General features: G+C 35.6%; 46 protein-coding genes (1 of these 46 only partly in view). 23 read left to right on the top strand and 23 right to left on the bottom strand.

Annotated features, from left to right (window positions below; translation table 11 throughout):
- The first annotated feature begins 127 nt into the window (after positions 1-127).
- The gene (locus tag LX80_RS10095; RefSeq protein ID WP_111295941.1) at positions 128-574 is read left to right on the top strand and encodes a methyltransferase family protein; all 447 of its coding nucleotides are present in this window, start codon (positions 128-130) and stop codon (positions 572-574) included.
- A gap of 4 nt (positions 575-578) precedes the next feature.
- Here the strand turns inward: LX80_RS10095 and LX80_RS10090 are convergent, their stop codons facing one another.
- Together LX80_RS10090 and LX80_RS10085 are read right to left on the bottom strand one after the other, a co-directional pair.
- Complete coding sequence (locus LX80_RS10090) at positions 579-1,493, bottom strand: DMT family transporter (RefSeq protein ID WP_111295938.1); 915 nt, start codon at positions 1,491-1,493, stop codon at positions 579-581.
- Positions 1,494-1,522: 29 nt separating this feature from the next.
- Positions 1,523-2,335 carry a 2,3,4,5-tetrahydropyridine-2,6-dicarboxylate N-succinyltransferase gene (locus LX80_RS10085; RefSeq protein ID WP_111295935.1) on the bottom strand — a complete coding sequence of 271 codons (813 nt, stop codon included), beginning with the start codon at positions 2,333-2,335 and terminating at the stop codon, positions 1,523-1,525.
- Positions 2,336-2,442: 107 nt separating this feature from the next.
- On the opposite strand from LX80_RS10085, the gene LX80_RS10080 reads away from it, so the two are divergent.
- The 8 genes from LX80_RS10080 to LX80_RS10045 all read left to right on the top strand — a co-directional run bounded on the left by LX80_RS10080 (position 2,443) and on the right by LX80_RS10045 (position 11,134).
- The gene (locus LX80_RS10080; RefSeq protein ID WP_111295932.1) at positions 2,443-3,027 is read left to right on the top strand and encodes a Sua5/YciO/YrdC/YwlC family protein; all 585 of its coding nucleotides are present in this window, start codon (positions 2,443-2,445) and stop codon (positions 3,025-3,027) included.
- Between the two features lie 146 nt (positions 3,028-3,173).
- On the top strand, positions 3,174-3,389 hold the full coding sequence (locus tag LX80_RS10075; RefSeq protein WP_111295929.1) for a hypothetical protein: 216 nt from the start codon (positions 3,174-3,176) through the stop codon (positions 3,387-3,389).
- A gap of 30 nt (positions 3,390-3,419) precedes the next feature.
- Positions 3,420-4,424 carry a glycosyltransferase family 9 protein gene (locus LX80_RS10070; RefSeq protein ID WP_111295864.1) on the top strand — a complete coding sequence of 335 codons (1,005 nt, stop codon included), beginning with the start codon at positions 3,420-3,422 and terminating at the stop codon, positions 4,422-4,424.
- An 86-nt stretch (positions 4,425-4,510) separates the two neighbouring features.
- Positions 4,511-5,941: a CCA tRNA nucleotidyltransferase gene (locus LX80_RS10065; RefSeq protein ID WP_111295862.1), complete on the top strand. Its 1,431-nt coding sequence runs from the start codon at positions 4,511-4,513 to the stop codon at positions 5,939-5,941.
- Positions 5,942-6,040: 99 nt separating this feature from the next.
- Entirely contained in the window at positions 6,041-6,607 is a 567-nt protein-coding gene (locus LX80_RS10060; RefSeq protein WP_111295860.1) for an IS1096 element passenger TnpR family protein, read from the top strand.
- Positions 6,608-6,642: 35 nt separating this feature from the next.
- Positions 6,643-7,551, top strand: a complete 909-nt coding sequence (gene miaA, locus LX80_RS10055; RefSeq protein WP_111295858.1) for a tRNA (adenosine(37)-N6)-dimethylallyltransferase MiaA — start codon at positions 6,643-6,645, stop codon at positions 7,549-7,551.
- Between the two features lie 128 nt (positions 7,552-7,679).
- The gene (locus tag LX80_RS10050; RefSeq protein WP_111295856.1) at positions 7,680-9,017 is read left to right on the top strand and encodes a M16 family metallopeptidase; all 1,338 of its coding nucleotides are present in this window, start codon (positions 7,680-7,682) and stop codon (positions 9,015-9,017) included.
- A gap of 47 nt (positions 9,018-9,064) precedes the next feature.
- A complete protein-coding gene (locus LX80_RS10045) occupies positions 9,065-11,134 on the top strand; it encodes an insulinase family protein (protein ID WP_170120437.1) in 2,070 nt (689 codons plus the stop codon).
- A gap of 84 nt (positions 11,135-11,218) precedes the next feature.
- Here the strand turns inward: LX80_RS10045 and LX80_RS10040 are convergent, their stop codons facing one another.
- Positions 11,219-11,815: a hypothetical protein gene (locus LX80_RS10040; RefSeq protein WP_111295852.1), complete on the bottom strand. Its 597-nt coding sequence runs from the start codon at positions 11,813-11,815 to the stop codon at positions 11,219-11,221.
- A 187-nt stretch (positions 11,816-12,002) separates the two neighbouring features.
- Here LX80_RS10040 and LX80_RS10035 point away from each other — a divergent pair, with 187 nt between their 5' ends.
- Complete coding sequence (locus LX80_RS10035) at positions 12,003-14,585, top strand: WD40/YVTN/BNR-like repeat-containing protein (RefSeq protein WP_170120436.1); 2,583 nt, start codon at positions 12,003-12,005, stop codon at positions 14,583-14,585.
- Between the two features lie 4 nt (positions 14,586-14,589).
- On the opposite strand, the gene LX80_RS10030 is transcribed toward LX80_RS10035, so the two are convergent.
- Positions 14,590-15,678, bottom strand: coding sequence for a tryptophan 2,3-dioxygenase family protein (locus LX80_RS10030; RefSeq protein WP_111295848.1), 1,089 nt, complete (start codon positions 15,676-15,678; stop codon positions 14,590-14,592).
- A gap of 174 nt (positions 15,679-15,852) precedes the next feature.
- Between LX80_RS10030 and LX80_RS10025 the strand changes: the two genes are divergently transcribed.
- Complete coding sequence (locus LX80_RS10025; RefSeq protein WP_111295846.1) at positions 15,853-17,217, top strand: alpha-amylase family glycosyl hydrolase; 1,365 nt, start codon at positions 15,853-15,855, stop codon at positions 17,215-17,217.
- A 28-nt stretch (positions 17,218-17,245) separates the two neighbouring features.
- On the top strand, positions 17,246-18,088 hold the full coding sequence (gene pyrF / locus LX80_RS10020) for an orotidine-5'-phosphate decarboxylase (RefSeq protein ID WP_111295844.1): 843 nt from the start codon (positions 17,246-17,248) through the stop codon (positions 18,086-18,088).
- Here pyrF and LX80_RS10015 read toward each other — a convergent pair.
- Positions 18,077-18,688, bottom strand: coding sequence for an SGNH/GDSL hydrolase family protein (locus tag LX80_RS10015; RefSeq protein WP_111295842.1), 612 nt, complete (start codon positions 18,686-18,688; stop codon positions 18,077-18,079). The two genes, pyrF and LX80_RS10015, sit on opposite strands and share 12 nt — an antisense overlap.
- A 3-nt stretch (positions 18,689-18,691) precedes the next feature.
- Positions 18,692-19,954, bottom strand: a complete 1,263-nt coding sequence (kynU, locus tag LX80_RS10010) for a kynureninase (protein ID WP_111295840.1) — start codon at positions 19,952-19,954, stop codon at positions 18,692-18,694.
- Between the two features lie 119 nt (positions 19,955-20,073).
- On the opposite strand from kynU, the gene LX80_RS10005 reads away from it, so the two are divergent.
- A complete protein-coding gene (locus LX80_RS10005) occupies positions 20,074-22,563 on the top strand; it encodes a S9 family peptidase (RefSeq protein WP_111295838.1) in 2,490 nt (829 codons plus the stop codon).
- Between the two features lie 139 nt (positions 22,564-22,702).
- Here LX80_RS10005 and LX80_RS10000 read toward each other — a convergent pair whose 3' ends face one another.
- Entirely contained in the window at positions 22,703-23,425 is a 723-nt protein-coding gene (locus LX80_RS10000; protein ID WP_111295836.1) for a response regulator, read from the bottom strand.
- 218 nt (positions 23,426-23,643) lie between these two features.
- Here LX80_RS10000 and LX80_RS09995 point away from each other — a divergent pair, with 218 nt between their 5' ends.
- Complete coding sequence (locus tag LX80_RS09995; RefSeq protein WP_111295834.1) at positions 23,644-24,426, top strand: S1/P1 nuclease; 783 nt, start codon at positions 23,644-23,646, stop codon at positions 24,424-24,426.
- 1 nt (position 24,427) lies between these two features.
- Here the strand turns inward: LX80_RS09995 and LX80_RS09990 are convergent, their stop codons facing one another.
- The gene (locus LX80_RS09990) at positions 24,428-25,606 is read right to left on the bottom strand and encodes a cation:dicarboxylate symporter family transporter (protein ID WP_211307745.1); all 1,179 of its coding nucleotides are present in this window, start codon (positions 25,604-25,606) and stop codon (positions 24,428-24,430) included.
- 236 nt (positions 25,607-25,842) lie between these two features.
- On the opposite strand from LX80_RS09990, the gene LX80_RS09985 reads away from it, so the two are divergent.
- The 6 genes from LX80_RS09985 (at position 25,843) to LX80_RS09960 (ending at position 32,855) form a co-directional block, all read left to right on the top strand.
- The gene (locus LX80_RS09985; RefSeq protein WP_111295830.1) at positions 25,843-27,027 is read left to right on the top strand and encodes an acyl-CoA dehydrogenase family protein; all 1,185 of its coding nucleotides are present in this window, start codon (positions 25,843-25,845) and stop codon (positions 27,025-27,027) included.
- A gap of 19 nt (positions 27,028-27,046) precedes the next feature.
- Entirely contained in the window at positions 27,047-27,628 is a 582-nt protein-coding gene (locus LX80_RS09980; RefSeq protein WP_111295828.1) for a shikimate kinase, read from the top strand.
- Between the two features lie 3 nt (positions 27,629-27,631).
- The gene (locus LX80_RS09975) at positions 27,632-28,024 is read left to right on the top strand and encodes a DUF423 domain-containing protein (protein ID WP_111295826.1); all 393 of its coding nucleotides are present in this window, start codon (positions 27,632-27,634) and stop codon (positions 28,022-28,024) included.
- 111 nt (positions 28,025-28,135) lie between these two features.
- A complete protein-coding gene (locus LX80_RS09970) occupies positions 28,136-30,832 on the top strand; it encodes an FtsK/SpoIIIE family DNA translocase (protein WP_111295824.1) in 2,697 nt (898 codons plus the stop codon).
- A 165-nt stretch (positions 30,833-30,997) separates the two neighbouring features.
- Positions 30,998-31,627, top strand: a complete 630-nt coding sequence (locus tag LX80_RS09965) for a LolA family protein (protein ID WP_111295822.1) — start codon at positions 30,998-31,000, stop codon at positions 31,625-31,627.
- Between the two features lie 76 nt (positions 31,628-31,703).
- A complete protein-coding gene (locus LX80_RS09960; RefSeq protein WP_111295820.1) occupies positions 31,704-32,855 on the top strand; it encodes an alpha/beta hydrolase in 1,152 nt (383 codons plus the stop codon).
- Here LX80_RS09960 and LX80_RS09955 read toward each other — a convergent pair.
- A complete protein-coding gene (locus LX80_RS09955; protein WP_111295818.1) occupies positions 32,852-33,757 on the bottom strand; it encodes a ribonuclease Z in 906 nt (301 codons plus the stop codon). The two genes, LX80_RS09960 and LX80_RS09955, sit on opposite strands and share 4 nt — an antisense overlap.
- A gap of 81 nt (positions 33,758-33,838) precedes the next feature.
- On the bottom strand, positions 33,839-34,243 hold the full coding sequence (locus LX80_RS09950; protein WP_111295816.1) for an STAS domain-containing protein: 405 nt from the start codon (positions 34,241-34,243) through the stop codon (positions 33,839-33,841).
- A gap of 86 nt (positions 34,244-34,329) precedes the next feature.
- Between LX80_RS09950 and LX80_RS09945 the strand changes: the two genes are divergently transcribed.
- Positions 34,330-36,867, top strand: coding sequence for an ATP-dependent Clp protease ATP-binding subunit (locus LX80_RS09945; protein ID WP_111295814.1), 2,538 nt, complete (start codon positions 34,330-34,332; stop codon positions 36,865-36,867).
- A 51-nt stretch (positions 36,868-36,918) separates the two neighbouring features.
- Here the strand turns inward: LX80_RS09945 and LX80_RS09940 are convergent, their stop codons facing one another.
- The 13 genes from LX80_RS09940 to LX80_RS09880 all read right to left on the bottom strand — a co-directional run bounded on the left by LX80_RS09940 (position 36,919) and on the right by LX80_RS09880 (position 52,717).
- Positions 36,919-37,947 (bottom strand): glycoside hydrolase family 53 protein, encoded by a 1,029-nt coding sequence (locus tag LX80_RS09940; protein ID WP_111296219.1) that lies wholly within the window; start codon positions 37,945-37,947, stop codon positions 36,919-36,921.
- A gap of 14 nt (positions 37,948-37,961) precedes the next feature.
- The gene (locus LX80_RS09935) at positions 37,962-38,522 is read right to left on the bottom strand and encodes a UbiX family flavin prenyltransferase (protein ID WP_111295812.1); all 561 of its coding nucleotides are present in this window, start codon (positions 38,520-38,522) and stop codon (positions 37,962-37,964) included.
- A 74-nt stretch (positions 38,523-38,596) separates the two neighbouring features.
- On the bottom strand, positions 38,597-39,082 hold the full coding sequence (gene rnhA, locus LX80_RS09930) for a ribonuclease HI (RefSeq protein WP_111295810.1): 486 nt from the start codon (positions 39,080-39,082) through the stop codon (positions 38,597-38,599).
- Between the two features lie 65 nt (positions 39,083-39,147).
- Complete coding sequence (locus LX80_RS09925) at positions 39,148-39,939, bottom strand: PhzF family phenazine biosynthesis protein (RefSeq protein WP_111296217.1); 792 nt, start codon at positions 39,937-39,939, stop codon at positions 39,148-39,150.
- A gap of 19 nt (positions 39,940-39,958) precedes the next feature.
- A complete protein-coding gene (locus LX80_RS09920) occupies positions 39,959-41,608 on the bottom strand; it encodes an acyl-CoA carboxylase subunit beta (RefSeq protein WP_111295808.1) in 1,650 nt (549 codons plus the stop codon).
- 56 nt (positions 41,609-41,664) lie between these two features.
- Positions 41,665-43,371 carry a glycoside hydrolase family 43 protein gene (locus LX80_RS09915; RefSeq protein ID WP_111295806.1) on the bottom strand — a complete coding sequence of 569 codons (1,707 nt, stop codon included), beginning with the start codon at positions 43,369-43,371 and terminating at the stop codon, positions 41,665-41,667.
- A 4-nt stretch (positions 43,372-43,375) separates the two neighbouring features.
- Positions 43,376-44,452 carry an endo-1,4-beta-xylanase gene (locus tag LX80_RS09910; protein ID WP_111295804.1) on the bottom strand — a complete coding sequence of 359 codons (1,077 nt, stop codon included), beginning with the start codon at positions 44,450-44,452 and terminating at the stop codon, positions 43,376-43,378.
- Between the two features lie 26 nt (positions 44,453-44,478).
- Complete coding sequence (locus LX80_RS09905; RefSeq protein ID WP_111295802.1) at positions 44,479-45,273, bottom strand: polysaccharide deacetylase family protein; 795 nt, start codon at positions 45,271-45,273, stop codon at positions 44,479-44,481.
- Positions 45,274-45,280: 7 nt separating this feature from the next.
- Complete coding sequence (locus LX80_RS09900; protein ID WP_111295800.1) at positions 45,281-47,218, bottom strand: sialate O-acetylesterase; 1,938 nt, start codon at positions 47,216-47,218, stop codon at positions 45,281-45,283.
- 1 nt (position 47,219) lies between these two features.
- Positions 47,220-49,808, bottom strand: coding sequence for a glycosyl hydrolase 115 family protein (locus LX80_RS09895; protein ID WP_111295798.1), 2,589 nt, complete (start codon positions 49,806-49,808; stop codon positions 47,220-47,222).
- Between the two features lie 13 nt (positions 49,809-49,821).
- Positions 49,822-50,571, bottom strand: a complete 750-nt coding sequence (locus LX80_RS09890; RefSeq protein ID WP_245898036.1) for an SDR family NAD(P)-dependent oxidoreductase — start codon at positions 50,569-50,571, stop codon at positions 49,822-49,824.
- A gap of 2 nt (positions 50,572-50,573) precedes the next feature.
- Positions 50,574-51,644: a LacI family DNA-binding transcriptional regulator gene (locus LX80_RS09885; RefSeq protein ID WP_111295796.1), complete on the bottom strand. Its 1,071-nt coding sequence runs from the start codon at positions 51,642-51,644 to the stop codon at positions 50,574-50,576.
- Positions 51,645-51,694: 50 nt separating this feature from the next.
- Positions 51,695-52,717 (bottom strand): LacI family DNA-binding transcriptional regulator, encoded by a 1,023-nt coding sequence (locus LX80_RS09880; RefSeq protein ID WP_111295794.1) that lies wholly within the window; start codon positions 52,715-52,717, stop codon positions 51,695-51,697.
- A gap of 169 nt (positions 52,718-52,886) precedes the next feature.
- Here LX80_RS09880 and LX80_RS09875 point away from each other — a divergent pair, with 169 nt between their 5' ends.
- Entirely contained in the window at positions 52,887-55,073 is a 2,187-nt protein-coding gene (locus LX80_RS09875) for a glycoside hydrolase family 3 C-terminal domain-containing protein (RefSeq protein WP_111295792.1), read from the top strand.
- A 115-nt stretch (positions 55,074-55,188) separates the two neighbouring features.
- A protein-coding gene (locus LX80_RS09870) for a SusC/RagA family TonB-linked outer membrane protein (protein ID WP_111295790.1) crosses the window boundary here: on the top strand, positions 55,189-57,671 show its 5' portion. 718 nt of this gene lie beyond the right edge of the window; the window shows 2,483 of its 3,201 coding nt (coding positions 1-2,483); its start codon is at positions 55,189-55,191; the stop codon falls past the right edge of the window.

Below are 57,671 nucleotides of genomic sequence, written 5' to 3'. Positions count from 1 at the left end.
TTTAAAAACTTTTTGGCAGCTTTGATGTATAAATTAAGAAAAAATGACATTTAGAATGTGTAACAGAGTGCTCATATGGCAGTAATACTTTACTAAACTGATTGTTTAATTAAAACCTAATTGGTGTATGGTTAAAAAAAATATTGTTGATTCTTATTTTTTAGTGGGGATTCAATTTTCGGCTATCATTTTTTTGTTGGTCATTATACCGTCATTTAAATGGAATATATGGGGAATTGTTTTTCTGCTTCTTTCAGGTTTGCTGTTGTTATGGGCAGTATTCAGCATGCGGCAATCGAAGTTGCGTGTAATGCCCGAACCGGATAGTGAAGCCCATTTAATTGTATCAGGCCCATATCAGTACATTCGTCATCCTATGTACACCTCTGTATTATTGTATGCCATTGGCATGTTGTGTTTTAGCTTTACGTGGTGGCGACTAATGGTATTAATCATTTTATTCTTTGTATTACAATTGAAAATACGTAAAGAAGAAAAATATTGGAAAGCCAAAGACGCGAATTATAAAAACTATATACTCAATACGAAAAGAATGCTTCCTTTTCTTTGGTAGTTTTTTATATTGAATTTTTCAGGCCGGTTAATAAAACACCAATAATTACCAATAAAGTGCCTAAAATCTGTAACATTAAAATGGGTTCATTCAAAAAAAAGTGCGCTTGTAAAATGGTTGACACCGGACCAATGCTGGTAATTATTGCAATATTGTTACTGCCAACCTTTTTCATGCCAATGTTTAACAAAAAGGAGGGTAAAACGGTAGCTACAATTGCTAATGCAATGCCATATAGCACTAAATTGGGATCAAAAAATGCCAGTGTAGTTGTATGGGCTGTAAGCAAAAAATGCAAAAAAACACCACCTGTTGCAAAAAGCATAACATAAGCTGTGTATGGTGTTGGACCAATTATAGGTACTAACTTACCTGAACCCGACAAATAAATTGAGTAGGTTATGGCACACAAAAAAACCATGAAGGCACCGTAATAAAAATAAGCGTTAGAGGTGTCTATTTGTACCTCACCCAAAAATGCTATACCAATGCCTAAATAGGTTAGAATAAGAGCAATTATTTGAATACGTTTTAGGCGTGTTTTTAAGATAAAAGTGTTTATTAATACGGTAAAGGTAGGGTACAAAAAAAGAATTAATCGTTCAAGGCCTGCAGAAACATATTGTAAGCCAATAAAATCGAAAAGGCTGCTAAGATAATATCCCAACAAACCCATTATGGCAATTAATAACCATTGTTTCTGTGTAATTTTTTGAGTTGCTTTTTGATGGGAATAAAGGCCGGCAAAAACATAAAATGGCATTGAAAATAGCATTCTTAATACCAATAAATGCAGAGCGGAAACATGGGTATGCTGAAAGGCTAATTTTACAAAAATGGCTTTTGTAGAAAATAGTAAAGCACCTGTAATTGCAATAAACCATCCCCCCGATGCTTTTAAATTGATATTTTTTAGCATGTTGTTTTTTTCTGCCGGCCTACAAATAACTAAACTGCTATATTAAAATCGCGTAAGGCGTCATTTAAGCTGGTTTTTAAATCGGTGCTGGCTTTTCTTTTTCCAATAATTAATGCGCAACTAACCTGGTAAGTACCTGCAGGGAATTGTTTGGGGTAAGTGCCGGGAATTACTACGCTGCGCGCCGGAACATAACCCTTGTATTCAATAGGTTCATTGCCGCTAACATCAATAATTTTGGTAGATTGAGTTAAGACTACATTGGCACCAAGTACTGCTTCTTTTTCCACTCTAACACCTTCTACTACAATACTTCTACTGCCCAAGAAACAACCGTCTTCAATAATTACCGGGCTGGCTTGTAAGGGTTCTAAAACACCACCAATACCAACGCCACCACTTATGTGCACATTTTTACCAATTTGGGCACAACTACCAACAGTAGCCCAAGTATCAACCATAGTTCCTTCATCTACATATGCCCCAATATTTACATAGCTGGGCATTAAAACCACATTTTTGGCCAAATAAGCACCATAACGGGCAACTGCATGGGGTACAGCCCTAACACCTAATGCTGCATAATTTTTTTTCAACAGCATTTTATCATAAAATTCAAATGGTGGTAAACTATGTGTTTCCATGGGCTGTATTGCGAAATACATTAAAATAGCTTGTTTAACCCATTCGTTTACCTGCCAACCTTCCGGTGTGGGCGAAGCTGTTCTCAAGGTTCCTTTGTCCACAGCATCAATTACGGCTTTCACTGCATCGGTGTAAGTAGTATTTTGTAATAAAGACCTATTATTCCAGGCCTCCTCAATTAATTTTTGTAATTCCATTTAAAAAAATTTTCGCAAACATAACTAAAGTATCGTTCACTGTTATTTATTAAACTTTTATTTATTGTGAGTGGCTTAGCTCAATTATTTTCAATTATTTTTGAACAATGGCAGATATGTATGAAACTGAAATGAGCGCCGCATTAGCAGCCTTGCAACAAGGAATATATGTTGTTTTGCCCACTGAAATTGGCTGGCAAATTGCCTGTGATGCGACCAATGAAAAGTCGGTTTGCGGTTTAATCAATACACTTCGGAAGCATACGCTTTCATTTAATTATGAAGTATTAATGGAGAGCGAACAACAAGTATTACAACATGTTGCTTCTATTGATTTGGCGTTATTTGATTATTTAGAAGAACAACACAATCCCACTACCGTTATTTTGAATGATGTGATTGGTTTGGCAGATGAATGCTTAAGCTCGGAAGAAGTTGAAGGTGTGCCCATTCGAATTTGCAAAGACGTTTTGTGCAAGCAATTAATAAAACGATTTAGAAAACCTATTCTTGCATGTTCAATGCAGGTTTCGCAAAATAATGACGCATCTGAATCATTTAAAATACCTCAATTTATAAAAGATGAAATTGCCTATGTCTTGTTGAGTCCTTATTCCCAAATTCCATCATTTAAAAAAGCAAAACGAATAGCATGGTTAGTTGATGGATCTTATAGAGTACTGGAAGCTTAAATCACTATTAAGTACCATTTTGTTTCATATAATTTATGATAGTCAATTAAATACGAATAACAAGCATTAAATTTTAATGTTTTTCATTGAAAAAGGGTAGGTAAATTCAATTTTTTGGCTTATTTTGGAAGAAATATGTTTGGGTTATGGCGCGAGTAATAGTTGACGTTCCTTCTGAAAAAATTCAACCCTTCATTGAATTAATTTTACAATTAGGGTTAGAAAAGCACACTGTTTCGTCAGACTTAACAGAGATGCAAAATGATGGCCAACTTCATACCCCCAAACCTTTATGTTTATTCCAAGAGAAATATGTTTTATTTGACTGGGAATTTTTCAGTAATGAATTGGAATTTGAGTAATACTTCCCGAATGCTGCTATTTTTGCAGCTATGAAAAAAATGTTGCTTATTCAAACCGCATTTATTGGTGATGTTGTACTGGCAACTGCTTTATTAGAAAAAATTAAACTTACTCATCCCGAAATAAAGTTGCACATACTTGTTCGTAAAGGCAATGAAAGCTTATTCGATAATCATCCCTATATTGAAAAAGTTTGGATATGGAACAAAAAGCAATCAAAGTATCGTAATTTATTCAAATTATTATTTCAAATTCGGAATCAAAAATTTGATGCGGTAATTAATGTGCAACGTTACGCAGCCACGGCATTTCTTACAGTTCTATCAGGTGCTAAAGAAACAGTTGGTTTTAATACCCATATTTTAAGCAAGTTTTACACAATTGCCATACAGCATCAATTTAATAATACTGATAGGCCTTTGCATGAAATAGAAAGAAATCAACAGCTTATTGCACATTTTACGGGCAACGAGCCTGCCATGCCTAAATTGTATTACAATCAAACTGTTTTAGCCTCAATTCAACATTTAATACAACCACCCTATATATGTGTTGCCCCGGCATCAGTTTGGTTTACGAAACAATTTCCTGCGGAGAAGTGGGTTGAGTTTTTACAAAAAATACCTGATGATTTGTTAGTATATTTTTTGGGTGGTCCATCCGATTTTGATTTGTGTTCACAAATAGCCCTGCAGTTAGCAAGCAAGCATGTTGTTAATTTAACCGGGCAAATAAGTTTTTTACAATCTGCCGCATTAATGCAACATGCGGTAATGAATTATGTAAACGACTCTGCACCCATGCATTTTGCTTCTGCAGTTAATGCACCGGTGGCTGCCATATTTTGTTCCACCATTCCCAATTTTGGATATGGGCCATTAAGCACAGAAAAATATATTATTGAAGTAAATGAAAAATTAAACTGCAGGCCTTGTGGCCTTCACGGAAAAAAGGCTTGCCCGCAAAAGCATTTTCATTGTGCGCTTCATATTCAACCCGAACAATTATTACAACCACTTCTTCAAAAATTATAATTCACTAATCAGTTGTAGCATAGTATTGTAATAACTTTGCTACGGAATAACATTAAAATCATTTTTTATTTAATATATTTGCCCGAATGCAAATTAATTTATCAAATACCGAAGCAAATATTATTAACAATATAGCCTTGGCTGCGCAAGAATTGAACCTGCCTGTTTACTTAATTGGTGGATTTGTGCGTGATAAAATTTTAGGAAGACCAACCAAGGATGCCGATATTGTATGTTTAGGTGATGGTATTGCATTAGCGCATGCAGTGGCTGAAAAATTTAATCCAACACCTTATGTTGCTTTTTTTAAAAATTTTGGAACAGCACAAATAAAAATTCCTTTACAGAACGATTCCTATTTCGAAGTAGAATTTGTGGGAGCCAGAAAAGAAAGTTATACGCAAAATAGCCGTAAGCCACAAGTTACTTCAGGTAGTTTAGCCGATGATCAATTAAGGCGCGATTTTACCATTAATGCCATGGGCATTAGCTTGAATAAAGCAGATTTCGGCACTTTAATTGATCCATTTAATGGTATCAACGATTTAAAAAATAAAATCATTCAAACCCCACTCGATCCAATACAGACTTTTAGTGATGACCCTTTGCGCATGATGCGGGCAATACGATTTGCTACACAATTAAATTTTTCTATTGCACCGGCAACCTTTGCTGCTATTCAGCAAGATGCACATCGCATTTCCATTGTTTCACAAGAACGTATTACCGATGAGCTTAATAAAATTTTATTAGCATCCAAACCAAGTATAGGTTTCGATTTGTTAAGTAAGTCAGGATTATTGTCCATAATATTTCCGCAAATGATGGCCTTGCATGGTGCGGAAAATATTGATGGGAAAGGGCATAAAGATAATTTTTACCACACTTTACAAGTAATAGATAATATTGCCCAAACCACCAATGATTTATGGTTGCGTTGGGCTGCAGTTTTACACGATATTGGAAAGCCTGCCACTAAACGATTTGAACCCGGGCAAGGTTTTACTTTTCATGGTCACGAAGTAGTGGGTGCAAAAATGGTTCCCAAAATTTTTGCTCAACTAAAATTGCCCATGAATGAAAAAATGAAGTTTGTAAAAAAAATGGTAGAACTGCATTTGCGTCCCATATCATTAACTAAAGAAAATATTAGTGATAGTGCCATAAGAAGGCTGTTGTTTGATGCAGGTGATGATATTGATGCTTTAATGTTATTGTGCAATGCCGATATAACCAGTAAAAACAAGCAAAAAGTTAAGCGTTACATGCAAAACTTTGAGTTGGTGAAAGAACGCATGAAGGCTGTTGAAGAAAAAGACCATATTCGAAATTGGCAACCCCCATTGTCGGGTGAAGATATTATGCGCATTTTTGGTATATCGCCGGGTAGGCAAGTAGGTATTATTAAAGATGCCATTAAAGAAGCGATTTTAGACGGTATAATTCCAAATACTTATGAAGCGGCTTATCAATTTATGTTACAAAAAGCGGCCTCTTTAAACTTACAACCTGTTTAAAATTTTTTTTCGTTTCTTTGAAACCTTAATTCCATGTTTCCAATATTCATGAAGCTAGCAATTCATTGATTTATATAATTAACTTCAAATACAATTGATATGGCCGTTTTAAAATTTAGGGTTTACTTAGAAGAGGATGATGCTGTTTATCGCGATATAGCCATAAAGCATACACAACATTTTTTGGATTTACATTTGGCCATATTAAAAGCATATGAGTTTGATAACAAGCATCAGGCAACTTTTTATCGTAGCAATGATGCCTGGCAGCGCGGAAGAGAAATATCGCTCGAGGTATATGATAAAACTTATGTGGTGCCGCCATTATTAATGGCCGATACTACCATTGGCAGTGAAATCAAAGATCCCAATCAAAAATTCATATATGTATATGATTTTAATAAAAATTGGGTGTTTCTCATAGCCTTAATTCAAATTATAAAAGAAGAAAACCCAAAGCTGGTATATCCTTTAGTTACAAGGGTTGAAGGTATAGGTCCTCAGCAATACGGCACCAAATCACTGTTGGGAGAGAAATTTGCAGACATTGAAGAAAAGTATGATTTGTCTGAAGCAGCAGATGGTTTTGGCGAAGATGCCGATGATGAAAACGATGCAGAAGAAGATGCTGAAGATGCTGAAGGACAAATGGACGATGATTTTTAGTATATTTTTTGCCAATAGTTTTAAAATAATCGGCATTGTTAAAACCATTAATCATTGTAATTGTTGGCCCTACTGCGGTGGGTAAAACCGCACTTGCTTTGCGTGTTGCCCAATTGTTACATACAGAAATTATTTCCGCAGATTCTAGGCAATGTTTTCGTGAAATGAATATTGGTGTAGCAAAACCAACGGAACAAGAACTGGCATTAGTACCCCATTATTTTATTAATTCACACAGTATTTCCGATGAAGTAAATGCCGCCCTTTTTGAGCAATACGCATTATCAGCTGCCAATCAAATTTTCAATCAGCATAATGTTGCAGTAATGGTAGGTGGCAGTGGCTTGTATGTAAATGCTTTTTGCAATGGGTTAGATGCAATGCCCAATATTGATCCGAGTATCCGCAAAGAAATCATACAAAATTTTGAATCAAAGGGATTAAGCTGGTTGCAGCAACAAATTCAGCAGTATGATGCTGAATATTGGCAAAAAGGTGAACAACAAAATCCGCATAGATTAATGCGTGCATTAGAGGTAGTAAAAGCAACAGGTAAATCCATTCTTTATTATCGTTCAAATACACCGGTAGAACGACCTTTTCGTATATTGAAAATTGGCTTAGAAATGCCACGTGCAGCATTGTATGAAAGAATTAATACTCGTGTTTTGGCAATGATGGAGGAAGGTTTGTTGGAAGAAGTAAAACAACTACAACCCTTGCAACATTTAAATGCGTTACAAACCGTTGGCTACAAAGAACTGTTTGATTACTTAAATGGTTTTGTTTCACTGGATAAAGCTATTTCGTTAATACAGTTAAACACTCGCCATTATGCAAAGCGACAATTAACCTGGTTTAAGAAAGATGATGCCATTCAGTGGTACGCTCCTCAACAAATTTCAGATAAGTTGATTTTGGAATGGTTAAATTATAAAAAATAATTTTTTTGGATATATTTTTTCTTATAAATTGCTAAAAAAATGTATTTATTCTGCCCTGCTTTATGAATAGAAAATTAAATACGTTTTTTTGCCGATGATTAATTTTATTTACAACAAATTCCTTGCAAATGAAAAAAACTTTTGTAACTGCAGTAATTCTTCTGCTTTTTTCACAATTACGCGCTCAGGAACGCAAAATTGAGTTTGATGAATACAAACTGCCCAATGGGTTAACTGTTATTTTACATCGTGATAAAACAGCGCCGGTAGTAGCTGTTGGCGTATTATACCACGTTGGTTCTAAAAATGAATTGCCCGGCCGTACCGGTTTTGCTCATTTTTTTGAGCATTTAATGTTTGAAGGAAGTGATAACATTAAGCGTGGCGAGTTTATGAAATACATCAGCAATGCCGGCGGAACCAATAATGCCAACACAACACAAGATCGTACTTATTATTATGAAGTGTTGCCTGCCAATCAATTGCAATTGGCATTGTGGTTAGAAAGCGAAAGAATGATGCATGCTAAAATTGAGCAGGTTGGAGTAAATACACAACGTGAAGTTGTTAAAGAAGAAAAAAGAACCCGTATTGATAACCAACCTTATGGAAGTATAATTGGTGAAATTTTTAAACGTGCATTCAAAGTGCATCCATATAAATATCAACCCATTGGTAGTATGGATGATTTAAATGCTGCTAAATTAGATGAGTTCATACAGTTTTATAAAACATTTTATGTGCCCAATAATGCGGTGTTATCCATTGCAGGTGATATAGATATTCCCGAAACAAAAAAACTGATAGAAGCTTATTTCGGACCTATTCCAAAAGGTACCGCACCTATTCCAAGGCCTAATATAACGGAACCCCCTTTGGGTGGTGAAGTTAGAGACGTAATTGAAGATAATATTCAATTGCCTGCAGTAATAGAGGCTTATAGAGCACCCAAACAAGGTACTAAAGATTATTATGCATTTAACGTATTAAGTACCATACTTTCAGGCGGTAATTCTGCACAACTGAATAAAGTAATAGTTGATCAAAAACAATTGGCTGTGGCTACAGGTGCATTTAATTATGCATTAGAAGATGCCGGCTTATTCATTATTTACAGTATTGCCAATGCAGGTATTCAACCACAGGTATTGGAAAAAAATATGGATTCTGTTGTCAATGCCTTAAAAACCGGTTTAGTAAGTGAGCATGAATTTCAAAAAGTAAAAAATCAAATTAATACACAATTTGTTACTCGAAATAGCACCATGCAAGGTATTGCAGAATCGCTTGCAAATTATCAAGTATATTTTGGTGATGCTAATTTGATTAATACAGAAATTAAAAAATTAGATGATGTAACCAGGGAAGATGTTTTAGCTGTTGCCAAAAAATATTTGGTAAAAGACAACAGAGTGGTTTTATACTACGTACCTAAAGGTACCAAAAGTCAATACCTTAAAAAGTAATGATACTACATTTCTGTTTTAAACATTTAATTAAAAAAACCGGATATATGAAAAAAATATTAGTTGCTATATTATTTCTTGCCCCTATGGCATTATTGGGGCAGATAACTATTAATCGATCTGTTCCACCACCACCCGGCCCTGCCAAAACAATTGAAATAGGCAAAACTGAAAACTTTACTTTAAATAATGGTTTGCAGGTAATTGTGGTTAGAAATACAAAATTACCTCGCGTTTCTGTTTCATTAACCGTTAATCGCGACCCCTTGCTTGAGGGTAATAAAGCAGGATTAACCAGTATGGCAGGACAGTTATTGCGCAGCGGTACCACCACAATGAACAAAGCAGCTTTGGATGATGCCATTGATTTTTTAGGTGGAAATATTTATGCAACTTCCACCAGTATAGGCGGTTCTTCGTTAAGCAGTAATTTTAAAAAGTTGTTTGCTTTAATGGCCGATATTGTTTTTCATCCATCTTTCCCAAATGATCAATTAGAAAAAATAAAAAAACAAGAGCTTTCCGGATTAGCACAAAGCAAGGAAGATCCTAATTCCATTGCCGGTAATGTAGTGAGCAAGTTGTTATATGGTTCAAATCACCCTTATGGCGAAATTGAAACAGATAGTACAGTTAAAAATGTTACTGCAGATGATATTAAAAAATATTTTGCCACTTATTGGAAACCCAACATCAGTTACTTGGTTTTTGTGGGTGATATTACAAAAGATGAAGCAAAAGACTTAGCGGAAACCTATTTTGGAAAATGGGAAAGGGGCGATGTTCCTAAAATGACATATCCAATGCCCAAAAATCCTGAAAAACCCATTATAGCAATTGTTGATCGACCTGTTTCTGTTCAAAGTGTTATCAACTTTGTTCAAACCGAACCGTTAAAACCCGGTGAACCGGATGTAATTCCCGTTCGTATTATGAACGATATTTTGGGTGGGGGTTCCTCTGCAAGGTTATTTATGAATTTACGTGAAAAGCATGGATTTACATATGGTGCATATAGTTCAGTTAATCCCGATAAGTTAATTGGCAGCTTCAATGCCGAGGCCTCAGTGCGTAATGAAAAGACCGATAGTGCAGTGGGCGAATTTTTAAAAGAGTTTGAACGCATTAGAACCAATGAAGTAAGTAATGAAGAATTGGAATTAAGTAAAAATACCTTAAGCGGTGCTTTTGCAAGAAGCCTTGAAAACCCAGCTACTGTTGCCAATTTTGCATTAAATGAAGCCATTTATCATTTACCTTCTGATTATTATCAGAATTATTTGAAGAATATAGCTGCTGTAAATGCCGCTACCGTTATGCAAATGGCGCAAAAGTATATTCAGCCGCAACATATGTATACGGTAATTGTGGGTAATGCCAAACAAATTGTAAACGGGTTAGAGAAATATGGAACAATACAATATTATAATGCAGAAGGAAACCCTGTTGCAGCACCGGTTGTTAAAAAGGCCGATGCGAATGTAAGCGGCAAAAGCATTATAGAAAAAGCAGCCGCTGCTATGGGTAATGCCGCTTTAGCCAATATGAAAGATTTAGAAATAAAAGGAAATGCAGCTGCAATGGGGCAATCATTACAATTTGTTCAAAAGTTCTTATTCCCCGGTTATTTTGAGCAAACTTTATCTATTCAAGGAATGATGTTGCAAAAACAATTAATTAAAGATGGCAACTATTCCGTTACTGCGCAAGGTCAAAATCAGCCATTGAAAGATGACGATAAAGAAGAAATGGATGAGCAAGGCTCCATGCTTCCTGAAGCATATTATTTAAGTAAACCGGGTTATGTATTTACTGTAAAGGATATTGAACCGGTTGATGGTAAAGATGCTTACGCAGTTGAAATTAAATCTCCTAGAGGCAGAATTGTTACCAACTATTACGATGTAAATTCCGGATTGAAATTAAAGTCGGTTAGTGAAAAAGATGCCGGACCTGCCGGTAAAATGGTTATACAAACTTATTATCACGATTACAAAGCCTACAATGGATTAATGATTCCAATGAAAACGGTAGTAGATCAAGGGCGTTTAAAAATTGAGTTGAATGTTGATGAGGTAAAAGTGAACCAAGGACTCAAAGCCGCAGATTTTAATTAAATACCGATTTAATTTCTCTTATCTCCAACATCAAAATGGGTAACTTAATTTAGTTACCCATTTTTTATTTTTAGCATTTCAGTTTTAATTACCCGTTGAACCATCTCGTACTTTAATTTTTGAATTGTTTTTATGTTTTTTTTCAAATTGTAAAATCTCCTTCGGTTTTTTGGTGTTGGGGTTTGAAGTAGGTAAGCTATCTTTTAATAAAGGGTTAGTAGTGGTATCGGTTATTGGGTTGTTATTATTTAGTTTTACCGTTTGTGGTTTTACCAATACATCATAATTATAAGTTTCTGTTCTTATGAGTGTATTGGCGCCGGGTCTGTAATATTTCCAAATGCCATCCTTTACTGCATAAGCATTTACCTTAATTATTTTCTTATCTACTTTGTACTCATCATTTAAATCTTGTACAAATATGGTGTCAAATTTTTTTTGCGGATCAATGGCTTTCCAACTTTCTGTATGTTCCAACGACCCGTTATAAAAATACTCTTGTTCGCCATCTTTATTACCCCATCTGTAATTTTCAATGGCAATTAAATCGCCCATTAAACTGTATCTGCGCCATTTGCCTTCTTTTAAATTGTCTTTGTATTCACCTTCTTCTTCAAAACCCGGTTCACCTCTCAATTCATCAACATGAATTTTCCATTTGCCCTGCTTTTTATTATTCATATCTATACAATTCAAGGTATCGCCTCTATCAGATAGTCTATAGATTTTGCATTGCGCATTTGTATTGTTGTAAAAAAGAAGGATGAGTGGTATCAGTAACAAGCGCATAAATTGTATATTAGTCGTACGAATGTACTTTTTTTTGAGAAAAGTAGTCATAAACCAAAACATACTTTAACCAATGCAAATGAGAAAGAATATGCAAAAATTAATGCTTGTTGCTATTTGTTTATTACTGGCAGTTAGCAGCTTTGCTCAAATTGCCCCAACTCCTGCTAATGAACGGATAAAAGGGCTTGAAAAAAAATCGGATTTAATTCGTCAGTCAACCATAAATGATGTAGCTTTTCGAAATATAGGGCCCAGTATTATGAGTGGTAGGGTGGTTGATTTGGCGGTTAATCCTGCTAATCCAAATGAGTTTTATGTAGCATATGCAACGGGTGGATTATGGTATACACATAATAATGGCCAAAGTTTTACACCCGTATTTGATAGTGCCAATGTTATTACGATTGGTGCTATTGCAGTTGATTGGTCTTCAGGAACAATATGGGTAGGCACCGGCGAGGTTAATAGCAGTCGTTCATCGTATGCCGGCTTAGGTATATATAAATCAGTAAATAAAGGTAAAAGTTGGCAATATATGGGTTTGCCTGAAAGCCATCATATTGGAAAAATTGTGTTACATCCTTCCAATAAAAATATAGCATGGGTAGCCGTATTAGGTCATTTGTATTCGCCCAACAAGGAAAGAGGTGTTTATAAAACTACTGATGGCGGAAAAACTTGGAAGCAAACTTTGTTTGTGAATGATAATACCGGGGTGGTTGATTTAGATATTCAACCTAATAATGCTTCTGTATTGTATGCGGCTGCCTGGTACCGAACCAGAACAGCATCCAATTTTGAAGAAAGTGGAGCTTCCAGTGGCATTTATAAAAGTACTGATGGTGGAAATAGCTGGCATTTAGTTACTACTAACGGAGCCGGATTTCCGGTTGGAAAAGGAGTTGGAAGAATAGGCATTGCAACTGCCTATCAACACCCTAATTGGGTTTATGCGGTTGTAGATAATAATTTTCATTTACCCGATACTGCAAAAAAACATACCGATACCAGTAAATACACCATTAACGATTTTAAAAATTTAACAAAAGAGCAATTCTTAGCACTAGATAATAAAAAGTTTAATGCGTTTTTGCGTATTCGCCGCAATGGTTTCCCAGAAAAATACACAGCTGAAAATATTAAAGAAAAAGTGAGTAATGGTACGTTGAAGCCCTCTTGTATTTGGGATTATTTAATGGATGCTAATGCCGCATTATTTAATACACCAATTATAGGTTGTGAAGTGTACAGAAGTGAAGATGCAGGTAAAACCTGGAAAAAAATGAATGAAAAGCAACTGAAATTGTATAATACTTACGGTTATTATTTTGGAAAAATATTTGTAAGTCCGGCAAATGATAATAAGGTAGTTATTACCGGTTTTGATATTGAACTAAGTGAAGATGGCGGTAAAACATTTAAACCGATTAATAATGCATTAACTCATGCCGATCATCATGTGGCATGGTTAAACCCCAAAAATGACAGCCACATCATTATTGGCAATGATGCTGGATGCAATATTACCTATGATGATGGCGAGCACTGGTTTAAAGCCAATACTCCCTCAGTTGGGCAATTTTATTCTGTTACTTTCGATATGGCGAAACCATATAATGTGTATGGAGGTTTGCAAGATAACGGCAGTTGGTATGGGCCATCTAATCATCAAGAGAATCCGGGATGGATGGCCAGTGGCGATTATGCATTTAAACCTATTAATGGGGGAGATGGTATGCAAGTGCAAGTAGATTGGCGCGATAATACAACAGTTTATTCAGGCTATCAATTTGGTAACTATATGCGTAGCAACAAACATAAACGCGCTTCCGTTGATGAACCTGATGCAGATGCTGCACCTGAGGATAATCATTTAAACGTAACAGCAGCTGATGAAAAAAATGAAAAATCTGATTCCACTATTTATATTCACCCCCATGCCGATTTGGGCGAAGAGCCTTTGCGCTTTAACTGGCAAACACCCATTTTGTTAAGTAGGCATAATCAGGATATTTTATACTATGGTAGTAATAAATTTCAGCGTTCCATGCACAGGGGCGAACATTTAGAAACTATTAGTAACGACTTAACCACTAATCCCCCTCAGGGCAATGTACCTTTTGGCACTTTAACTACAATTAGTGAAAGCCCCTTAAGATTTGGAATGTTGTATGCAGGTGCAGATGATGGCTCATTGCATATAAGTTTTGATGATGGTTATACTTGGCAATCTATTAATGAAGGCCTACCCAAAGGCTTATACGTTAGCAGAGTTACAGCCAGTGCATATAAAGAGGGTAGGGTTTATGTAAGTTTGAACGGATATCGAAATGATGATTTTAAACCATATTTATTCGTAAGTGAAGATTATGGGAAGCATTGGAAGTCTATTGGTAATGATTTGCCCTATGAATCAATTAATGTGGTAAAAGAAGATAACAAGTTGCCAAACATAATTTATGTTGGTACCGATGGTGGTTTATATGTCAGCAATAATAACGGCAATAGTTTTATGGCCTGGAACAAAGGATTGCCTTATAGCATACCGGTACATGATATTGCCATTCAACCTGTTGCCAATGAAATAATTTTAGGTACTCACGGTCGAAGCATTTATATAGCCTCTTTAAGTGAAATTCAAAAGAAATTGAAGCAATAAATGCTTATTTAAAAATTAGATGTTGCAACACTTCATTAGGTAAGGCCGGTAACTTTTTACTTTCCACTAAAAAAGTAGAAAGGCCGGCCAAATCTTTATAAATAAAGTGTTGTTGTGCTGCTCCTTCTAAATATCCTGCTCCACTGGTATTGCCTGTGCCAACCCGCATTCCTATCATTCTACGTACCATTGTTAAATGTTCATGTCGCCAAGTACTTAGTAAATGGTCCGTTTCAATTAATGCATCAATAATTTGATAAGAAGTTTGAAATAAAGGATAATTTCTATAAAGGGTAATAAATAACGCAGCTTGTAATGCTTGAGGACTAAATTGCTGGCGCAGCAATTTCAATTGTTCACGATTACTGTTGAATGGTTCAATATTGAATAAAATATAATCGAAATCAGCAATTTTGTTTTTTTCGTATTCATTTAAGCCATTTACATAAATATTTCTGTACGCATTCCAAAAGGGATGATTGGTAACATTATCGTGTTGAATTGTTTCCGGTTTAAAATGTTGCCATAATTCAATTGCAAGAAAAGGCATTCTTTCTAACCATTTATTGACCAGCATATCCAATGTAGGCGCATCTTCCGTTACATTTATTTTATGGTAGTCTGTTTGCGTAAAGCCACCCTCGTTGGTTCGTTTATAATAATCTGCACGATATCGCTGCTGCATTTTTAAACCTAACCTAGCTTCTATTAACCTGAATTGCACACTTTGAAATCCGGATGCCGGAACCAATAAATTTCTAAATGAAAGAAAGTCTAAAGGTGTCATGGTATTTAAAATACGCACCTGTTGGTTGAGTAATTGCAAAATACTGTTTACGCGTTTTATTCTTTGTAAAATGATACCTGCGTCTTCCGTATTGTCATTAATGGTTTCTTTTTCGTAAATCTTTATTATGCTGTCAAGTTCAAACAAAATTTGTTTAAACCAAAGTTCATAGGCTTGATGAATAATAATAAATAGCATTTCATCATGTGCCGGTTCATTGCCCGGTTTAAAGCTTATGGGGTGTTGACTTTCTAAAATTTTGTCTAACTCTAAATAGTTGTGATAATAAACAGATCCGTTACTCATGTTGCATTGTTTAAGAAGTTGAAAGTAGGTACAAAGTTGCATTTTTACCTTTTCACTTCCTTATCATTTTAAATTAGTTGAAATATTTTTGAGTATGGTATAAATGTGTTTAATTTACACAAAGGATGATGTAGGATTAGTGCGGCTATTAATTAATCAAAAAATTATTCATTTATGAAGGCTGTGTATGGTATTGTTTTGTTTGTATTTTTCTTAACTGCTTGTCAACAAAACAAACAACAACAAACTGCTAATTCAATCGGTGATACTGCTACAATTGATGGGCATCCGGCATGGATAATGCAGGGAAATATTTATGAAGTAAATGTAAGACAATATACTGCTGCTGGCACTTTTAAAGCATTTGAACCAAATTTGGATAGATTAAAAAATATGGGAGTGCAAACTTTGTGGTTTATGCCCATTAATCCTATTAGTAAAGTTGATCGGAAAGGTAGCTTAGGCAGCTATTATGCAGTTAGCACATATATGGATGTTAATCCGGAATTTGGTACCATGGCCGATTGGAAACATTTAGTATCTCTTTGTCATGAAAAAGGATTTAAAGTAATATTAGATTGGGTGCCCAACCATACCGGCGCTGATCATTATTGGTTAACAAAACACCCTGATTTTTATGTGAAAGACAGCACAGGTAAACCAATGATGGCGGCTGATTGGGCCGACACTCGCAAATTAAATTATGCCAATCAGGAATTAAGAGATACCATGATTGCTCAAATGAAATATTGGATTGATTCTACCGGTATTGATGGTTATCGTTGCGATGTTGCCAGCGATGTGCCCGATGACTTTTGGAAAACATGTATTGCTACTTTGCGAAAGGATAAAAATATTTTTATGCTGGCAGAAGGTGATAAGCCCGAATTAAATGCTGATGGATTTGATGCAACTTATACCTGGTACGATTTCAATATTATGAAAGAAATAGCCAAGGGGAAAAAGCCGGCTTCTGCCATTGATAGCGCTATACATAGAACAGAAAATCAATTCCCCAAAAACGCTTTACGCATGTTCTTTACCAGCAATCATGATGAAAATAGTTGGAATGGTGCTGATTTTTCAACGATGCCCGGAAAAATTCATGCGCCATTTGCCGTGTACACACAAACTATTGTACGCAGTGTGCCTTTAATTTATAGTGGGCAGGAAGAACCCATTTTACGTGCTATTCGCTTTTTTGATAAAGATACCATGGTGTTTAAAAACTTTGAACGTGCACCATTTTATTCTAAATTATTACACTTGCGTTCGGAAAATAGTGCGTTAGCCGCCAATGCTGCATTTACGCATATTCATACCAATGTAGATAATAAAGTGTTTGCATTCATTCGCACTATGGGTAATAATAAAGTTTTGGTGGTATTAAACTGGAGCAATAGCCCGGTTACTGTAACTTTGAATCATCCACAAATTATAGGTAGTGCAACTGAATTGTTTAGTAATGAACATGTCAATTTTGCAAAAGGTGCATCACTATCTTTACCCGATTGGGGTTACAAAGTATTTGTGTATTAATGATAACATTAAATGTATTTACTGAATAATGCAACTTCATCAATTATCCGAACAAATTGTCGATAGAAAAAATTTTTTGTGTATTGGATTAGATACAGAGCTGAATAAAATTCCGAAGCATTTACAACAGCAACCCAATGCCGTTTTACATTTTAACAAAGCAATTATTGACGCTACAAAAGATTACTGTGTTAGTTATAAAATAAATACGGCTTTTTATGAAGCAATGGGTTCAAAAGGTTGGGATATTTTAGAAGACACATTGCATTATATTCCCAACACTCATTTTACAATTGCCGATGCTAAGCGCGGCGATATTGGTAATACCGCAGCACAATATGCCAAAGCTTTTTTTGAAACATTACCTTTTGATGCCGTTACAGTAGCACCTTACATGGGCGAAGACAGTATAAAGCCATTTTTAGAATATACACATAAAACAACCATTGTATTAGGTCTTACTTCTAATAAAAGCAGCGAAGACTTTGAGCAGCTAACCGTTTTGTCAAAAGACAGTCATAGTTCTTCTTCAAAAAAATTGTATGAGTTAGTTATTGAAAAAATTGCATCTTGGGCAACACCCAATCAATTAATGTTTGTGGTAGGAGCTACGAAAGCCAGTGAAATGCAAAGCATACGTGCAATTGTTCCTGAACATTTTTTCTTGGTACCGGGTGTAGGTACACAAGGTGGTAGTTTAAATGAAGTGGCAGAGTTTGGCTGGAACAACCAAATTGGACTTTTGGTAAATGTAAGTAGAGCCATTATTTATGCGGATGCTTCTGAAAATTTTCAGCAAATGGCTGCTGCTGAAGCTGCAAAATACCAAAGTGAAATGGCTGAAATATTAAACAGAAAATTAAGATTGTGATAATATAATTGGCGCAATTGCATTCACCCATTGTTGATACATTTTAGCCGAATAATGAAGCGCATCATGCGTTAATAGTTGCTCTTGCATATGAGTATTGGTGTAAGCTGTAATATCAACAAAATGAACACCAGAGCCTGCACAGATAGTTTTGCAAACTTTATTGTAATTTGAAATTTCCGTATGGATGGCTTGGATGTTTTCTGCAAAATGCTTTGTTGCAAAAGGTGTATATCCCCAGTCCGGAATAGCAATGGCAATAACTTTATTGGGTTGTTGGTTAACAAATGCCAAAGCTTTTTGAATAAGTGCATGATAATCTTTTTCAAAATCGCTTTGATTTAAATGCCGGTATTGATTGTTCACGCCAATTAATAATGTTACAAAATCATAGGTAGGCTTGAAAGTATAGCTTGCCATGTGTTCCATCAACTCAAAACTGGTCCATCCGGTTTTTGCTACAATTTCAGGTGCATTACAATTAATATTATTGGTACGCAATTGTTGTACTAATTGATAAGGAAAACTTTCATATAGCGGAAGTCCTTCTGCTATCGTATAAGAATCGCCCAGGCAAAGGATGTTATAAGGTTGAGGCATACATTAAAAATTATTTTTCAAAATTTCATAAAATGCAAATACATCAGCAAAACTGCAATACAATGGGGCAGGTGCAACACGAATAACACCAGGCTCTCTGTAATCAACAATAATTCCGTTTTCTAACATTTTATGGTAAATCGCTTCCCCATTTTCTTTAAAAAACAAAGATAGTTGCGCCCCTCTCTCATTAGGGTTTGACGGTGTAATAATTTCAAATGATAAATGGGGTAGTTGTTGTAATAGAAATTCCAAATAACCGGTTAAGGCTATGCTTTTATTTCGGATAGCTTCCATTCCTGCTGCCTCAAAAATTTCTAATGAGGCCAATAATGCAGCCGTATTCATTACCTGCGTGGTACTAATATTCCAGCCACTTGCATTTGCTTTAGGTTTAAACCCTTTTCCCATTTTAAAACGTTCCTTTTCATCATTACCCCACCAACCGCCTAAGCGGGGAAAAGTTGTATCGGTAGCATATTTTTCATGAACATATAAGCCACCCACAGCACCGGGGCCGCCATTTAAATATTTGTAACTGCACCATACGGCAAAATCAACGTCCCAGTTGTGTAACTGCATGGGTACATTCCCCGCCACATGTGCTAAGTCGAAACAGGCAACGGCACCGCATTTGTGTGCTGCTTCAGTAATAGCAGGTATATCAAACAATTGTCCGGTATAATACTGAATGCCACTCATTAAAACCAATGCCAATTCGTGTGCATGTTGGTGAATGGTTTGTAGAATGTTTTCTGTAGTTAAAGTTTTTTTACCGGGTTCAGGTTCAATTTCTATGATGGTATTTTCCGGATTTAGTCCAAAATGTTTTACTAACGTTTCAACCGCATATTGGTCGCTCGGAAAAGCGCCGGCTTCCATTATGATTTTAAACTTTTTTGAAGTAGGTTTATAAAAGCTCATTAACAATAAATGAAGATTAACCGTAAGTGTATTCATTACCGTTACTTCATGCGGTAAACAGCCCATTACTTTAGCCAATGTAGGTTTGGCATATTCCTGGTAATATAACCAGGGATGACTTCCGTGAAAAAAACCTTCAATGGCATTGTTGCGCCAACTGTTTAATTCACTATGAATAATGTGTTCAGCCTTTTTAGGTTGTAACCCTAATGAGTTTCCACAAAAGTAAATGGCCGATTGGTTTTGTATGGTTGGAAAGTAAAATTCATTTTTAAAACTGCTTAAAATATCATGAGCATCAGCCTGTACAAAAAAATCAGGCTCAGTTGTATATGGCGGCATTTGGTTTTGTTTTTACAAATTAAAATTAATTCTTTCAAACAAATTTGCTTATTTATGGATAAGTGGTTTTTGCTGTATGCGTTATTTAGCTACATTTATTGCTTCCAAAAATCAATGCTATGAGAAAATTGTTTTTTCTGTATGTATTTATAAGTACTACAACGGTGTGTTTTGCACAGCAGTTGGTAACCAAAGCCAATTATGAACAAGCTGCCAAATATTCACCTAATCGGTTAAAAAAAATGGTGTTTAGTACATCTGTTGATCCGCATTGGCTAAAGAAATCCAATCGGTTTTGGTACATGTATGAAACTACGAATGGGAAAAAATGGTACATCGTTGATCCGCTGAAGAATGAGAAAAAAGCTTTGTTTGACAATGATAAATTAGCCGCAGCCATTACCTTAATTGTAAAAGATCCTTTTGATGCGCAGCATTTGCCCATTGATAGTTTAAAGTTTGTACGTGATGAAAATTGGATTCAATTTCAAATTAAAAGCTCTATTGATGAAGTAACGAATGATACAACTAAGAAGAAAAATCATGAAGCTGCCAATACAACGACCAAAAAGAAAGTATTTTATTTTGAATACAACATTAATACCAATGAGTTGGTTGAGTTGAAAGATTTTAAACGTCCCGTTCGTAAACCTGCTTGGGCCAACATTTCCCCCGATAGTGCTTATGTGTTGTTTGGAAGAGACAATAATTTGTATTGGATGGATAAACAAAACTATGAAAAAGCTCTGCAAAATGAAGATGATTCAACTATTGTTGAACATGCATTAACAAAAGATGGCATTGAAAATTTTAGTTACTACAATAGCTCAAATTTATCAGGCATGGGCGAGTCGAATGTTGATAAAGAAAAAAATAAAAAGAAACGCAAAGCCGTATGGGCTTACTGGTCGCCTAATAGTCGTTACTTTTCACTAACAAGAGTAGATAATAGAAATGTACAAGATTTATGGGTAATTAATAGTATTGCACAACCCAGGCCAACCCTGGAAACTTACAAATATTGGATGCCCGGCGAAAAACAAGCACCGGTTGATCACTTGTATTTATTCGACATGCAAAAGCAAGAAGGTAAAGAATTGCCTGTTGCTGAATTTAAGGATCAGGATATTAGCATTTGGGCAGCTCCCGGCAAAAAAAATAACAGAGATGATGATACACGCCCCAACATTTGGTTAGGAACTAATCAGGCCTTTTACTTTACGCGTACCAGCCGCGATTTAAAACGAGTAGATATTTGTAAAGCATGGGTTGGTCCCGACACCATTCAAACCTTAATACAAGAACGCTTTAATACTTACGTAGAAGTGAAAAGATTGGGCTTGGTAAACGAAGGAAAAGAACTAATTGAATGGAGTGAACGTGATGGGTGGGGACATTTTTATTTGTATGATGGAAACGGTAAATTTAAAAATCAAATTACCTCAGGGCCTTATCATTGTGAAGATATTTTAGGCATTGACTCTGACAAACGCATTTTATATTTCACGGCTAATGCACGTGAAAAAAATGAAAACCCATATTATCTTCATGCTTATAGTGTTCATTTAGACGGTACCGGATTGACTTTATTAGATGCCGGTAACTATGACCACGCTATTGAAATAAATGATGATAACCGCTATTTCGTTGATAATTACAGCAGGGTAAATACTGTACCGGCTTCTGCTTTGTATAATACTGACGGGAAGTTATTAATGAATTTGGAAACGGCTGACTTATCTGCACTAATGGCTACAGGTTATAAATTTCCGGAAACATTTACGGTAAAGGCTGATGATGGCATTACTGATTTGTATGGGGTGCTTTATAAACCTTTCGATTTTGATTCAACCAAAAAATATCCTGTTATTGAATATGTTTATCCCGGACCTCAAACAGAAGCTGTTAATACTTCTTTTTCAACCAATATGAATCGGACAGACAGGCTTGCACAATTAGGATTTATTGTTGTTACTGTTGGTAATAGGGGTGGTAATCCATCGCGCAGCAAATGGTACCATACTTATGGTTATGGAAACTTGCGCGATTACGGATTGGCCGATAAAAAAACTGCTGCTGAACAATTGTGTAACAAATATTCGTATATGGACATTAATCGAGTAGGCATACATGGTCACAGTGGTGGTGGATTTATGAGTGCTGCAGCTATGTTGGTTTATCCTGATTTTTTTAAAGTGGCTGTATCTTCATCTGGTAACCATGATAACAGTATTTACAACCGTTGGTGGAGTGAAAAGCATCATGGAGTAAAAGAAATTATTAAAGGTGGCGATACCAGTTTTGTTTATAGCATTGATAAAAACCCAGATATTGCCAGTCATTTAAAAGGGCATTTAATGCTTTCAACAGGTGATATAGATAACAATGTACATCCTGCTAATACCATTCGCTTAGCCAACGCTTTGATTAAAGCCAATAAGCGCTTTGATTTGGTTGTGTTGCCGGGTCAGCGCCATGGTTATGGTGATATGACAGAATATTTTTGGTGGCGTATGGCAGATTATTTTTCTAAATACCTGATGGGTGATACCACCGAAAGAAGCGTCAATATAACTGAAATGGATAATGATATACCCATGAACAAATAATATTTGCTTGTGTAAAGCAAGAAATGCACCTACTAAAAAATACAGGCTTTTTTACTTTACTCATTTTTTACATGAAAAAGCGGCTGATTATTGATTTTCAGCCGCTTTTTTATTTCATTTAAAAGTAAAAAAGTTCAACTTATTTGGTTAAAAATGCCCTGAAATCGGCCATTCTGGCTAAATTATGGCTAATAGAAAAGTTGCGTAGATTGCTGTCCTCGCTTATTTTAGGCAACTTGTTAACCCCTGTTTTAATAACCATGTGCTCATGAAGTTTTTTTACTTCTTCAACCGATAAATCTAATAAGTAAGCAATTCTTTGATTGGCAAGTCCCATTACATGAAATATCAAATACTTTCTTTCTAGTTCAGAATAATTGAAAGGATTGACATTTCTTATTCTTTCTTCCCGATAAACCAATGATTCTTCAATGATAGTGGGATAGGGTAAAGTTGTTCGAGGGTCTAAATAGAATTCTTCACCATTCATTATACGCTGAAAAGCATCAATGATTAAATCTTCAAAAAATGGTTTCATTAAAAAACCATCAGCCAAACATAAAGTGGCATTAAATAAATTTTCTTCGTGATCATGAACGGTTAAAATTAAAATTTTAATGTTGGGGTAAAATATCTTCATGTAATGAGCCAGTGAAGCACCATCGGCAATAGGCATATTAATGTCAATGACCAGCAAATCGGGTAAAGGCTTTTTTTCCAGTTCCAAGTCTTTAATATAAACCAGAAATTCATAAGCAGAATAACAGGCTTTTTCCATAACAAAGTCTGTACGCTCAATAAAAAAATCTCTGAAGCGCCAATGGGTTCGGTAGTGGTCATCTACCATAACAAATCTATACATGCACTTAAGTATTGGTTAATAATAGGCATTTTGCCAATTTACAACCTCATGCTTTAATTTTTTTGATTTGTTGGGGACAAATGTGTTGGCAAATTACATTTTTTTAACTCAAATTTCCAAAAATCATTTTTAACTGAAACTTTTGCTTTTTGCTCCATTCTTAATTTCTTAACCACAAGTTCTAACAAGTTCATTTATTTTCGTAAAAAAATGTACATATGAGAAAGCTTATTTTAGGTGCACTGTTACTTTACATCCCCTTTAGTTCAATGGCGTGGGGTATGTTAGGCCATAGAGTAGTTGGGCAAATTGCCGAAAGCTATTTGAACCCCAAAGCGGCTGCTGCCATCAAAGAAATTTTAGGCAATGAAACTATTGCATTGGCCAGTACTTGGGCCGATTTTGTTCGTTCGGATAAAGATTATGATTACTTAACCCCTTGGCATTACATTAATGTGGCCGATAACTTAACCCAACAGGAATTAAATGCTTATTTAGCTCAGGATACCATAGCCGATGCTTACACAAAAATCAATTTTTTGGCAAGTGAATTGAAAAAGAAAGATTTGCCTAAAGATGTAAAGAAAATGTATGTGCGATTACTCATTCATATTGTGGGAGATGTACATCAACCCATGCACGTAAGTCGTGAAGAAGATGCCGGCGGTAATAAAATTAAAGTATTTTGGTTTGGACAAGCTACTAATTTACATTCAGTTTGGGATGATAAATTAATCAGCAGTGAACAACTTAGCTATACGGAATATACCAATGCTATTAATTTTACTACACCTGAACAACGTAAAGCCTGGATGCAACAGCCTGTTAGTCAGTGGATTTACGATTCGTATGTAATTGCCCAAAAATTATATGGTGAAATCAATTCGCCCGATCCACGTTTAAGTTACCGTTATGTTTACGATCACATTGCCATAGCCAACCAACAATTATTAAAGGGTGGTGTGCATTTAGCAGGTATTCTCAATCAAATTTTTGGTTAATTCAATTTATTGGCGAAACAAATTCCTTTTCACTTTTAGATACTACAATTGTTGCAGCGCCATTACCAATAAGGTTGGTAATGGCCCTTGCTTCACTCATAAATTTATCTACGCCTAATAAAAAGGCAAGTCCTTCTACCGGAATACTGTGCAATGCAGAAAGGGTGGTAGTTAAAACAATAAAACCACTGCCGGTTACACCTGCCGCACCTTTGGAGGTTAGCATTAAAATAAGAATTATCATTACCAAGTGCTCTAATCCTAAATGTACCTGATAAAGCTGCGCAATAAATACCACAGCCATTGACAAATAAATAGAGGTGCCATCTAAATTGAATGAATAACCCGTGGGAATAACCAATCCAACCACTGCTTTACTGCAGCCCATTTTTTCCAACTTATACATCATGGAAGGTAGAGCTGCTTCAGAGGAGGATGTGCCTAAAACCAATAATATTTCATCTTTAATGGCAGATAGATAGTGCAGCACATTAATGCCATAATATTTTAAAATACTTCCCAGAACAATTAGTACAAAGAATGCTGATGCACCATAAACACATGCAACCAATTTGATAAGAGGAAGTAAAGTAGCTAAGCCAAATTTTCCAACCGTAAAAGCCATTCCCCCAAAAGCACCTAAAGGTGCCAGGTACATAATGTATTTTAAAACAAGAAATAAATAGTGTGCAATTCTTCCCAAAAAGTCAATAATGGTAACTCTTTTGCTATGATTATTAACAATTATTCCCACAATAATGGCCACAATTAATGCCTGAATGGTTGTATTTGATTGAAGAAATGCCAGCCAACTGAAGTTTTCTGCAGAAGATGGATTTTTTGCAATGGGTATGGACAAACTGGAAGTATCAACATGGCCCGGTTTAAAAATCAGACCTACTGCTATTCCAATGAATAATGAAAATGTACTTACCAGTTCAAAATAAATTACAGCTTTTAAACCAATTCTTCCCACTTTTTTTAAATTCCCCATGCCGGCAATACCCAGCACTATTGTAAAAAATATTATTGGTACAATAAAAAGCTTAATAATTTCTATGAAATAACTGCCTAAAAACTTCATTTTTACTGCTGTTTGTGGCGCCGCAATACCCAAAACAATAGCGGCAATAATGGCCACAAAAACGTAGAATGTTAAGTGTGTGAATATTTTTTTCAAGAACGAAATTTTACAAATTATTAATCAATATAAATTTAGTCCCTATCACTATGGCTTTAATGGGAAAAAAATCACCATGAAATTAACGGTAAATGCAATTTTCGCACAAAAAACAAACAAAATATGGTAGGCTGTTTACAACACACTACTTTTGTTTCATTGATTGAACGAAGCCTTCATACAACAACTGCATGTAAAAAACACTTACAAATATTCAATTTTAAAAATGAACGATTATGGCTGCCAGAACTGATTTATTTCAATCGCCCGATTACTATCAACTGGATGATTTATTAACCGAAGAGCATAAAATGATTCGTGATGCAGTTCGGAATTACGTCAAAAAAGAAATTTCACCCATTATTGAAGAATATGCCCAAAATGCCGCATTCCCCGAACATATTGTGGCACAATTGGGGCAGTTAGGTTGTTTTGGCCCTACCATACCCACAGAATATGGCGGTGGTGGTTTAGATTATATAAGCTACGGACTTATGATGCAGGAATTGGAAAGGGGTGATAGTGGTGTGCGTTCTACTGCCAGTGTGCAAGGCTCGTTGGTAATGTTCCCTATATATGCTTATGGAAATGAAGAGCAGCGTAAAAAATATTTACCCAAGCTGGCTTCAGGTGAATGGCTAGGTTGTTTTGGTTTAACGGAGCCTAATTTCGGCAGCAATCCTGCCGGAATGTTAACCCATTTTACCGATGCAGGTGATCATGTTATTTTGAATGGTGCCAAAATGTGGATTAGCAATGCCCCATTTGCAGATGTTGCTGTTGTATGGGCTAAGAATGATAATGGCGAAATACAAGGATTAATTGTAGAAAGAGGTATGGAAGGGTTTTCAACACCCACTACACATGGCAAATGGAGTTTGCGCGCCAGTGCTACCGGTGAACTGGTGTTTCATGACGTAAAGGTGCCTAAAACTAATATATTACCAAACATAAAAGGTTTAAAAGGGCCATTAAGTTGTTTAACCAAAGCTCGTTACGGCATAGCTTGGGGTGCTTTGGGGGCTGCAATGGATTGCTATGATACGGCTTTGCGTTATAGCCAAGAGCGTGTTCAGTTTGGTAAACCCATTGGTGCATTTCAATTGCAACAAAAAAAATTAGCCGAAATGATTACCGAAATAACCAAGGCCCAACTATTGGTTTGGCGTTTGGGTGTGTTAATGAATGAAGGAAAAGCCACACCTGCTCAGGTAAGCATGGCTAAAAGAAACAGTTGTGAAATAGCAACACAAATTGCACGGGATGCCAGGCAAATGTTGGGTGGAATGGGTATTACCGGCGAATATTCTGTAATGCGTCATATGATGAATTTGGAAAGTGTAATTACTTATGAGGGAACGCATGATATTCACTTACTAATTACCGGTATGGATGTTACCGGCTTCAATGCATTTAATTAGTTGATGGACTTTTGAAAACATGAATGACCCTTCGAAACATACTAAACCAAAATTTTCAGATTTTCCACCTGTTTTTTTGGTGGGAATGATGGGTAGTGGCAAAAGTTATTGCTGTAAGCAATTAGTAAAACATTTAAATTTTAATGGAATAGATTTAGATGCGCTAATTGAAGAAAGGCACCACCAATCAATCGCCAATATTTTTGAACAATCAGGTGAAGCCTATTTCAGAAAAGAAGAAGCTGCTGTATTAAGGGAAATAGGTATTCAAAAGCATACCATTATAGCAACAGGCGGTGGTACACCTTGTTTTCATCAAAATATGCAATGGATGAATGAACATGGCATAACGGTTTGGTTAAACACCCCTGTAAATGTATTAGTTCAACGCTTATGGCATGAAAAAAAACATCGTCCTTTAATTGCACACTTTGAAAATGTAAATGATTTAGAAGTTTTTTTAAACAAAAAGTTAGAAGAGCGAAACGAGTTTTATGCATTAGCACATATCCATATGAATGAAGTAAACTTGAATATTCATTCCTTACTAAACGAAATAGAACAGCTATTCAAAAATAATTTTCAACATAATTATTTATAAATCATGCATAGAGGTTTTATAGCAACAGCAGCTTGGTTAGGGGCATTAACCGTTATATTAGGTGCATTCGGCGCTCATACATTAAAGCAGTGGGTTGATGCAGATACATTAAATGTATATGAAACGGGCATTCATTATCAAATGTTTCATGTGCTGGCGATTATTGCCATGGGAGTTTTGTACAAATCATTTCCCGGACGTTGGATGCGTGCATCAGGGCGTTTTTTTGCAATTGGAATTTTGTTTTTTTCAGGTTCATTATATGCTATTACTTTTTTAAAAGCCATGCATAACAGTACTTTAATTCCCATAATAGGTCCCATTACCCCTTTAGGTGGATTGTTTTTCATAGCAGGATGGGTTTGCATGGCAATTGCCATACACCGTAAAAGCTAGGTTGGTTTAGTTAGGTTAAGAAAATCTGAATAACTACTTAGTATTGAATAAATAATCCACATATCCGGCCATTCTTTTAAATTGGCAGGTAGTTCGCTTAAATTTGTTAATATGGCAAACCGCTTAAAAAAGAATGTGCCGCCACCTCCTGATCCTGAAAAATTACAACCCGATAAAGAGGTGGAAGTAACTGTATCTGAAGTGGTAAAGGATGAGCGAACTACCAAAATTGCAGGTGCAGTATCCCTTTTATTTGCCTTCTTCTTATTCATTGCCTTTTCTTCTTATTTGTTTACTTGGCAAGATGATCAGGATAAAGTTCAGCAATTCGGCATAAAAATATTTTCCTTAGAAGATGTACGCATAGCTAATTTGTTGGGAGTATTAGGCGCTTATACAGCTCATTTGTTCATGTACAAAGGTTTTGGCATTGCTGCTTATTTGTTTTGTACTTTCTTTTTTGTAGTAGGTGTGAATGGCTTGTTTACTAAAAAAGTTTTTTCAGTTAAAAGAAATATACGTTATGTATTGGTTGGCTTGTTATTAATTAGCTTAACTGCTACCTACTTAACAACCAATATGCAATTTGCATGGGGCGGGGCTGTCGGCAATATGTTAAACACCTGGTTCTTGAATTGGTTAGGTAAATTAGGTACAGCTGCATTTATTTTAATTGCAGTTTTCTCTTATATTATTTGGCGATTTAATCCAACTTTTAGAATACCCCAATGGCCAAATTTTAAGCGCAGTAGTAAAAAACAAAATACTGCTATTGCTGAACCAACAAATGAACAGGATGCAAATTTGGAAAACGATGAAATTCCGGTTTACAGAGAATGGCAACAAGAAAGTTCTGAATTTAATGAAGTGCCATTAGAAGTGAATGGTAATGCGGACGAAGTAGTATGGACCAGTGCTAATAAATTAAAAAATGAAGGAGGTAATGTCACTGTTATACTTCCTGCCGAAGAGCCTAAGGATACCCATGATCCTTTGGTTCAGTTTGAACTAATGGAAAAAGATGCAGTACTGCATAATAATGAAAATGAATTATTGGAACAAGAAATTTTGGAACATGAAGCAGAGGAAAGTGAATTATTGGAAGCTGAACCGGTTTTAGCGCATGCATCAGTGCCTACTAAAAATGTGCCACCCAACATCAATAATAATGAACATGAAAAGCAATCCGGTGGCGCCGCTTTAATGATTGATGACGCTGTTGAAATGCCGCTTGAAATTAAGCCAGTAACAACCGAAGCGGCTGTAACTTCTTCACCCAAAAAAATAGAACCAATACTTAGTGAGCCTTATGATACAACGGCAGAATTAAGCAATTATCAATTTCCTACTTTGGATTTACTGGATTTGCACGGTAGCGAAAAAATTGTACACGACCCCGCTGAATTAGAAGCCAATAAAAACCAAATTATTGCCACTCTTCAGAATTATGATATTGCCATACAACGCATAGCCGCTACCGTTGGTCCAACGGTTACACTTTATGAAATTGTGCCTGCACCTGGGGTGCGTATTAGTCGTATAAAAAATTTAGAAGATGATATAGCTTTAAGTTTAGCCGCTTTAGGTATTCGTATCATTGCACCTATTCCCGGAAAAGGAACCATCGGTATTGAAGTGCCCAATATTCGTAAAACAGTAGTAAGTATGCGTACTTTACTGTCAAGCGAAAAATTTCAGAAAAACAATTTTTCATTGCCAATAGCCATTGGTAAAAAAATTGATAACGAAAATTTTATTGTTGATTTAGCTTCCATGCCTCACTTGTTAATGGCAGGTGCAACCGGCCAAGGTAAATCTGTTGGATTGAATGCTATATTAGTTTCCTTGTTGTATAAAAAACATCCATCTCAACTAAAATTTGTATTGGTTGATCCTAAAAAAGTAGAACTAAGCTTGTATCGTGTAATTGAGAAACATTTCTTAGCAAAATTACCCGGTGAAGATGAGGCGATTATTACAGATACCAAAAAAGTAGTGAATACATTAAATGCCCTATGTATTGAAATGGATAATCGCTACGATTTATTGAAAGAAGCAGGGGTAAGAAACATAATAGAATATAATAAGAAGTTTACGGAACGTCGCTTAAATCCTCAAAAAGGCCATCAATTCCTGCCATTCATTGTTTTGGTAGTGGATGAGTTTGCTGATTTGATTATGACTGCCGGTAAAGAGGTAGAAATGCCTATTGCACGTTTGGCACAATTAGCCAGAGCTGTGGGTATTCACTTAATTATTGCTACACAAAGGCCATCTGTTAATATCATAACAGGTACTATTAAAGCGAATTTCCCGGCTCGTATTGCCTTTAAAGTATCTTCCAAAATTGATAGTAGAACCATTTTGGATGCAGGCGGTGCAGAACAACTGATTGGTAAGGGCGATATGTTGATCAATTATAATGGTGAGATTGTTCGCTTGCAATGTGCTTTTGTAGATACGCCTGAGGTTGATAAGGTTTGTAATTTTATTGGAGAGCAAAGAGGTTATCCTGATGCTTTCTTATTGCCAGAATATGTTGATGAAAAAGATATAGAGGCAAAAGAAATGGATGTGGCAGACCGTGATCCTTTATTTGAAGATGCTGCCCGTTTAATTGTGCAAAACCAGGTTGGAAGCACTTCACTCATTCAACGTCGTATGAAATTGGGCTATAATAGAGCCGGGCGGTTAATGGACCAATTAGAAGCTGCCGGTATTGTAGGCCCTAACCAGGGTAGTAAAGCGCGTGAAGTGCGTTTTAAAACAGAATCTGAACTGGAGGAGTATTTACATTCTATGCTATAATTAGCATATTCCTTCCCCACATTTTTAATAGCTCAATAAACTATTCCACCAATACAGCGTTCTAAAGCTTAATAAAGTGTTATCTTTGCGGCCGAAATTCAGAAAAGTCGCATATTGCATCTTTTATATTTGAAAATTTATATTTAATAACACTAAATTTTTACAATGAAGTACTTGTTTTTTGTTGCAGCTTTTTTCAGTATAAGTTTTTTCACGGCCCAAGCCCAAAATGATCCTGCAGCTAAAAAAATTTTAAGCGAAGTAGGTGAAAAGGTTAAAGCTGCCAAGGGTATTACCGCAAAATTTACTTTAGAATCTATTACCAGTAAAGGCAAACCTAATGGAATTAAAACCGGAACGCTTTCAATGAAAGGCGATAAATATTTATTAAAACAAGGAAAAACCGTAATTATATGCGATGGTACAAATGTTTATAATTATGATGGCAATAAAACCATTACCAAATCATCAGTAGAAGAAAGTAATGCTACTTTAAGTCCGCAAAAATTATTATCCGGCTCATACGATAACGATTTTACGTATAAATTAATTCCTTCTAATGGTCCTAACTATCAAGTAGAAATGTTTCCCAAAGACGAAAGACGGAGTTTTCAAAAAGTTGATTTGTTTATAAATAAAGTAAAACATTTAGTTACAAAAGCAGTTATTTTAGATAAAAGCAATAACAAGACTGTGGTGTTAATAAGCAATATGAATACCAATGCCAACTTTCCTGAAGGAACATTTACTTTTAAACGTGCTAATTATCCTGCCGATGCAGAATTGTTAGATTAACATAATACAATATTTTTAACATAATTGCCACCAATGAAGGTGGCTTTTTTATTGTAGTTCTGTACCTTTATTCATTATGCGATATCTATTTGTTTTAGTTGTTTTTATATCTTCAATTAAGCTTTGCAATGCTCAATATACTGTAAAGTTGGTGGTAACATCTATTGCTACTAAACCTAATGATGCTGTGTATTTAACAGGTAATTTCAATAATTGGAATCCCAAGGATGAACAATATAAGTTAAAACCATTTGGCGGTAATAGGTTGGGTATAGTATTGAAAAATATGGCTCCCGGAAACTATGCCTTTAAATTTACACGAGGTAGTTTTGATAAAGTTGAATGTTTGGCTGATGGGCGTGATATGAATGATAGAATTTTGCAAGTAACCAATGATATTGATACCTCATTAACCATTGCCGGATGGAAGGATGATTATCCTGAAAAACCCAAACCTTATACTGCCAGCCTTCAGGTTTCAATCATTGATACAGCTTTTAATATGCCCCAATTGCATACTAAAAGGCGCATATGGATTTATTTGCCCAAAAATTATTACCAAAGCTCGCAAACTTATCCTGTGTTATATATGCAGGATGGACAAAATTTGTTTAATGAACAAACTGCATTTGCCGGTGAATGGGGTATAGATGAATGTTTAGATACACTTGCACAGAAATTAGGTAAATATTGCATTGTAGTGGGTATTGATAATGGTGGCCAAAATCGTTTAAGCGAATACAGCCCGTTTAATATACCTGCTGGAAAAGCTACACCTGATTCAGTAAAAGCTGAGGGTGATGCTTATGTTAATTTTTTAGTACAAACTTTAAAGCCTTATATCGACAATCATTACCGAACCAAAAAAGGACCTGACTATACTTATATTGCAGGAAGCAGTATGGGGGCTGTAATCAGTTATTATGCGGCTGTTAAATATCCAAACGTATTTGGCGCTGCAGGTATTTTCTCACCTGCGTTTTGGTTGTACACGCCACAGCAACTGCATTTGAATACTGCAAAAAACTTTAAACCGGTATTTTATTTTTATGCAGGTGGAAAAGAGAGTGCCAGTATGGTAAATGATATGGATGCAGTTATTAATGCTTTAAATGCTTACCCCAATCATGTTATTCGTCGATCAATATACCCACCCGGTACTCATAATGAAAAGTACTGGCGACAAGAATTTCCGGCTTTTTACAATTGGTTAATGCAGCTTTATTAAACCAAATATGTTACCCCTTCAATAGCTAAATCAGTGTTTGGGAAAATGGGTTGTGTTTCCTTCAGAAATTCTTCCAGTTGTTCATATTTACTGCTAAAGTGCCCAATAATTAATTTTTTAACTTGTGCTTTAGCTGCAAAAGTAGCAGCCTGTATGGTAGTAGAATGATAACGTACCAGGGCTTTGTGTTCACAGTTTTGTAAATAAGTAGTTTCATGATACAATAGGGATGCCCCCTCACAAACTATTGCATTTTCAGGTGTATAACGAGTGTCGGCGCAGTAAGCATATGATTTTGCCGGCTTATTGGGATTAGTGAGTAGTTCGTTGGCAATAACGGTTCCCTCTTTGTTGGTATAATCTTCGCCTTTTTGTAAAGCTTCATAATATGCAGCCGGTATATGATAAGCAATAACTGCTTCTTTATTAATTTTTCTTGGCATGCGTTTTTCCTTAATAATAAATCCCCAACAAGGTATTCTGTGTTCAACAGGAAAAAGCTTCACAGAGAATTTTGGATCATCTATTAAAATATTTTCAAAATTTTCTAAAGCATGAAAATGAAGTTGAAAAGGCAAATCTGTGCTACCTGCTTTTAGTTGTAGTTGTATAATATTTTCTAATGCTGCAGGGGCATATAAATGCAAATCATTCTGTCTGCCTAACAGGCCCATACTTGTAATTAAACCGGGTAAACCAAAGTAATGGTCGCCATGCAAATGGGATATTAAAATATGATTGATTTTACTTCTTCTAATTTTATACTTAGCTAATTGAGTTTGTGTGCCTTCACCGCAATCTATTAAAATGAGTTGGTCGCCAATGGTAACTATTTGCGCAGTTGGATGCCTGTCGTAAGCAGGCAAAGCAGAGTTATTGCCTAAAATAGTTACTCCAAACATAATTGATTTTTTTTCAATTTAAGAAACAAGTATTTTGTATTATCAATGAAGTGTTAAAAAAATACTTGCTACAAATTTAATTTATTTATCGTCCTCGGTATCAAATTCAAAATCATTTGAATCCAGTAACTCTCTTTCAATCTCTTCCATTTGCACAATATCCCAAGCTTCACTTTCAGTTGGGGTATAATTCAGCATTTCCAACAAATCTTCTTTTTCAAAAACATCCGTTATTTTATTATTCATTTCACAAACAATAAAAGAAGCACTATTATCGTAAAAACTTTGTTGTATTTCAATAATCTTTTGCGCTATATTGCCGTCAATATCATGAACTTTGTTTAACTTTAAAATGAGATTTTTGAGTGACCCCTGAAGATATTGTTGACACATAGCAGCTAATTCATCAGCCATATTGTCATAAATAACAGGCTCTTCTGGCGTTAAAACGGTAAATTTTTCCTTGGTATCAATTTTGACTTTCATAAACAATATTTCTAAACATGTTGTGAATAAATTGAAGGCAACTTTGATCAAAAATATTCGTTATAATTGTATAAATCCAAAAGAATATGGATAATAATTTTTCAGCTCAGGTTAAAGAAATCATTTCTTTCAGTCGTGAAGAGGCTTTACGGCTGGGTAATGATTTTATTGGCACAGAGCACTTACTATTAGGCTTAATTAGAGATGGTGAAAATGTTGCAATAAAGGTTTTAAAGCAATTGAATGTTGACCTTTACGAATTACGTAAAGAAATTGAGTTGGCAGTAAAAGATAAAACCGGAAAAAATATTGCAAATATTAATAGTTTGCCCCTAACTAAGCAGGCCGAAAAAGTAATTCGTGTTACTGTGTTAGAAGCAAAGGCTTTAAAAAGCCCATTGGTAGAAACCGAACATTTGTTGTTAAGTATTTTAAAAAACAAAGAAAATATAGCCACACAAATTCTAAACCAATTTGATGTTGATTATGATATTTTCAAAAATGAATTAGGTATGGTAGGTACCAATTCTACGCCTCCACCCAAAAACGAATTTTCCGATGAGGGTGAAGATGATTTTGATGATGAAAAACAAAAATCTTATCAACGCACAGCCAAACAAGGTAATGTTAAAAGCAAAACGCCCGTACTCGATAATTTTGGTAGAGATATTACCAAATTGGCTGAAACCAATTCTTTAGATCCTATTGTAGGTAGGGAAGAAGAGATTGAAAGGGTTTCACAAATCCTTTCACGTAGAAAAAAGAATAATCCCATTTTAATTGGTGAGCCCGGTGTTGGTAAAACCGCCATTGTTGAAGGTTTAGCATTGCGTATTGTACAAAGAAAGGTGAGCAGGGTGTTGTTTGATAAAAGAGTTGTATCTCTGGATTTAGCTGCCTTGGTTGCCGGAACAAAATATCGGGGACAATTTGAAGAACGCATGAAAGCCATCATGAATGAATTAGAAAAGAACCGTGATGTTATTTTATTCATTGATGAAATTCATACCATTGTAGGTGCAGGTGGTGCCAGTGGCTCATTAGATGCATCAAATATTTTTAAACCCGCATTAGCTCGTGGTGAATTGCAATGCATAGGTGCTTCTACTTTAGATGAGTACCGCCAGTATATTGAAAAAGATGGTGCCTTAGATCGTCGTTTCCAAAAAGTGTTAGTTGAACCACCTAGCGTGGAAGATACTATCATGATTTTGAATAACATTAAAAGCAAATATGAAGATTTCCATAATGTTACTTACGATCAGGAAGCCATTGATTCATGTGTAAAATTGAGTGATCGATACATGACTGATCGCTTATTGCCTGATAAAGCAATTGATGTTTTGGACGAAGTAGGTGCTCGTGTGCACTTGAAAAATATTAATGTTCCTCAAGAAATAGTTGATTTAGAAAAACAAATTGAAGAAGTTAAAAACGAAAAGAATAAAGTAGTTAAAAGCCAGCGTTTTGAAGAAGCTGCTGCTTTACGCGATAAAGAAAAACGTTTGGGTGAAGAATTGGAAAAAGCTAAGTTGGTTTGGGAAGAAGAAAGTAAAAACAAACGTTACCCCATTGGTGAAGAGGATATAGCCGAAGTAGTAAGTATGATGACAGGTATACCTGTGAAGCGAATGGTACAGGCAGAAACTGAAAAACTTCGCCGTATGGCCGAAGATATGAAAGGAATGGTAATTGGTCAGGATGAAGCCATTGCTAAAGTTGTAAAAGCCATTCAACGGAATAGGGTAGGTTTAAAAGATCCTAAAAAACCCATTGGTACTTTCATCTTCTTAGGTCCTACCGGTGTAGGTAAAACTGAATTAGCCCGTTCGTTAGCTCGTTATATGTTCGACTCAGAAGATGCATTAATACGCATTGATATGAGTGAATATATGGAAAAATTCACTGTTAGTCGTTTAATAGGTGCTCCTCCGGGCTATGTAGGTTACGAAGAGGGCGGCCAATTAACTGAAAAAGTGCGTCGCAAACCCTATAGCGTTATTTTGTTAGATGAAATTGAAAAAGCACACCCCGACATTTATAATATTTTATTACAAGTATTAGATGATGGTCAGTTGACAGATGGATTAGGTCGTAAAATTGATTTTAAAAATACTTTGATTATTATGACTTCCAACATTGGGGTACGCCAATTAAAAGATTTTGGAAGTGGCGTTGGTTTTGCAACAGCTGCACGTATTCAAAATGAAGAAGAAAATAACAAAGCCGTTATTGAAAAAGCGCTGAAACGTACATTCTCTCCTGAATTTTTAAATCGTATTGATGATGTTGTAATATTCAATGCTTTATCCAAAGAAAATATTTTCAGCATTATTGATATTTTGATGAAAGGTGTAATGAAACGTTTGGTGAATTTAGGTTTCACCCTTGAATTAACCGATGAAGCAAAAGAATTTATTGCCGACAAAGGTTATGATGTTCAATATGGTGCTAGGCCTTTGCACAGAGCTATTCAAAAATATTTAGAAGATCCGTTGGCTGAGGAAATATTAAACATGAATGTAAAAGCCGGTGATGTTTTGATTGCATCACTAGACAAAGACAAAACAAAAATTGTTTTTGAATTGAAAAGAGCAGCTGAGCAGCAAAGTGCTAAAGCTTAAGTTTACATTTTTTAAATTATATAAACCTGCAGTTTGTTGCTGCAGGTTTTTTTATTGTAAAAATGCGTTCATGGCATCTGTTGGTTTGCCTGTAATATCAAACGCACCTAAACCGTAGCCTTGCCAATTATTATAACACTCCGGTTCCCAATAAAATACACCTATGCCATTATGATTGGGTATGCCTCGTACTTTCTGAATTAAATCGGTTAAAAACTGTTTGCAAATAGCAGGTTGATTCACAGGCATTCCGGCTTCACATATCATTACAGAACAATTATAACGATTAATCATATCGTTCATATTCGCCAGGCATTGGGTATTGTATGAATTCCAATTGGTACTGTCAGGATAAAGCGACATGCCAATTATATCCCACTGGGCGCCATTGTTTTTTAAACCATCAAAAAGCCACCGAAATAAATTATTATTGTATCCATTAGATACATGTACAATTACTTGAATGTTTTGGTTGAAGTTTTTTACAGCTTTATAACCGGCTTCGATTAATGTTGCAAATTGATTCATGTTGGTAGAAGCTCGTCCATCTTCCCATAGCATGCCATTATCAACCTCATTACCAATTTGTACCCATTTTGGAACAATATTTTTTTGTTGCAATGCCTGCAAAACTTGTGTTGTATAGGTGCTAAGTGTATTTACTAAAGCCGGAAATGCTAAGTTTAACCATGCAGCTGGTTTGGTTTGTTTGCCGGGATCAGCCCAAGTGTCACTATAATGAAAGTCTAATAAAATATCCATTCCGGCTTGTTTTGCACGTAAAGCTTTTGCTATAACATCATTTAAGTTGCACCAGCCGTTTGAAGGGTTTACCCAAATGCGTAACCGTATGGCATTAATACCTTTTTGTTTCAGTAACGTAAATAAATCAGTTTTTATTCCTAATGAGTCATAATAGTACCAACCTGCTGCTTCCATTTCTGTAACCCAGCTTACATCAGCTCCTTTGTAAAATTTGGTAGTGTCGCCGGTTGTTACATTGTTGGATGAATTGGGTTTGCTACATCCAATAGTACCATATAAAATTCCCAATAGCAATACTATTTTAAACTTAAACATAATTGCATAGTTGTTTAGCTGCCCCATCTAAATGTTGAGATATTAATGCCGGCAATATCTAAAGCCCTATCAACTACAGAAGCTGCAACATCTTCAATAGTCTTGGGCTGGTGGTAAAATGAAGGGGTAGCCGGTAAAATAATTCCGCCTGCCAACGTAATGGTTTCCATGTTTTTAATATGGATTAAATTATAAGGTGTATCGCGAATCATTAAAATTAATTTCCGCCTTTCTTTTAGTATGACATCTGCGGCTCGTGTAACTAAATCATCACTAATGCCAGCAGCAATTCTTCCCATTGTACCCATACTGCAAGGTGCAACAATCATGGTATTGTATTGCGCAGACCCTGAAGCAAACGGTGCGGAAAAATCGTATTTAGTATAATATTGAAAAGGATAATTGGAATAGTTGTTATTACCTAATTCTGTTTCCCAAACTAATTGAGCGTTTTTGCTCATAACTATTCCAACATTGGCTATTTGTTCTTTCAATGCAACAAGCCTATCTAACAGCAGTTTAGCATAAATGGCGCCACTGGCACCTGAAATAGCTACAATAATTTTATGTTGCATGCTTTTACTTTGCTTGTATAACAAAAGTAAGTGTTAAAAGTTAATACAACCTGTATGTAAAAGGGAAGTATTTTTTATTGCATAATATTTATGCTGTTTTCATAGCCTTCATCAATCAGTAAATTATTGCCATCGGCAGCAGCTGTAGCAAGTTCATCGCAACGGTTATTCCATTCATTTTCTGCATGCCCTTTCACCCATTTAAACTTTACGTTATATTGTTTGGATAGTTGATAATATTTTAGCCAAAGGTCTTTATTTTTTTTTCCTCCTTTAAAGTCGGTTTTAATCCAATTATCTAGCCATTTTTTTTCAACACTATTCACTACATATTGACTATCGGTATAAATAGTAACCGGTAAATTCTTTTTTGTTAATGATTGTAATGCAACAATTACCGCCATTAATTCCATGCGGTTATTGGTAGTTAAACGATAACCGGCTGATAATTCTTTTTTATGTGGCCCCCAAAACATAACAATACCATATCCGCCGGGTCCGGGATTACCCCTTGCTGCGCCATCTGTAAAAATAACAAGTGAAGGTTGTTGCTTTTGCATGCGGTAAACATACTAATAATTGTAATGATGCACACAATAATTAACCCCAATCAAGCTATAATTTTTTATTCTGCTAAATAATATTCCCCCTTCATGTATAAAGTTGCTTTGCCGGAAATATTTACTCTTTCATGGTGCATTTCACACAGTAAGGTGCCGCCTCTTTTGGATATTTGCCTGGCCGTTAGTTGTTGCTTGTTTAATACTTTACTCCAATAAGGAATTAAAGTAGCATGTGCTGAACCGGTAACAGGATCTTCACCTATTACTGAGTTGGGTACAAAAAACCTAGACACAAAATCGGTTTCGTTACCTTGAGCAGTAACAATTATGCCTAAAGTATTCAGTTGGTTTAGTTCTACAAAGTTGGGTATTAGTTGTTGAATAGTTGATTCATTCGGGTAAACCAATAAATAATCTCTCGATTTCCATACACTTTGTGGTGCAATGTTAAATCCTTTTAATAAATGATGGGGAATATTATGTACTTGCTCCGGCATTCTGGCAGGAAAGTTCATTACTAACCAATCGTCTTTTTTCTCAACAATTAATAAACCACTTTTACTTTTAAATTGAATGCGATGTTTGGCTAATTTCAAAATATTAAAAATAACAAATGCAGTTGCTAAAGTTGGATGCCCTGCCAAATCAATTTCAACCTCAGGTGTGAACCACCTAATTTCAAATTCATCATTGTGTTGTACAAAAAATGCAGTTTCCGATAAATTGTTTTCCATGGCTAATTGTTGCATCACCTCGGTGGGAAGCCATGATTTAAGCGGACAAACTGCAGCAGGATTGCCGCCAAATAAATGGTCAGTGAATGCATCAACTTGATAAATGGGATATGATTTCATGTTTTTATTCATTTATAAATTAAACCTGGAAAACGCCTGTTTTGAATTCCGGGATATCGGCATTTTCATTAGCTGCAGCAATGCCGTTTGCAATATATTTTCTGGTTAAAATTGGATCAATGATTTCGTCAACCCATAACCGTGCAGCAGCATAGTATGCAGTTGTTTGCGCATTATATTTTTCTTTTAATGAATTTAATAACTTGTTTTCTTCTTCGCTTGAAATTGTTTTGCCCTGTGCTTTTAAATTGGCTACTTGAATTTGTAGCATGGTTTTGGCTGCTTGTTCACCACCCATTACAGCAATTTTTGCGCTTGGCCAAGCATAAATAAAACGAGGATCATAAGCTTTGCCACACATGGCATAATTTCCGGCTCCAAAGCTATTTCCTATAATAATGGTAATTTTTGGAACAACTGAATTGGCAACTGCATTTACTAATTTGGCCCCATCTTTAATAATGCCACTATGTTCACTGCGACTACCAACCATAAATCCGGTTACATCTTGCAAAAAAACAAGAGGTATTTTTTTCTGATTGCAGTTCATAATAAATCGCGCTGCTTTATCGGCGCTGTCATTATAAATAACACCGCCCATTTGTAATTCCCCTTTTCTGTTTTTTGTTATTAACCTTTGATTGGCAACAATACCTACACTCCATCCTTCAATACGTGCATACCCACAGATGATGGATTTTCCATAATCGTTTTTAAAGGGCTCGAATGAGCTGCCGGTGCCGTTTTCATTCGCATCAACAATCCGTTCTATTATTTCATGCATATCATACGGTTTGGCATTATCAACCGACATAATGCCATAAATTTCTTCCGGATTTTTAAAAGGGGCATAGGCTTTAATTTTATTAAAGCCGGCTTTGGGTGAACTTCCTAATTGTTGAATGATTTTTTTTATGTGATTCAAACATTCCTGTTCCGTTTTGAATCGGTAATCGGCAATGCCACTAATTTCGGTATGTGTAATAGCCCCACCCAAAGTTTCATTGTCAATAACTTCACCTATAGCTGCTTTAACCAAATATGAACCGGCTAAGAAAATGGATCCATTACCTTCAACCATTAGTGTTTCATCGCTCATTATGGGTAAATAAGCACCGCCTGCTACACAAGCACCCATTACGGCAGCTATTTGTGTAATGCCCATTGCACTCATTTTGGCATTATTTCTAAAAATGCGACCAAAATGTTCTTTGTCAGGAAATATTTCGTCTTGTAATGGAAGATAAACACCGGCACTATCAACCAGATAAATAATCGGCAATTTATTTTCCATTGCTATTTCCTGTAATCGTAAATTTTTTTTACCGGTTATAGGAAACCAGGCACCTGCTTTAACGGTTTGATCGTTTGCAACGATAACGCATTGACGACCTTTAATAGTACCTATTCCGCCAACTGTTCCACCTGCCGGGCAGCCGCCTTCTTCTGCATACATTTCATATCCTGCAAATGTCCCCAACTCTATAAATTCTGTATGCTCATCAATTAAATAGGCTATTCTTTCGCGAGGGGTAAGTTTATTTTTTTGGTGTTGTTTTTCAATGGCCGATTTTCCGCCGCCATTTTTTATTTTTTCTTTCTCTTTTTTAACTGCGCTATTCAATAGCTTCATCCAGTCTTCATTCTTATTAAATTCTAAGTCAGTCATACGAACAAGTGTTAGTATAACAAAATTAGGGAAATGTAGTGGATGGACAATTTTGTTTATTCTTTACAAATATTATTGCCGTTATTGATGTATGGTTTATCGTTATTACAAATTTTGAACCACCGAAAGTTGGCCCGATTACTAGTTGCTTGTTTTAATGAAGTGGCATATAAAGCATAAACACAACCTACAAAACCGCCTGCTACTTGTGTGCTTAATGGCTTAGCATCAACTCCTTGCTGTAATAATTGCCAATGATTGGGTTGAAGGGCATAATAAAAATCATAGGTGGCACCATTGGCATTAATTTTTAGTTGTAATGAATGATTCAATGGTATTTTTCTTTCGGTAATCAATTGCATATTATTATTCAGGGTACTTGTATCTCCTCGATATAATTGAATAACGGGTTCTTTATTTTTATTTACAGATTGACAGAGATAATAAAAAGCATGTTCATTTTGAAAAACAATTAAACCCGCTTTTTCATTAGAGTTTGTCGGCGTAAAATTTAATTGCGTTGACGCATATCCATACAAATGTGTTTGCCGCCAACCTAAAAAAGAAGGATTAAGGGGCTCACTGCATGTAATGGGTTGCAGTTGCATGCTAATTCCTTTATTTGAAATTTGAAACCATTGATGTTTGGGTGTTCGCAAATATTGCCAACTATCATTTAGTTTTTGAGTAAGGAAAGAATCAGTAAAACAAAAATTACCATTGTATGGCTGTTGGTGTGGAAACCGATATGAATTAGTTGAAATGCTATATTGATACTGCACTAAATCGTTGTTTTGTGTTATGTATGGCCATCCATCTTCCCATTTTACCGGGGCCATAAAAGTTTCTCTTCCTGTATTATAAAAATCATTTTCATATGGTCTGCAACCTAAAAATACGGCCACCCACTCACCCGTAGGCGTTTGTGTAAATTGTGCATGACCGGTTGTTGTAATAGGGTTGGGCCTATTGGGATTTAACTGGCGTTGTGTTAATATGGGGTTGTTTTGCCAAGGTTCATAAGGTCCGTCAACTTGTTTACTTCTGAAAACTACTTCTGAATGTTGATAAGCAGTACCACCTTCAGCACAAATTAAATAGTAAAATCCATCTTTTTGAAATATATGTGGGCCTTCAATCCATATGGGTTTTTTAGATAAATCAACACCGCCATTTACTATAATCTTTTCTTTACCTATCGTTTCAAATTTTTGTATATCAAATTCAACCAAGCGAATGGTGCGGTGTCCTTCATATAATGGCTGATTGTTAGGCGCTACGCTATTATAAACTAAATAAGTTTTGTTTTGTATGGTATCAAAAAAAAGGGAAGGGTCAATACCATCTACTTTCGGCAAGGGTATTGGGTTACTCCATGGACCTGCCGGATTTTGAGCAGTCACAATAAAATTGCCCAACTTGTCAATTAAGGTACAAACAATGTAAAATTTCCCTTGATGGTAACTGATGTCTGGTGCAAATAAACCTCTCGAAACTCCTGCACTATCTAAATTCAATTGTTCGGGTCGGTTCAATGCAAAGCCTAATTGTTGCCAATGCACTAAATCTTTGCTATGAAAAATGGGTAACCCCGGAAAATATGCAAAGGTTGAATTGGTTAAATAATAGTCATTACCCACTTTACAAATTGAAGGGTCGGGATAAAACCCTGCTAAAATTGGGTTTTGAAATGTGCAATTGCTTTGCGCTTGCAGCTGATGTGTACAAAAAAATATGGTAATTAGTGATAATATTTTTTTCATCTGATTATTGTTTAAAATTAACTACATCCCAATACGCTTTTTTAGGTTGATAATTGGCATCAAAAAGCAAAGGATAATTTTTTCTTCCGGGTACAGGATAATTGTCTAACCAGGTAGTTCTATCTGTTAAGTTCCAAAAGGTAACCCCGGTAATTTTTTGTTTATTGGCTCTAAATACTTTAAATACCATTTTGTACTGTTCATCTTGTTTATGTTCAAGCTCAGGGGTATAAGCGTCAATGTCTTTTTCAGTTTTAGGTCTTAATTTTTTTTCCCATGGGTAAATAGATACATCCAGTTCTGTTATTTGCACCTGTAAACCCAGTGCAGCAAAGCTTTGAATGGTTTGTTGTAAATCGGTTTGTGTAGGTTCATAAATGCTCCAATGCCCTTGTAAGCCAATACCCATTACCGGCACTTTTAATGCTTTAAGTTGTTGCATTAATTGTAAAACTCTGGCTCTTTTTTCGGGCCTTTCCGTATTGTAATCGTTATAGAATAAAATGGCATTTGGATCTGCTTCATGCGCATATTCAAAAGCTTTTACTATGAAATCAATGCCACATATTTGATACCATAATGAATTGCGTAATAGGCGTGTACTATCATCATCAACAGCTTCATTTACTACATCCCAAGCATAAATTTTGCCTTTATATCTGTTTACTACCGTAAAGATGTGTTGTTTCAAACGTTCCAAAAGTACTTCCTTTGATACCAATCCGCCATTTGCATCTTTAAATATCCAATCCGGGGTTTGTTCATGCCAACATAAGTTATGACCTCTTACTTTTAAATGATGCCGTTGCGCAAAGTTTACTATGGCATCAGCCTCTTTAAAATTGTATTCATTTTCCTTGGGATGAATAGGCCCCATTTTCATGGCATTTTCCGGGGTAAGACTATTAAATTGTTGCAGTATAAAAGTTGTATCGCTGCTTAATACATTATGTGCACTAACCGCAACGCCAATAGGGAAATAATTTTTGTAATAATCTTTTAAGCCCATTTGTTTTTGTGCATAACTATAATTTGCAAGAATTGTTGCACAGGCAGCAATGAATAATGTTTTTCTTTTCATGTAAGCTAATATTTGTATTGATGAATTTATTTGGTTTTATTTTGATGTGCTTTAATATAAGCAGCCACTGTTTTTAGGGGGGCTACCCAAATTGTTGATTCATTTTGCTTCAAATATTGCAACAGTTCATGATGCGCATTCACACTAACATTTAAACTATGCTCTCCTCCAACTCCATGAAATAGGAAAACCAATAATGTGTGTGTACGTTGTGCTTGTTTCACTAAATCAATCATTTCTTTACCCGATTGCCCATTCATGCCATAGCACCCAATATTGTATAAATCAATTTGATCAATTGTTTGCATCATTGGTGTTACGCCTCTTGCAGCAATAAAAGTTTGGTGTAAGGAAGCTAAATAGTCTGTATCATGAATTTTTGTATCGCCACATGGATAAGCAAAGGTTCTGGTGGTTTGTCCATCAATAGCTTTTAATAAATTATTCATGGCTAATATTTCATTCACCATACGTTTTACTGTGTAGGTGGCCAAATCGTAGTCGGGTTGAACAAAACTTCTGCCCGGTAATTGGCTATTACAAGGGTGCCAAATAGTATGATTACCTAATTCATGGCCATTCGCAGCGGCTTTTTTCCAGCTTGGCAACTGTGCATTTAGTCCATTAAAATAATCAGAAATATAAAATGTACCTTTTAGTTGAACAGAGTCGAGAGCGGGAAGTACATTTTTAATGTCAATATTTAATCCGTCATCATAAGTCAATACCACTGCACATGATTTGTTATTCCAAGTTTTTTCTGTTTGTGCTGCAATCATATTAACAGCAAAAAGTGTAAGTATTGATAAAATAATTTTCATAATATTTTTATTGATCGGTTCTAAATGGACTGGCGGGTAATCCTTCAACATTATATAAGTTAGCATCCATGGGATTGTCAGCCCATGCATATCGTACATATAAAGGATGGCTAATGTTTTTATTCCATACTACAACTGTATTATGCTCAATTTTAGCATTGGCCCAAACAAATTTTTTATTGGATCCGGCAATTGAAAATCTGTTTAAGGGCTGGTTTTCTAAAGTGGTTAAACCACTTCCCACATTTGAAAAATGAATAATGATAGAGTCGTTTTTAATTTCTGCCGCTTGAAAAATAGGACCGCTTGATATAATGTTATTATTTCCATATACCAATTTTTCTGCAGCAAGGGCTGCACGTTGTCCTACCTCTTTTTTTCTGGAAGGATGGATGTCATTCCATTCACCCAAGTCAATTGTTACTACCAATGCTGTGTTAGCAATTTTTAGTGCATTCATTTGAACTTCACGTAGTTGTGCCCAACCACTTTCAACAGGAAGTTCATCAATAGGTCCGAAATTGGGTAACTGTATAATAATGAAAGGTAAATTTTCATTATGCCATTTTTGTCGCCAATCATTAATAAATGCCGGTAATAGTTGAGCATACTGCTTGGTGTTTCCCGTATTACTTTCGCCCTGATACCATAACACACCCTTTATGGCATATGGCGTAATAGGTGCAATCATTCCATTATATAATGCAGTGGGTTGATATTCTGCATTAAAATATTGTGTGTGCGTTTGATTGGGTGTAAGCGCAAGCCCAACTTTATATTGCCAGGTGCCTGCTAATTGTATAGTGTCTGCACCGTTTGTTAGATAATATGGCTTATCAGTTACAAATCCGCCTTTTCCTTGTAATGCCGTAATTTTAACTACAATAGTATTGTTTCCCCCTTTTAATATGCCTGCAGGAATATTATAATAGCGTTGCGGATACTCATATCCGGTTTGGCCAATTAATTTTCCGTTTATATAAACCTCATCGGCGTTTACTATTCTTCCTAATGCTAATTGAGCTTGTTGGCCTTCCATTGTGGGTGCTAACATTATTGTTCTTCTATACCACACAATGCCATGTACGTTAGGAATACTTTGATCATTCCAATATCCCGGAACATTTATGTTATGCCAATTTATAGGTTTATAATCAGTTTGGTACCACTTTGGATTTTCGGAAATGCCTTTGTCTTTTGCTAAATTTTTTTGAATGATTTGATTATTAGCAGCGATAGATTTTTCCAGTTGATGAATGTATGCAGTGTCTTTATTTTTTTGAATTAATTGATCAATATCGGGGAAGTTTTCTAGAACGGATATGCTCATCCAAGCTTCAATAGGTGTACCACCGGAACTGGCATTTATGATACCAATCGGAACCTTGTATTTCTCGTATAACTGTTGTGCAAAAAAGAAAGCAACGGCAGAAAATTGCAATAAATTATTACCCTGTGCAGTATGCCATTCACTTTTTAAAGTATTAGAATCAGCGAATTGTAAATTAGCATGTACAGGAACGGCAAATTGTCGTATAAAGCTATTGTTTGTGTGTTTCAATTCATTAGCATAGGTATATAGGTGAATGCCTAATTGATGCACCATATTCGATTGCCCTGAACAAAGCCAAACATCACCAAAATAAATATCATGAATGGTGATAACGTTTTTACCTTTAATGACCATTGTATATGGGCCACCGGTATTTTGAGAAGGAAATATAATTTCCCATTCACCATTAGGTTTTGTTTGTGTTTTAAAAGTTTTATTCAATAATTGGATGGACACTTTTTCTCCCGGACTTGCCCAGCCCCAAATTTTAATAGGGGTATTTCTTTGTAATATCATACTGTCGCTGACCAATGTTGGAAGCGATACATTTGCTTTTGCAGGTATTGCGCAACTAATGAAAAGCAAAATTAATATGGTGAAAAAGTATTTCATTTTATTGCAATTTTGATTCGGGTGGACCTAAATAACTTTCCTCTAATCCGCCTAAGTCCACTACGATTTTTTGTAATACAATTGCTGTGTTTATCAGTGTGAAAGTTATTTTGTGAATACCGGGTTTTGATAAATAATGTTCAGAAGGATTGATGATGATATTATTTGCCACCCACTTTGCCCAAATTTGCGGATTATCATCGTTTTTGTTAATTGAAATAATTTGAACGGGTGCATCATCAACTGCAATGCCATATTTCAAGCCATCATCATGATGAATATTGAGGGTAGGGGAACAGTAGGTATAAATTTTAATTTTCCCGGTATCAGAACTGTAAAAATAATAGGTTAACGTGGTGGCATTGTTGTTAATGGGTTGTTCGGGTGCTGTAACGGGAAAGGCAGTAATACCACCATCTGTTTTACCAATGAAAGGGATTTTTTGCCAATGCATACCATTTTTTTCTTGTAGTGATGCATAATTGGTGGCATGTATAGATACGTAACCACTATCGGCTATAAAATATTTCCATTTGAAGGATGGAAGCTTATTCGGCAGTTTGTTATAGGAATTTATTTTCTTTGAAATGTTGTTTGTGTATAACTTGTTTCCCTGACTTTCATTGAACGGTGATGTATAAATATCCGGCATTTTATTGACGGGCGGTTGTTGCCAATAGGTATAACCAATATGTGTTTGATCCATCATGTGATTCCATTTCCCATTTGCCAGTTCATGGTTATAATAATAGGCCATTAAAGAGTCTTGTTCATAAAAATATCGCACACTGTCACCATATAGTTTCGCAGCTGTAATATTATTTTGATTCGCAAACCAGCGGTTTTTTGCAGCTGCTAAATACATGCTGTTTAAATTGGCACTTGCCATAACCGGATATAATACTAATTGATAATAAGCATCTTTGTATTCAGGTTTTAATTGTTGATATATTTTTTGCGCTTTTTCAGATAATTGGTTGTATTCGGTAACCACTGTTTCAAATTCGTGATAGTGTTGAAGGCTATAAGTTTCAGGCGAAAGTAATTCCGGTTTTCTGCGACTATTATATTGGGCATATAAAATTAAAATTTGTGCAATTTGTTTTTTGAATGTTGCTCCGAATTGTTGTTCTGCCCATTTTTCATGAAATTCTTCCAGGTTATTTGCATGCCATTTATTCGTGTTCCAGGCATAATCTAAAAAGAAACTAATAGGCAATTCCATAGGCTTAATATCGCCAACGTTAACTATCCAAATTTTTCTTATATGATAATCGTAAGCCAAATGCATTTGTTCCCACACTCTGAAAATGTTGTTGGTGTTAATCCATTTATAATTTCTTGGATCACCTACATAATCAAAATGGTAATACATGCCAAATCCGCCCTTTCTGCTTGTGTCTGACAGTTTCGGTACTCTTCTAATATTCCCCCAGTTATCGTCGCAAAGCAATAAGGTAACATCATCGGGAACGCGCATGCCTTTATCATAGTAGTCCTGTACCTCTTTATATAATGCCCACAGTTGCGGGGTAGCTGAAGCAGGTTTATGCGTTACTGATTCAATAATTTGTCGTTGCCTGGCTACAATTTTTTCTAATAATGCTGTTGCAGTGCCTTCGGTCATGGGCTCATCGCCATCGCCACGCATGCCAATGGTAACAATGCTTTCATGGTTACCCATATTTTCAATTCCTTTTTTCCAAAAAGAATCTAATACAGCCTGGTTGGTTTGATAGTTCCATGCGCCTTTGCCATAGCGCTTCCATTCTTGCTGCGCACGTAACATGGGCTCATGATGTGATGTGCCCATAACAATGCCATATTGATTAGCAAGAATTGGGTTAAGTGTATCATCATCATTAAAAGCATTTCCCCACATGGCGGGCCATAAATAGTTAGCCTTTAAGCGCAATAGTAATTCAAATACCTTTTCATATACCAAGTGATTCACCCCACCAAATTTTTCTTTTGTCCAACCTGAAAATGCTGGTGCTTCATCATTTATAAAAATTCCTCTGTATTGTACGGAAGGTGAGGGAAAGAGGTAGGTTCCGTTTTTTACATAGATATTTTGATGTGGGATAATAGGAACATCTGCCCACCAATACCAAGGTGAAATACCGGCTTGTTTCGAAATTTCAAATACACCATAAGCCGCCCCGCGTTTATCACTTCCCGCTATAATGAGTGCATGATATTTATTGGGAAGTAAATTTTGTATGGTTTTAATTTGAAATGCCTCCCATTGATTTTGTAAAGAATTTAAGTTGATTTTGTTTTCTGCAGATAATTTGTGTAATGTAGCAGAGGCTTTAATCGTTCCAATTATGATAACATTTCCCTTTACAGATGATAAGTTGTGTGTAATGTAAATGTTTTTATGAGTAACTGCTTTTAAATCGCTTTGTAAAAATGCGGCCGATTTTTGTACCAACCAGTCATCGGTAGAGTCTGTGTAAATGTATAAAGGATCATTATTATTCCATAGTTGCCAATTATCTTTTTGTTGGGTAAATGCAACAATATTTTGAGCATGCAAAATAGTTGATATAAAACAAGCAAAAATTAATATGAATACATTTTTCATGATGAAATGTTTTTTAAAAACCTATTGCATTTCCACCATCAACAGTTAAAATTGTACCGGTTATGAATTTTGCTTCATCTGATGCTAAAAAGAATGCAGCATCCGCTACATCTTCCGGCATACCCAGTTTACCCATTGGGGTTCGGGCAATTACTTTATTCATTCTTTCTGCATCATTATTTAATGCCTTTGCGCTCATTTCTGTTGCAATAAATCCGGGCGCAATGCAATTAATACGGATACCCATTGGCGAAAGTTCAACAGCCATGGCACGAGTCATTCCTTCAATAGCAGATTTTGAAGCGGTATATGCAATTACTTTTGGCAAACCATAGCGAGAAGCCATGGAACTTATATTAATAATAATTCCTTTTTTTTGCGGAATCATGCGTTTCACTACCGACTGTGAAATGGCAAAAACTGCCGTAACATTGGTGTTTAAGATAGATTGAAATTCTGTTATAGAAACTTGGGTAAAATCTTTTTTTAGGTTAATACCGGCATTATTCACTAATATGTCAATATTGCCATATTCTTGCAAAATTTCTTGCACTTTATCATCAATCGCATCAATATTGTTTAAGTTGAATGTAATTGGGATGCATAAATTTCCGAGTTCATTTGCAGCTGTATGTAATTTTTGCTCATCTCTTCCAATAATAATGGTTCTAATATTATTTTCCGTAAATTTTTTTGCAATAGCAAAGCCTATTCCCGATGCTCCTCCGGTAACTATTGCTGTTTTTCCAATTTTCATTTCCATGGCTATTTCTTATTTGCGTTATTGTTGGATGCTATGCTTAGTGGTGTATGCTTTTTTAATGATGATTCTCTTATTATTAAATCTGAACGAATGATAATTGTATTGGTTAATTGAACATTTTCTTCACCTTTCAAATTAGCAATGAGTTGTCTTGCTGCTATTTCACCCATTTCAATGCCCGGATAGTTAATTGTGGTAATTTTAGGTTCAATTAATTTACTGATGGCATCATTGTTAAATCCAACAATGGCAATATCATCAGGAACAACAATGCCATTCTCCTTCAGTGTTTGAATTACTACAGCGGCAGTAAAATCGTTTGTTATAAAAATGCCATCGGGTAAAGATGGTAATCGGAGCAGTTGCAGTGTTGCATTTCTTGCAGCTTCTTCGCCCAAGTCATTCACAATTAAAAGTTTTTTATCGAATGGTAAATGATGTTCAGTTAAAGCTTTTTTATATCCTTGAAAGCGATGGGCATAAACATTTCTACTCAGGTTTCCGGTAATATGGGCAATGCGTTTGCATCCCTGTTCAATTAAATGTTTTGTGGCCTGGTATCCACATTTGGTGTTGTCAATTACCACTACGGTACTTTTATCAGAAGGTTCCACACGGTCGAAAAATACAACGGGAATGCCTTTCTGATGAAAGGGTAAATAATGGTCTAAATTTTTAGTATCATAGGCTAATGAAGCAATTAATCCATCCACTCTTTTGTGAAATAGGTTCAAAGCATTAGCTGATTCTTTTGTATAACTTTCCGATGAGTGGGCAATAATAATGTCGTAGCCTGCTTCTGAAGTTACTTTTTCTATACCGGCTAATACGGAAGTAATGAAGTTACTATTCAACTCATGCACCATTACTCCGATGATGCTGGTTGATTTTTTTCTCAAATTACCGGCGAATGTGTTGTATTGATAGCCAATTTCTTTCGCAGTAGCAATTACCTTTTTCTTGGTTAATTTATTTATTGCAGGATGGTTTTGCAATGCCCTGCTAACCGTTGAAGTGGAAATGTTCAACTGTTTGGCAATATCGTAAATGGTAACATCTTTTTTTGGATTCATAATGCAATCGGTTGCGTAAATTTCTAAAATATAATTGATTTTGCAAATTTTTATTTTTGAGTAGAGGCACGCACAATTAATTCATGCCGCAATAACACACTGTTTGTACTGCTTATATCGGCAATGCCTTTGAGGTGATTAATTAAATGGGTGGCTGCAATTTGCCCCATTGGATAACCGGGATAAGCTATGGTGGTTAAATTGGGTTCTACTACTTTGCTGATTGGGTCATTATTGAATCCCGCAAACAAAAAGTTGCCGGGAATTTTATAGCCTAGTTGTTTTAAACGAATCATACAATAAGCAGCACAGGTATCATTGGCAGAAAATACTGCATCCGGCTTCTGTTTTAGATTGTTAATATAATTAGCAGCTTCCACGCCTGCGTCTTCACTAAGATTGCTAAAAAAAACAAGGTTATCCGGGGTAGGCAATCCTGCTTGTTTTAAAGCAGCTTTATAGCCCGCAAGTCTGTCTGCATAAACATTCCTATTTACGTTTCCCCCAAGGTGTAAAATGCGCTTACAACCCTTGTCGATTAAGTGTTGGGTAACTTCAAAAGCAGCCTTATAATTATCAATTGAAATAGTTAATGAATCAGGTGTTTCAACTACTCTGTCAAAGTAAACAATGGGGATGTTTTTTTCCAAAAATGGTTTGAAATGATCGGTGGTTTTTGTGTTGGCTGCTAATGAAACCATTATTCCATCAACCCTGCTGTTAAATAATGTTATTGCGTTAGCTGCTTCTTTTTGTTCATCTTCTTGTGATTGACTGATGATGAGTTGGTATCCTTCTTCATTAGCAATGCTTTCAATACCTGCTATAACAGTTGACATAAAGTAACTGTTTAGCCGAGGTACAATAACTCCTATGGTTTTACTTTGTTTGGTTCGCAAATTGCTGGCAAATGCGTTGCTTCTATAACCTAATTTTTGGGCTGCTTCTAGTATTTTCTTTTTTGTTTTCTTATTAATAGTAGGATGGTCTTTCAAGCCGCGACTAACCGTTGCTGCTGAAATGTTTAAATAGTCCGCAATATCATATATGGTAACTTCTTTATCCTGCTTCATACAAACAATGTTATAACTTTTGAACAAGGTAATTGTATTTTTTTTGAAAAATATTTTGCAATCGGTTGCATTTTTTAAAATTCTTTTCTATATTCGTTTTGTTAACGATAGCTTTTTAATTACGTAAATACCAATTTTACGCTGCTTAAATACCCAAAATGCTTGCTTTATGAAAAAAATTTTCTATAGTTGCTGCTTGCTGTTACTGCATTTATCGGTCATTAATGTATTGGCTCAAACCCCTGATTATTTAAATGCCCGTTTGCCTATTTCAACTCGTGTACACGACTTGGTGAGCAGATTGACTTTGCAAGAAAAAGTGCAACAAATGATGAATAGCAGTCCTGCTATACCCAGGCTGAATATTCCTGCATATAATTGGTGGAATGAGGCCTTGCATGGAGTTGCACGTTCAGGTTTGGCTACAGTTTTTCCTCAGGCAATTGGCATGGCTGCAACTTTTAATGACAGCCTTGCTTTTGTTGAGGCTTCTGCTATATCTGATGAGGCAAGAGCTATGTATAATGCAGCTGTAAAGAGAGGAATACATGAACAGTATGGTGGACTTACATTTTGGACTCCCAATATTAATATTTTTCGCGATCCACGTTGGGGGCGTGGTCAAGAAACTTATGGCGAAGATCCTACACTCACTAAAACAATGGGTGTTGCCTTTGTAAAAGGCTTACAAGGCGATGATCCCAGATATTTAAAAGTGGCTGCTTGTGCAAAGCATTTTGCCGTACACAGTGGTCCTGAGCGCTTGCGACACTCTTTCAATGCAGTTGCTTCAATTAAAGATTTACGTGAAACTTATTTGCCAGCTTTTAAAGCTTTGGTAAAAGATGCCCATGTAGAAGCAGTAATGTGTGCATATAACAGTACCAATGGTGAACCCTGTTGTGCCAATACTTTTTTGTTAGACGATATATTAAGAAATGAATGGCATTTTAAAGGACATGTCGTATATGATTGCGGTGCTATAGGCGATATTTATGAGGGTCACCATTATGTGAAAACTGCTGCTGAAGCGGCAGCGCTTTCTGTTAAAAAAGGAGTAAGTTTAGATTGTGGGGTAGAATATACGGCTTTAATAGATGCTGTAAAACAAAACCTAATTTCAGAAAAAACTATTGACAGCGCTTTGGCTGAATTGTTAGCTACCCGTTTTAAATTGGGTATGTTTGATAACGTCAATGACAATCCGTATAATCAAATTCCGGAATCAGTTATTAATTCGCCTCAGCATAGAGCATTGGCAAAAGAAGTGGCTGTTCAATCGGCTGTTTTATTAAAAAATAATGGTGTATTACCTTTAAAAAATAACCTGCCTCGCTATTTCATTACAGGTCCTAATGCATCTAATGTTGATGTTTTATTGGGAAATTACTATGGTGTAAATAATCGATTAGTTACTTTTTTAGAAGGGTTTGCAGGGCATATTGCTCCCGGTAGTCAATTGCAATACAAAATGGGTTGCTTATTAGACAGACCTGATGCAAACCCTATTGATTGGACCACCGGTGATGCAAAGAATTCTGATGTAACCATTGCTGTATTAGGTTTGTCTGGATTGCTGGAAGGCGAAGAAGGTGAATCAATTGCATCAACAACTTATGGAGATAGATTGAATTACAACCTTCCGCAAAACCAAATAGATTTTTTAAAAAAATTACGTGAAGGGAATAAAAAGCCAATCATAGCAATTATTACGGGGGGAAGTCCAATGAATTTATCGGAAGTTCATGAATTGGCTGATGCTGTATTGTTAGTTTGGTATCCAGGTGAAGAAGGCGGTAATGCTGCAGCTGATATTGTTTTTGGAAACGCTAATCCTTCCGGTAAATTACCTGTAACCTTTCCAATGTCATACAACCAACTTCCCTCTTATGAAGATTATAATATGCAGGGAAGAACATATCGATTTATGAAAGCTACTCCTATGTATCCTTTTGGATTTGGGTTAAGTTATAATACCTATTCATATACGAATCCTATTGTTTCAAAATCTGTTATTAAAAATGGAGATAGTATAACTTGTAGCATTACTATTAAGAATAATGGAAAATATGATGGATTAGAAGCGGTGCAATTGTATGTACAGCATGAGAATGCGCCGGCGAATGCACCAATATATGCTTTAAAAGCATTTAAAAAAATTGCAATACCTATTCAAGGTGCTTCAACTGTTTCTTTCATAATTACTCCTGATATGTTGCAATTGGTGAATGATAAGGGTGAAAGTTATTTACCCAAAGGAAGAATCAATATTTATATTGGCGGATCATTGCCTGATAAAAGAAGTATTGAACTAGGTGCATCGAAACCTGCAATGATTACTGTTGTGTCAAAATAATCCTAACAAATAAACTAACTGCATTGCCCTATGATAAGTTATATGAATAGCACTTAACCATACAATTACGATATGAGTTAAGAATCTTTAACAAAAAAATATTAAAAAAACATTTATGAAAAAAAATAATTTTTCGTATGCTCAGTTATTGCCCAAAAATGATTATTGGCAAGCATTTTATGCATTCGGTGTACTAATAATTACAATTATTTTAATTTTAATTTCCTCTCAAAAATCTATTTCACAATCCACTCAACAACGTAAGGTTGTAAAAGGTGTAATTGTTAATGAAAAAAATGAACCTGTTGCCGGTGCCTCGGTAAGTGTGCAGGGAAATAATATTGGCACAACAACAAATGAAGCGGGTGCTTTTTCACTTAGTGTACCTGAAAAATGTGTGCTAGTGATTTCTTATGTAGGATATCAAAAGAAATATGTTTCCATAAATGCCAATACGACTAATGTTTCAGTACAATTACAAACGGCAAATAATGATTTAGACCAAGTTATAGTAGTTGGTTATGGAACACAGCGTAAACGTGATGTAACCGGTTCTGTATCTTCAGTTAATGAACAAGCACTTCGCGATGTTCCTGTTGCCAATATGCAACAGGCTTTACAAGGAAAAGCAGCAGGTCTGGAAATCCAAACTGTGGGTACAACACCAGGCTCAGGTGCACAAATTCGTATCCGTGGTACACGTTCTATTAGTGGTTCTAATGAACCCTTATTGGTATTAGATGGTATTCCTTATGATGGTAATTTAAATGATATTAATCCTGATGATGTTGCTTCAGTAGAAATTTTGAAAGATGCTTCAGCAACCGCTATTTATGGTTCTCGTGGTGCGAATGGTGTATTACTGGTTACGACAAAAAGAGGTAAAGCAGGTGCTACTCGTGTATCCTACAGCGGCTACTATGGCATAGGAACGGTTTCTAATAAATATCCTGTATTTAATGCGGCCGAATATCAAGCCATGCGTAATATATCACCATGGAATCAGGGATATATGCCTTTGGAACTTGCCTCAATTGCTGCCGGAAAATCTACCGATTGGCAAAATTTGATGTATAGTAATTCGCATAAAACGGATCAAAACATAACTGTTTCCGGAGGTACATCTAACGGTAGCACCTTTTCGTTAGGGGGTGGATATTATAATGAAACTTCATTATTACCCGGACAGGATTTTACTCGTTATTCTGTTCGTGCAACTATTGATAGTAAAATAGGTAATAAAATTAAAATAGGATTAAATACCATGAATACGGTAGGAGTTACCAATGGTTCTCAATTCGTAAACCCCATGTTTCCTATTTTGGCATTAAGTCCATTAATGCCTGCATATGATAGCGCAGGAAACATCATTAAAGCGCCAAATGGGAATAATGATGATAATCAAACTCAATATAGCCCATTATTACTGAAACATAACAACAACAACTGGGTTGATAGGGTAAGAAGATTGAGAACTTTTAATAGTTTATATGCTGAAATTGAAATTTTAAAAGGCTTGAAGTATAGAGCTAACATTGGATTAAACTATACTCAGGAAGAAGATGATCAATTTCAGGCATCGGATTTACCAACTAATCCCAGCTATTTCAGAGCTCAGAAGGGCAATACTGCTTATGTAAACAATGCTGAAGCTTGGGGGTATACAGTTGAAAACTTATTAATTTATGATAAAGCCATCAAAAAACATCGCTTTAATTTTACCGGTTTATATAGTATTCAGGAATACCATACTCATAATACTTCAGTAAGTAAGGATTCTATTACAGATAACTTTTCACAATTTTATGCATTAGGTTTATCTAATCCAACCCCCGCTCCTGTTGTTGGTGGTGGTGAACAATCATGGGCATTAATTTCCTACATGGGGCGTTTAAACTACAACTATGATAATAAGTATATGCTTACTTTGACTGGTAGAATTGATGGTTCTTCTCGTTTAGCCAATGGACATAAGTGGCACCAATATCCCGCTGTATCTGCAGGTTGGAATTTAAACAATGAACAATTTTTCAGAAACAGCAAGTTCTTTTCCAATAATTTCAATAGTTTGAAATTAAGGGCAGGTTTTGGGCAAACATCTAATCAGTCAATTAATCCTTATTCATCCCTTGGCTTAGTTTCCAATAACAATGGATTAGCTGCACCCGGAAATGTTATTCGGTATAATTATGGGCCAACGGTGGTTACGGGATATAACGTATCTGCCTTGCCGAATCCTAATCTAGATTGGGAGTATACGAAAACAGTAAATGTTGGGGTAGATTTTAGTATTTTGAAAAATAGAATTTCCGGTTCAATAGAATATTATCATCAACATACTGATAAAATTTTGTATAGTGTTGTATTACCACCTACCTCAGGTGTTTCAGGAAACTATACAACCAATGTCGGTTCTATGGAAAACAAGGGTATGGAATTTACTGTTTCAACTGTAAATATTCAAAATCATCATGGATTTAGCTGGTCAACCGATCTTAATTTGTTTTTCAATAAAAACAAGTTGTTGAGTTTAAGTAGTGGTATTCAGCAAGATATTGCCAACCAATTGTTTGTAGGATATTCAATGACTGCAATTTA

Origin of the sequence: Hydrotalea sandarakina, from assembly GCF_003254115.1 — a bacterium.
GTDB lineage: Bacteria > Bacteroidota > Bacteroidia > Chitinophagales > Chitinophagaceae > Hydrotalea > Hydrotalea sandarakina.
Note: the sequence above shows the minus strand (reverse complement) of the source record. Positions and strands in the feature narration are given on the sequence as shown.

Coding starts and splice junctions, on each gene's coding strand:
- LX80_RS10095 (WP_111295941.1), top strand. CDS start 128: ATGGTTAAAAAAAATATTGTTGATTCTTATTTTTTAGTGGGGATTCAA.
- LX80_RS10090 (WP_111295938.1), bottom strand. CDS start 1,493: ATGCTAAAAAATATCAATTTAAAAGCATCGGGGGGATGGTTTATTGCA.
- LX80_RS10085 (WP_111295935.1), bottom strand. CDS start 2,335: ATGGAATTACAAAAATTAATTGAGGAGGCCTGGAATAATAGGTCTTTA.
- LX80_RS10080 (WP_111295932.1), top strand. CDS start 2,443: ATGGCAGATATGTATGAAACTGAAATGAGCGCCGCATTAGCAGCCTTG.
- LX80_RS10075 (WP_111295929.1), top strand. CDS start 3,174: ATGGCGCGAGTAATAGTTGACGTTCCTTCTGAAAAAATTCAACCCTTC.
- LX80_RS10070 (WP_111295864.1), top strand. CDS start 3,420: ATGAAAAAAATGTTGCTTATTCAAACCGCATTTATTGGTGATGTTGTA.
- LX80_RS10065 (WP_111295862.1), top strand. CDS start 4,511: ATGCAAATTAATTTATCAAATACCGAAGCAAATATTATTAACAATATA.
- LX80_RS10060 (WP_111295860.1), top strand. CDS start 6,041: ATGGCCGTTTTAAAATTTAGGGTTTACTTAGAAGAGGATGATGCTGTT.
- LX80_RS10050 (WP_111295856.1), top strand. CDS start 7,680: ATGAAAAAAACTTTTGTAACTGCAGTAATTCTTCTGCTTTTTTCACAA.
- LX80_RS10045 (WP_170120437.1), top strand. CDS start 9,065: ATGAAAAAAATATTAGTTGCTATATTATTTCTTGCCCCTATGGCATTA.
- LX80_RS10040 (WP_111295852.1), bottom strand. CDS start 11,815: ATGAATAATAAAAAGCAGGGCAAATGGAAAATTCATGTTGATGAATTG.
- LX80_RS10035 (WP_170120436.1), top strand. CDS start 12,003: ATGAGAAAGAATATGCAAAAATTAATGCTTGTTGCTATTTGTTTATTA.
- LX80_RS10030 (WP_111295848.1), bottom strand. CDS start 15,678: ATGAGTAACGGATCTGTTTATTATCACAACTATTTAGAGTTAGACAAA.
- LX80_RS10025 (WP_111295846.1), top strand. CDS start 15,853: ATGAAGGCTGTGTATGGTATTGTTTTGTTTGTATTTTTCTTAACTGCT.
- pyrF (WP_111295844.1), top strand. CDS start 17,246: ATGCAACTTCATCAATTATCCGAACAAATTGTCGATAGAAAAAATTTT.
- LX80_RS10015 (WP_111295842.1), bottom strand. CDS start 18,688: ATGCCTCAACCTTATAACATCCTTTGCCTGGGCGATTCTTATACGATA.
- kynU (WP_111295840.1), bottom strand. CDS start 19,954: ATGCCGCCATATACAACTGAGCCTGATTTTTTTGTACAGGCTGATGCT.
- LX80_RS10005 (WP_111295838.1), top strand. CDS start 20,074: ATGAGAAAATTGTTTTTTCTGTATGTATTTATAAGTACTACAACGGTG.
- LX80_RS10000 (WP_111295836.1), bottom strand. CDS start 23,425: ATGTATAGATTTGTTATGGTAGATGACCACTACCGAACCCATTGGCGC.
- LX80_RS09995 (WP_111295834.1), top strand. CDS start 23,644: ATGAGAAAGCTTATTTTAGGTGCACTGTTACTTTACATCCCCTTTAGT.
- LX80_RS09985 (WP_111295830.1), top strand. CDS start 25,843: ATGGCTGCCAGAACTGATTTATTTCAATCGCCCGATTACTATCAACTG.
- LX80_RS09980 (WP_111295828.1), top strand. CDS start 27,047: ATGAATGACCCTTCGAAACATACTAAACCAAAATTTTCAGATTTTCCA.
- LX80_RS09975 (WP_111295826.1), top strand. CDS start 27,632: ATGCATAGAGGTTTTATAGCAACAGCAGCTTGGTTAGGGGCATTAACC.
- LX80_RS09970 (WP_111295824.1), top strand. CDS start 28,136: ATGGCAAACCGCTTAAAAAAGAATGTGCCGCCACCTCCTGATCCTGAA.
- LX80_RS09965 (WP_111295822.1), top strand. CDS start 30,998: ATGAAGTACTTGTTTTTTGTTGCAGCTTTTTTCAGTATAAGTTTTTTC.
- LX80_RS09960 (WP_111295820.1), top strand. CDS start 31,704: ATGCGATATCTATTTGTTTTAGTTGTTTTTATATCTTCAATTAAGCTT.
- LX80_RS09955 (WP_111295818.1), bottom strand. CDS start 33,757: ATGTTTGGAGTAACTATTTTAGGCAATAACTCTGCTTTGCCTGCTTAC.
- LX80_RS09950 (WP_111295816.1), bottom strand. CDS start 34,243: ATGAAAGTCAAAATTGATACCAAGGAAAAATTTACCGTTTTAACGCCA.
- LX80_RS09945 (WP_111295814.1), top strand. CDS start 34,330: ATGGATAATAATTTTTCAGCTCAGGTTAAAGAAATCATTTCTTTCAGT.
- LX80_RS09940 (WP_111296219.1), bottom strand. CDS start 37,947: ATGTTTAAGTTTAAAATAGTATTGCTATTGGGAATTTTATATGGTACT.
- LX80_RS09935 (WP_111295812.1), bottom strand. CDS start 38,522: ATGCAACATAAAATTATTGTAGCTATTTCAGGTGCCAGTGGCGCCATT.
- rnhA (WP_111295810.1), bottom strand. CDS start 39,082: ATGCAAAAGCAACAACCTTCACTTGTTATTTTTACAGATGGCGCAGCA.
- LX80_RS09925 (WP_111296217.1), bottom strand. CDS start 39,939: ATGAAATCATATCCCATTTATCAAGTTGATGCATTCACTGACCATTTA.
- LX80_RS09920 (WP_111295808.1), bottom strand. CDS start 41,608: ATGACTGACTTAGAATTTAATAAGAATGAAGACTGGATGAAGCTATTG.
- LX80_RS09915 (WP_111295806.1), bottom strand. CDS start 43,371: ATGAAAAAAATATTATCACTAATTACCATATTTTTTTGTACACATCAG.
- LX80_RS09910 (WP_111295804.1), bottom strand. CDS start 44,452: ATGAAAAGAAAAACATTATTCATTGCTGCCTGTGCAACAATTCTTGCA.
- LX80_RS09905 (WP_111295802.1), bottom strand. CDS start 45,273: ATGAAAATTATTTTATCAATACTTACACTTTTTGCTGTTAATATGATT.
- LX80_RS09900 (WP_111295800.1), bottom strand. CDS start 47,218: ATGAAATACTTTTTCACCATATTAATTTTGCTTTTCATTAGTTGCGCA.
- LX80_RS09895 (WP_111295798.1), bottom strand. CDS start 49,808: ATGAAAAATGTATTCATATTAATTTTTGCTTGTTTTATATCAACTATT.
- LX80_RS09890 (WP_245898036.1), bottom strand. CDS start 50,571: ATGGAAATGAAAATTGGAAAAACAGCAATAGTTACCGGAGGAGCATCG.
- LX80_RS09885 (WP_111295796.1), bottom strand. CDS start 51,644: ATGAATCCAAAAAAAGATGTTACCATTTACGATATTGCCAAACAGTTG.
- LX80_RS09880 (WP_111295794.1), bottom strand. CDS start 52,717: ATGAAGCAGGATAAAGAAGTTACCATATATGATATTGCGGACTATTTA.
- LX80_RS09875 (WP_111295792.1), top strand. CDS start 52,887: ATGAAAAAAATTTTCTATAGTTGCTGCTTGCTGTTACTGCATTTATCG.